The organism is Lactobacillus colini (assembly GCF_017874575.1).
In the GTDB taxonomy this organism is placed as follows: Bacteria; Bacillota; Bacilli; order Lactobacillales; family Lactobacillaceae; genus Lactobacillus; species Lactobacillus colini.
Genome location: NZ_JAGGLU010000009.1, coordinates 1 through 57,671, shown reverse-complemented (window position 1 = coordinate 57,671; position 57,671 = coordinate 1). Strand labels below are relative to the sequence as shown.

The window sequence follows — 57,671 nt, the reverse complement described above, 5'->3', positions numbered from 1 at the left end:
ACCCAGACATAATGAATAATTTTTGGTATCATCTTTTTTCCTCTATTGTTATATAATCTTTAATCGTAAAAAATTCTAAAATTCTAGCTAATCTTTTCTTTTGACTTGGTGCTACTTGCATTATTCCTGGTCCTTGCTTTAAATATTGCATAAAATCCAGATAAAATGTATCAAGTCTATTTTTGTCAAAGTCTTTTTCAAAATCTTCCATATCACTACCGTCGTATAACTTTAGTTTGGCAGGCAATGAAATTGTAATTGCCTTTTCAGGATCATAATTTTGAGCGAATTTAGCAATTGCAGTCAAATAAGGATGGCTTTGATTCGACTTAGCAATTAACTTAGGGGTGATATTTTTTAACTTAGTTCTACCCATCTTAAAAAATATTATCCCCATACTAGATAAATGCATCTGCCTCAAGAATTGATAAATACGTGCTTGGCTATTAAATGAATTAATCTTAAAGTTAGCTAATACATGATGTAGAGTTCGCAATTGTCCTGATAAGTTAACTAGGTTTGGTTCTAAATCTAATCTCGTCTTAATGCCACATTTTAAACCAACAAAGTTAGCATTAGCCATCCTTAACCCAAGATTATTGTTAACATTATACCAAGCCGGAAGATTATTAATTAGATAGTTTTTCTTAACTGTAGTTTCAAAAATATCCCTTCGCCAATAAATATATGGTACAAAGATGTCCTTACCTCCTGTTAAGGCTAATTTAACTACTGTAGCCCAACTATCATAGTAGGCTGGCGGACGAAGAATCTCATGGATCCTTCCTAGCCGATTCTCTTGCTGGATACCAACAAAGATCCCGTCACACTTCTCACCGCACAGATTGGTCATTGCCCGATAAAAGACGTTATGATCATATAGCGCATCCTTAGGATCAAGAATATGGCAAATATCACCGCTAATATACTTTAGCCCATATCTTACTGCATTCAAGCGCCCATGATGCTTAACAGAGAAACATTTAACTGGCATGCTGTTATATTTTAAATAGCGTCTAAGATATGTCAGTGTCTTATCGCTAGAGCCGTCATCAACAACGACTACTTCCCAATCTTGATAGCTCTGTATCCTAATTGACTGTAGTGCTTTAACGATAGTTTTTTCATCATTATGGGTTGGAATAATAACTGAAATCTTGCGATGGCTGCTATCCAAATAAACCGAGCCAAAAATATTAAATAAATTAATATAAATCACCAGACAAAAAGCTAAAAAAGCAATATTTAAGCTTCTTGGTTGACCAATGAAAATCACCATTTCACTAATTAAAGTAAAATATCCAATTGCAAAAAATAAGTGAATCGTTGCAATAATTCGCTCCTGCATCTTACAAGCTAACCAGGCTAAAACAAGAATAACCGGCAGGGCTAGTGCTTCTATTTGCCAGGCAACATTGTCAAATAGAAATAATGGCCATTCAAGTGTTACCCATGTTATGGCACATAAGGTTACAGTCAAGTATACAATCAATAAACTTAGCCGAAACTGCTCGCTAAAAGTAATTGCAAATCTCTCTAAGTACAGCGAGAGCATAATTAATGAGGTAATCAATAATCCCCAAGCACCAGCCGGTGGGAATACATAAGCCAAACAATTTAAGTTAATGGCGATTAATAAAATATTCTTTAAAGTGAAGTGCCTTTCTAAAAAATACAGACTAGCACTCGTGGTCAATATCCCCAACTGATAAATTAACTCTGGCGTCTTAATGCTCAACCAGCCACTCAGATCTATTAAATTCAACAGCCACAAGTTAACACTCAGCCAGGTCGTAGCTTTCTCTAAAAACCACTGGTCAATATCCTCTATATTACTTGTTGTCAAGGCTAGAACTAACACCAAGGCATAAAAAGTATTTAGACTAAAATTTAAACTTGATTCTCCCCAAAAAAGATTCACAAACTGCAAATAAATGGGCGCAATACTGAGCCAAATTAACAAAAAATTTAAATTTCTACGCTTAGTCACCATAATTATCGCCTAAGATTGATTTGTAATAATTAGTTACTACCAGCAATTGATTTTTCATTGAAAATGTTCTAGCTAAGTATTCTTTTTCTCTTTTAGCCATTTCTGCTAATTCTAACTTCGACTTAGCAACTGCCTTTTCAAGCTGTCTAGTGATTGAATCTAAGTTGCCAATTTCAGCTACAAAACCATAATCATCATTTGGGATCATTTTTTCAATATCGCCAACATCAGTTGAAAGAATTGGTACTAAATTATCACTAGCTTCCAGCAAAACCAGCGGAAAACTCTCTGAATAAGATGTTAAAGCAGCTAGATCCATCTTCCTATATAATTCACGAATCTGCTTATGATCCAAAAATCCATGAAAAGTTACTTGCCGACTAATTCCTAAATCTCTAGCTAGCGCCTTGAGCTTATTAAGCTGACTGCCGTCACCAACTAAGTGCAGGCGCAAATTCGAATTATTTAAGCTTTGAATTGCCTTTAGTAATAAGTCTTGTCCCTTTACTTTCTCTGATCTAGCAACATTAATAACATTAAAGTAAGGATGGGCATATTTGCTAGGGATTTCAATATTATCATTGAAGAAGATACCATTGTAAATTACATAGATTTTCGTCTTTTTAATACCGACCTTTTCAGTTAAAATATCCGCAAAGTTCTGGGTAATAGCTAATATGCCGTCTGCATTTTTTAGAGCTTGTAAATTTAATTTAGTAAATATATTACCCAATATCCCCCTTCCTTCAAAATCTTTTAGAGGGTCTGAATGAACAGTAATCAACCACTTAGACTTAATCCTCTTCTTAATTAATGAAACATACAAGTTAGCACGGGCGCCATGAGTATGGACAATATCATAGTGTCCTTGATTAATGAATTTAACTAACTTACTCAAAGCCTTTAAGTCATAGCGACTATTGGCATTTAAAACATAAGTCTTAATTCCCGCTTTTCTAGCAGCTTGGCTTACGGGACCATCCGCTAAAGTCAACAATTCGAAGTCTTGGCCTTCTTTTTTTGCTTCACTTAACAGATTGACAATATGAAATAATCCGCCGCCCTTTTCTAGACCTGCATTAATGTGGAGAATCTTCATCTTTTACCTCTTTTTATTTTTCTTTACTTCAATAACGAACTTCGGTAATACCATCATCCGCTTAAGACGAGTTGGATTGGTAATCAAGCGGTAAAACCATTCTAAATGCGACTTTTGAAAAAGTTCAGGGGCACGCTTTACCTTACCTGAAAAAACATCAAAACTCCCCCCAACTCCCATCATCATTGCTGGTAAGTTATCCCTTCTCATAATAGCAATCAATTTCTCCTGCCTTGGAAAGCCTATCGCCGCAAAAACCATATCAGGTTTAGTAAGTTCAATCTTTTGGGCAACAGTATTTAAATCATCTTTAAAATAGCCATCTTGGGCACCAACCACCTTAATATTGGGATAGTCTTGAGCAATTCTTGCTTCAGTGGCCGTAATCACTTCAGGCTTAGCACCAATTAGATAAACCTTCATCCCTCTTAAATTTGCCACATGCAAAAACCAAGTAAACAAGTCATATCCTGTTACTCTTTCAGCAATTGGGGTGTTTTGCATCTTTCCTGCTAAAACAATACCAATTCCATCGGCAGTCACATAATCTGCATCACGCTGGATAATTTCCATAAACTCATGGTCTTGGTTAGCTGCCATTACGATCTCTGGATTAGCAGTTACAATCATAGTTGAGAGATGATTATTTAAACGACTAATAAATTCATTTTTAAATTCTGACAAAGAATAATTATCAAAATCAATTCCTAATACTTTTACTTTATTCATTTTTATTACTCAAATTTTTAAACTCAATGTCAAGTGTCACTGTTAATTAACTATTATATTTTAACAGATGCGTCATTTTTGATAAAATACAGGTAACATTAAGGAGAAAATTATGAAAAAAGTTATTACTTATGGGACTTTCGACTTGCTTCACTATGGTCATGTGCGCTTACTTAAGCGTGCTAAAGAGCTAGGCGACTACCTAATTGTCGGCTTATCGACCGATGAATTTAACGAATTCAAAAAACACAAAGAAGCTTATAATAGCTATGATGAACGTAAATATATTTTAGAAGCAATTAAATATGTAGACGAAGTCATCCCTGAAAAAGACTGGGATCAAAAAGTCCATGATATTCAAAAATACGGTGTCGATACCTTTGTCATGGGAGATGATTGGAAGGGGCAGTTTGACTTTCTTAAGCCTTATTGCAACGTAATCTACTTACCACGAACTCCCGGCATCTCAACTACTAAAATTAAAAAAGATCTTAAATAAATAAGCTAGGTCACAACGACCTAGCTTATTATTTTGCAAATGTAAATTCAAATCTTTCAGCTACATAGAAAGCTCGTACATATTCAAAGGGTCTACCATCGCTAAGTTCAGTTACTTGGCGACGAGTTACTAATGCTTCGCCCTTTCTGACTGAGAGCAAACGGGCATCATTTTCATTAGCAATTGAAGCACCGATATTTTCAGTTACATTGCCAATTTCATAGCCGCCTTTCTTCTTTAAAGTATCATACAGACTAGTAGATATTTCTTCTTTTGAAAAGTCTTTTACTAGATTATATGGTATAGCTGCTACTTCATAACAAATAGGAATGCCATCAGCTGAACGGACACGCTCCATTCTTAAAACATCATCATCTGCTTGGATATTGAGCTTTTCTTTTTCTGATAGTGATGGCTTAGTTATCCGATAAGATATTAAGTTACTTGATGGGACCTGACCATTAGAGCGAGTAATATCAGTAAAGCTCATTACACCAGACATTTTTTCTTGTACTTTTTGGCTGGCAACATAAGTGCCGCTGCCTAGCCTTCTCTCTAAGATTCCTTCATCCTCAAGTGTCTTAATTGCCTGACGCAGTGTCATACGCGATACATTAAACTTCACAGCCAGTTGGCGCTCTGCAGGAATTCGTTGACCGACAACATACTTTTTATTTTCAATATCACGTTTAATCTGATTATGAATTTTTATATACATTGGTTCTTGCATAATTAAGTGCCTCCTGGGTTCAGTTAACTAGTCTAATTAATATTATAAATAAATTGGTCTAGTTGGTAAAGATGTATTCAGACAAGCAGCTAATTAACTCTTTACTTCCCAAGCAACGCCAACAATATTAATATTATCCTTCTTATCACATTCAACTTCTAAGACATCTTGTTTACTATCAGACAGAATATTTAATATTACCTTAGCATCATCTTGAACTGCTATTGTCGAATTGTCCGCATTAATAACTAAATCACGCCCCCGCATCGAAGCTGACCCATTCAGAGCAATAAAATATTTAAAATTAACACCACTAGAAAATGTCACCCTAGTCGCATCACAACTAGCCCGATCTTGAAAGTCGGCATGACTATTAACTGTACTATTGTTAATAGTTAGCTTAGCATCGTCACATACGATTAACCGATCTAAGCTAGAATTTTGCATAATGGTTCGCGTCTCCTTATCTATGAAGACCCCACCTGCAAAACTGCAATTAACGATATTTACCCATGAATCTTCTGAAATATAAAAGCTCGAATCACTGTCACTAGTAATTTTTGAATTTAACATATTCATCCAGGTCTGACCATGTATTAAGCCAATTGTTACTTCAGAGTTATTTAAGTCTACTTCACAATTGGAATTACTATAAGTACTAAGACTGCCCTTGATAATTGAATTAGAAATTATCGCTGTTCCCTTGCCCTGAATTCCAATTGCCGAATACTTTTCAGAATTATAGTCGACTAAGCAATCATTCATTGTCATTCTGAAATTAGCGCTAGCAAAAAGAGATATACTTGCTCCCAATACCTTCACTGAAAATAGCTCTAATGTACATTGACCATTTACTGCAATTGCAGCAGTATTATCAACGCCACCATCTAAGACAACATTTCTTAAAGTTAGGTAAGTATCAGCACTATTTTCAACAAATAAAGGATTATAATTGCTTTTTGTTTCTAAGCAAAGATTCTCCATAGTAAAGAAATTACAATCACCACCCAAGATAAAATTTCCATCAATAATAGTATCTTCGGGGCTACTACCGGTCCCTTTAATTGTTAAATCGCAAACTTGCATCCCCTGCTCTAATTTATAATATCCAGGTTCCAAAAGTAACACATCATCAGCTTGAACATTCTTTAAGGCATACTTCCATTCAATTCCGTCACCACGGGCGCCAACTTTAACAAGTTTTGTCACTAAAATCGTGTCCTTTCTATTTTTTCAAGAATATATTCTACTACCTCGTAGCATTTTTTGCTTTAATTAGATACGGAGGTAATTTATGAAAGAAATTTCAACTACTCAATTACAAAAAATTCTAATTCAAAATCCTGAAGTCAAGCTCTTCGATGTAAGAGAACCAATTGAATATAGTGCAGGTCATGTACCTGAAAGTTCTAACTTTCCACTAGAAAAAGTAGCCGAATTCGACTTACCCAAGAATGAAAAATACTATTTCATCTGTCGCTCTGGTAACCGTTCGGGACAATTCTGTCACTATCTTACTGAACAAGGCTACCAAGACGTTACTAATGTTGTCGGTGGCATGATAACTTGGGATGGAGAAGTTGAAGCTGATTTTTAAGATTTTGAATTAGATACAAAAAAACGTCTTCAATTGAAGACGTTTTTTCAAGGGTTGGGTTTCTTAAAATAAGAAAATTGGGTTAGCTGGATTCGAACCAGCGCATGATGGTACCAAAAACCATTGCCTTACCACTTGGCTATAACCCAATTCATTGAACTTTTACTTGTTGTTCAACTAATTACCAGCTGGAATAATCCAGCAATGGAGGCCAGTGGATTCGAACCACCGAACTCAGAGAGAGCGGTTTTACAGACCGCCGCGTTTAGCCACTTCGCTAGGCCTCCGAAAGATTACTTAATTATAATATCGAAGATGACTAAAAAATGCAAGGATATTTTTGAAAAAAATAAATTTTTTTCAAAATAGTAATGTTAATATTTAAGACCAAGCAACATAAGTTGAATCCAACTCAAAATGAAAGTCATAAACCACACGATAATTATCACTACCTGCGTTGATAAAATCTTCATTTGTCAAAGTTATTTTTTGATTATTATTTTTATTAATAACTAATCCCTTAGTACCATTGCGTGGATTATTAAATACACTCTGTATTTTTTGTTCACCTCTCTTATTCAATTTTAAATTTTTATCTACATTTATATATCCAGAATCAGTTACGTAATAGTCAATATCATGAAGCTTTAAGGTCAGCTCATTCTTGTCAGGATCATAGAGATATCCAGACACTCCCTCTTTTTTCTGTTTTTCATATGTTTGCTTAAATAATTCTTTATCTTTAGCTATCTCTTGAGCTCTACTATTTCTGGAGACAACTACCACATGATTACTTAAATTAGAAGAAACAATGTAATCTTCTTCTGTATATCCTTTATGAATACGTGGTTCCCCCACATCCTTAGTTTTTTGCCCATTTTTGTAAATGTCAACATCATATCCTGCCAAATAAAACTGGAAAATTGCAGGATTAAATCTTTCTTTAGAATTAGATTTAGAGTCTGATGTATTAGAAGTAGTTGTGCTAGTTTCAGAATCTGAATTATCATTAACCTCTTCAGTACCTATGTCATTATTACCAGGAAAAAGGGAATGAACTACACCTGAAATAGTAGAAATTGCACCTGAAAGAATTAATAATGCAACCCCTACACCAATGGCTACTTTAGCATAAGTCCAAACTTTTTTGGGGTCTATCTTTTTAAGTGCATTTTTTGTACTATTTACAACTGATTTTAATTTTTCCTTGTTAGTAAATATCGGCTCAGTATCCTTTTTACCCTTTACTTCTTTTTCAGGACGCTTTTGTTTGCTATCGCCACTATCTGATTTTTTCTTATCAAAAATTAAATCCGTTTCTATTGGCTTTTCAGGAATAACATACTGATCTTTTTCTTCAGTTGTTTCTTCTTTTTTACCATGCCAAGCTAAATCAAATTTTAGAGGTACCAGACTATTTATTTTTCCTTTTACGTATGCCTTACTTTGCAAACGTGGATTAAAAAATGATTCTGCATCGCCATTTTTTACTTCATAATAATTATAAAAATAGGCCAAAACATCATGGAAATCTTCTAAATCTTGATCTACCACTTGGTCAGTTGCAGCTTCTCGACGATCAGGATCATGCTGTCCATTACGATCTTCACGCAGGCTATTTAGCATATTAATAATCGTAACATCATATAACTTAAGGTATTCTAAATAATCTATTCGCTCACTTGCATTTAAATGTTTCCAACTTTGATAAGAATAACCCTCCTTTACTTTTTTCTTTTTAGAATTTATACCAGCTTTAATACGATTGTCAACATCATATAAATGTATGATTACTTCGGCTAGTAAATTACCAACAGTCGAAGCAATATTTTGATTTTGTCCACCAATTTCATAATTTTCTTTAACAGACTTATTATTCTGCGTACCTATAAATATTTCTCGGTACAAATCATTTGTTCTACTCTTATTTAAATATCTAAATTCTTTACTATTCTCTATAAAACCTAAATAAAAAAAGCTTTTTTCTCTTTGCATAACTTCCTCACAATTATTAATCATAACTATCAGTATACTAAAAGTTATTTTATATCATATTCAAGAATAAAAAAATAGCCGGCTTCTGTTGAAACCGTCTAATATAGTAAGATTATTTATTCTTAGTTCAATTGTGCAATATGTTTTTTAATAATATTAGCTGAATCTTGAAGCTTCTGATCTTCTTCATCGGTTAAATTCAATTTAACTACTTCTTCAACTCCGTCCTTACCAATAATTGCAGGATAGCCAATATAAGTTCCAACTTCATCGACATAAACTGAAGTTGGCGCAAATAATCTAGCATCACTAAAAACAGCTTGAACCAATCTCACACCACAAGTCGCGATTGCATAAGATGTATAGCCCTTACCAAAGGCAACTTTCATTGAGTTTTTGTTAGGTTGGGCACTCAATTCAGATTCTTCATCCTTATTAAATAATTCATCAGCACTACGACCATTCACGCGCACCGTAGACCAAGCCGTAAATTGAGATGCACCATGTTCTCCTAAGACAAAGCCTTCAACATTACGTGGATCTTCATTTAGCTTCTCGCCGACAATACGTTGCATTCTTGCGGTATCTAAGAACGTGCCTGTACCGAAGACGTGCTTTTTAGATAAGCCACTAGTTTCTTGTAAAATAGTTGAAATAGCATCACAAGGATTAGAAATATTAATCAAAATACCATTAAAGCCGGTGTCTTTAATTCTTTGTCCAACTTCTTTAGCATTCTTAGCATTTATTTCAAATTCACCAAATCGGTCACCGGTTTTCACAGTTGCCGCAATATCACCAAATGCTGTAACTACAACATCCATCTCTTTTAACTTGTCCCAATCTTGCATTAAGACATTAACATGGTAATCGTTTCTAGCCAAGGTATCACGCAAGTCATTATATTCAGCTTCTACCTTAGCTTGATTTTTATCAAGTAAAAGTAAGGTATCTGCTATTCCATGAGTGAATAAGGTATAGGCAACTGTAGCGCCAACATGTCCTAAACCGATAATTGCAACTTTTCTCATAATTGAAGTCCTTTCTATTATTTAAATTCTTGCTTTATCTTAACTCTATACTTACTAAAACAAAAATGAAGTTTTATCGAGCAAACATTTAGTTATCTTTTTGTATAAGGTCATTAATTTTTGGAGCAATTAAATTTTCTTCTATTGTCATATTAACTGGCTTATAGCTTTCATCAATACACTTATCCCAGTATTCTAGATGTTTTTGGTCGATATAATTATTTGAATCCTCTACTGCTGTACCATTCTTACCCTGAACTGAATACCAATAAAAATATGTATACCCATCAGATGATTCTTCCTTAAAAACACTTTCAACATACATTTTTTCATTAGCCATAGTAGCTATAGTTTCATCAAGATGACTATTTAAAAAATCCATCCACTCTTGAGCTAATTTTTCTTTACCTTTTTTGATTCTAAAACGTGTTAATTCAACTTGTACCATTTTATTTACTCCATAACATTACAATTCTTACTTCAATTAATTATAGTATTGATTCAGGTCGAAAACTTAAAAAATATATAAAAAAAGTCAGGTCATACGACCTGACTTGTCTTATTGGGTTAGCTGGATTCGAACCAGCGCATGATGGTACCAAAAACCATTGCCTTACCACTTGGCTATAACCCAATTCATTGAACTTTTACTTGTTGTTCAACTTAATTACCATTTGATTGACTTAGCCAATCAACAATTAATACTATACTGATTTTTGGATATCTTGTCAACAAAAAAATAAACTTTTTTTAATTTTTTGTTTTTTGCTATAATTTTCATCAGAAAAGAGGCTTTTTATGACAAATCCTAGACTTATTTTTAGTGAAATTGATGATACGTTAGTTAGTCCTGACTATTCATTGAATAATGAAACAATTTTAGCAATTAGAAAGCAAATTATTCATGGCAACTTATTCATACCAGTGTCTAATAGGATGCCAAAGGCAATGTTGAACGTAATTGAAAAAATTACAACCGCTTCTCCGCTCATTGCCTATAATGGTGCACTTGTCCTCGATGAAATGGGACAAGTGCTTAATTCTCAATTCATGCAAGTTGATACTGCAATTAAGATCTGTAATATAGTAGAAAAATATCCTAACTTAATCTGGAATATCTATAGTGGCTACAATTGGCTAACTCAAGACAATGATAATCCAATAATCAAAAAATTGAGTGCTTATCTACAAGTTAAACCTTTCCCTACTACAATTGAACATCTTAAAGAACTTAAAGGCGTCCACAAAATTTCCATTATTGGTAATCATGCTGATTTACTTAAAGTTCAAAAAGAAGCTTTCCAATTAGATAATCTCACTACAGTATTCTTCAATAACGAAACTTTAGACATCTTAGCACCTGACGTTTCACGCTTAAAAGCTGTCAAAATTATGGCTGATTACTTTGCAATTGACTTAAAAGACTGCATTGCATTTGGTGGATTAATTGAAGATATTGATATGCTAAATGAAATTGGTCACCCTTATCTAACAACTAAACTGTTTCATATCACTAAAGATAAGTTTCACGTGGTTCCGCAAGAAGGGAATTACCCCAATTTTGCTCAAATTTTAGCAGATTTCGCTTAAAATTTGACTTTATTACAAAAAATGACCCTATTTTCACAGCTTTATAACCTGATAGTCTTTATTCTGTAACAGAACTGCAACAATCACCTCGTATTATTAAGCTTGTCGATTACGAACAACAATTTATTAATATTAATTATTAACTTAAAAATCTACGAGGAGAATTAACTTTGAATAAGTTCAAATCAATCTTAATTAAATTAACTGCTGGTGCTGCTCTTGCATTCACTGGTGTTGTAGCTATTAACACAACTACTCCTGCACATACTGCAGATGCTGCAACTACATTAAAGACTAAGAAGATCACTGTCGATTCAAAAGCCGGTGCTAAGATTTGGACTTCTTACTACAAGGGTTCTTTCACAGGTCACACTGCTATGTATGGTGCTCACTACAACTATACTAGTTCAGCTGTTGATGCTGAAGGACATATGTGGTTCAAAATTGGTGAAAACCAATGGATCAAAGCTGATGATACTATTATGGGTAATTTAACCTCAGCTGCTAAAAAAGCCCAAAAGACTACTAAGAAGAAAGCAAAAAAGAGCAAAAAAGCCGTTTCTCAAGCACCTACTAGTGCTGAAGCAGCAGCTAAAGCTTGGATTGCAATGCGTGAATCAGGTAACAATTACTACGCCCGCAATGGTCAATACATTGGTAAGTATCAATTAAGCTCCGCTTACTTACACGGCGACTACTCACCTGCTAACCAAGAACGTGTTGCTAATAACTACGTTAAATCTCGTTACGGTTCATGGGTTAATGCTAAGAACTTCTGGATCCGTCACGGTTGGTACTAAACATTAATTCATACTTAACATCATGGAGAGTTTCGGAATTGAAACTCTCTTTTTTTGTGTGGTATTCTTAGTCATAAGAATAGAAAGTAGGTAAAAATGATTAGAAAAGCCAAAAAAGCAGATTTTCCATTTGTATATCCCATTCTTAAACAGATTTTTGACGAAATGCAGATGAAATCAATTGAATCCCTGCCTGAAGATCAATTCTACAATCTAATGAAGCTGGGATTTATATCAGAAGATTATCGCTATTCATATCGGCGAATTTGGGTAGCTGAAAATAGCAGTCAAAAAATCACCGCTATTCTTGATATGTATCCCTACCATGATCAAAAAATTATCGACGTTGTCTTACGTCATGCTTATGCTAAGGTTGATTTACCAATTTCTACTGAAATATTTACCGACCAAGAAGCATGGCCACATGAATGGTACATTGATGCCCTAGCAGTCCACCCCGACTACTGGGGACAGGGATATGCCAGCAAGTTATTAGACGAAGCTGAAAAGGTAGCTAAGCAAAAAGGCTACAAGATACTTAGTCTAAATGTTGACCAAGAGAATCCACGTGCCCAGCAATTATACCTTCACAAGGGATTTAAAGTTAAGAATACCATGATCATTGGTACTCGTAATTATGACCATATGATTAAAGAATTATCCCATTAAAGAACAAAGGACGCTAAGGAAGAAGCAAAATTCCTAGCGTCTTTTAATTTGGGGATTTTTTCACCTTGCAAAAAAAGAACCGTCCCTAATATAGGACGATTCTTAACACGAATTTTAAACTAGAATAAATCGAATTTTGGAGCAATTAGTGAATCTTAGTACCAACCATTAGCTAGCCAGAAGCTCTTAGCTGCTGACCATGAACCGTAACGGGATTTTACGTAGTTGTCGGCAACACGCTCTTGGTTAGCTGCTGAGTAATCACCATTCAAGTAAGCTGCAGATAATTGATACTTACCAATGTATTGACCATTAGTTGCTGAGTATGAACCACCAGATTCTCTGTTAGCAATCCAAGCCTTAGCTGCTGCTTCTGAACCAGATGCAGTTGAAGTGTAGCTTGAAGTTGAGGTAACAGTAGTAGTTACACTAGTGTAATTACTCTTAGGAGTTGAGTAGCTGTATGATGAGTAACTATTTGAATTATTGTTGTAATTGTAGCTGTTATTTGAAGTAGTTGCTACAGAGGAAGTGTTAGTTGTGTTAGTTGAAGTTGATGCGCTGTATGCAGCTACAGTATGGTAACCAGCAACAGTATCTGAAGCCTTGACCCATTGGTTCTTACCTAAGTCGTACCATCTTTGGCCATATGCATCGTTAGTTGCGTCGATAACCTTCCATGAAGTTGCGCGGTTTAATACCTGACCATTAGTTGCTGCATAGTCAGAAGCACTTCTTCTAACTACTACGCTAGCTGCCTTGATAGTAACAACAGATGGGTCTTGTGAAGTTACGGCAGCTTGAGCCTTGTTAGTGTTCATGTTAGCTACAGTAAGACCAGTTGCTGCAATACCTGCAGCCATAAAAGTTTTAGTGAGGACAGATTTAAAATTGATGGATTTATAATTCTTCAAAATAAAAGTCTCCTTTAAAAAATAAATCGAATTCCGAAGCAAGTTTTTTTCGTCTAATTAATATAAAATTTTTCTTGTGTCTTGCTTCAAGTGACAAGCTATATATTACTGGCCTAATATTGCACACAAGTAACACAAACAAGTTTTAAGATTAAGGAATTGCGCCGTTTTGTTACATGCTTGTAACATTTATGGTTTTTGTTACATTAATGTAATAATGTAACTTAGCTGTGAAAACTCGTATAGAAAAAAGCAGCCTCCAATCCTATACATGGAGCCTGTTTTTTAATTATAAAATATTTACTGCTGGCCAAACATAATTCATCATTTCAACACTACCGTTTTCTGCTTTCATTTTAGCTACCGCACAATTTTTAAACATTTTAAACTGGACACGCTTATTATGCTGTCTTGCATATTGAGCAAGAATGTCACCATGACCAACTACAATTGCACTCTCACCATCTTCCATCTTAGTGAGAATATACTCGATTGCCTTTTCCATTCTCTTTACTACGTCATCATCTGCTTCCATTGATGGATCAGTATTGCGAGATAGTCCCCTGTTCCAAGGCAAGGTATATTCGTCTTGTCCTTCATAAATACCGTACGACTTCTCACGTAGATCCTTCAATCGCTCATAAGTCATCTGATTATTAGTAATAATCTCAAGAGTATCGCTAGCTCTCTCTTGCGTAGAACAAAATGCTTTATCAAAGCTAATTCCATTATCTTTAAAGTAATCTCTGGTAGCTTGAGCTTGACGAATTCCTAAATCAGTTAATGGAGAATCTACGCGCCCTTGAGTTTTATGATGCAAGTTAAATAAGGTCTGGCCATGGCGGATAAGATAGATTGTTTTTGACATTTTTGTGTTTCCCTTCAATATTACGTTTTATAATTCCTAGAAAATATTAACAAAAAAAGCATTATTTTTTCTACTATATTTTTTGGTAGTCAATAGTTATAAGACATAAAAAAGATAAATGCTAAGCATTGCACTTAAACATTTATCTTCTTATCAACTATAAGAGCTTGAAGCTATCTAACTTCTCTTGAGTCATATCACGAATAATAGCTGTAGCTAAATCTACCGAAGCCTTAAAGTCCTTGTATGCGCTAAAGCAATATGGTGAGTGTTCATAACGAACGGGAATACCAATTACAATTGTCGGAGCCGCATTTTCATAGTAAATAGCAGCCCCATCTTGCCCACCACCGGTTCTAACTGAACGGGTATAAGGAATATTGTTCTTATCAGCTAAGTCGCAAGCATATTGTTGGAACTTAGGATTTGGCAAGAAGGTCGTATCCATATCCCTAATCATTGGTCCACGCTTAAGGCCAGTCTGAGAGAGCCAATCTGGTTCAAAGGTATCATCTGCTGGGCAGCTTTCAAGAACGATACACAAGTCTGGCTTAACCTTTCTGGCTGTTACATAAGCACCACGCAAGCCAACTTCCTCTTGAGCAGATAAGGCAGCTACTAGGTCGAAGTTAATCTCTTCTCCTTTTAGACTGTCTAAGACATCAACCATTGCCCCAGCACCAAACCGGTCATCAAAATCCTTACCAAAGAATAAGCCGCTCTTTTCATTATATTGACAGTCCACATCGACAAAGATTGGGCAGCCTGTGTCAATCTTAAAATCATTGATTGTCTCTTCTCTGCTAAGTGAGCCAACATCAATTGACATGTCACTAACTTCTGGGACATTATTTCTTTCACTTGCAGTCATAAAGTGAGGCGGCTTAGTAGCTACAACGCCAGGAATATATTCGCCATCACGATTTCTAACCTTGACCTTTAAGGCGGGGATATTATATTTAACCCAGCCACCAAGCGGAACAAACTTGATTAAGCCATTAGGTCTAATTGCTTGAGTAATAAAACCTACAGCATCAGAGTGAGCATCAAGTTGAATTACTGGTCGATTGCCCTTGTTTTCCTTCTTAGATGCGTATAAATTTAGCATACCGTCAATTTCGACGTTAGCAATTTCACTAACACTATCCTTAAATAATTTAACAAATTCTTCCTCAAATCCAGAAGTTGAATTTGCATTTGAGAAGGCCTTGAGCATTTTGATTTCTTCTTGTTTATCCATAGTAGTACCTCGCTCTTAATATTATTTACAAGTCCATTTTGTAACATATAACATTTTTATGATGTTAGTTAACATTTTACATCATCTTCAAGTATAAGTAAGCGATTTCTATAGAAATTTATATTTTGCAAATTCTATCGATGCCATAACCATTTGATATAAACGTAAATATATTTATCAGTTGTTACAAATCGTAAACTAGATGAAGGAATCATTGATGGCATCCCGATTGTCTACATTTCTGACTTTTTAGCTGGTAATTATTGAAGTTAAGATTTCATTTCTACTTCGGTCCTTTTAATTCTTTTGAAGTGATTCTCCAACTTAATAGTATTAAGAATAAAAAAATTCCCTTCCATGTATAAAGTTCATTTTTTACATTTGAACTAACCATGAAAGGGAATTTATTTCTATGCAGCGAACTAAAGTCGCCTTAGAAACTCTTATCTAATTATCTATTTATTGATCTAGCCATTCTATCAATTGTATGACTCTCACCTCGAATAGCCTTACTTAATGGATACAAAAATTCGAACGGAGATTGACAGCCCCAGGCAGCATCCCCAATATGTTGAATGTCTACACCACAAATCTTATTTTGCAAAGCAATATTCTGAATAACTTGTGGACCTGCGCCTTCTTGACTAGTACCAATCGTACTCATGACTAATCCATCATTCTTATGAACAAGCTTTACAATTTCAGTTAGTTCACTTGCACTAAAACCTGGCACAGTCCCTACTGCAGGTACTAAAATGACATCAGCTCCAGCTTTTAAGAATTCCTTGGCAGAATCAATATCAGCTACTGATTCATCAACACCCGCACCATGCATCTTCCCCGCAATCACCAATCCTTTAAAATTATCCTTGGCAGTCTTAATTGCCTTAACAATCATCTTGTTAGTAACACCTGTACCAGGATTGCCAGTAAAGCAAACAAAATTAAATCCTAATTTCTGTGCTTCTTTAATTGATTTTACAGTTGCTTGCCTACCTGGCGCAATTTCAACACGGGTTGATTCCATAGCTATGTCTTCATCAATTGGCTCTAAGTTAACACCAATTGGACGACCTGTTAACCTTTGCAGTTCTCTGACAATACCATCAGAATTATCAATATTTAAGCCATTAACTTTTGGATTAAAAACATCGAATACATTCAATAAAATCAAATCAGCTCCAAAAGCAGCAGCTACTTCCGATGTGGTTAAATATCCACCACTGTAAGGCTCAACAACGACATTCTCACTTAAAATAGTTCGCCCTTCGCTAGCTTTAATACTCTGCTTAAGCTCGCTACCGTTCATTTTTAGCACTTCACTTGCGCTTGCACTTAATAGTCTTTCTACCATAGTTTTCTCCTTAAATTAAATAGCAATATTATCAAAAATATTAAACATTTGAAAAAATTATTCCCATCTATATTTTTCTTCATTATTAGATAAGTTTATTAATAAAAAATTGGTATATACCCTATAACAGTATAATATCATGAAATCGTTTTCTTAAAAAGGTAAATGATTTCAAATATTCTTATAAAGCTAAGCCTTGCACCAAAGATTCATTGTGCTATATTTAAGGTAGATTTTTTTAAGAAGTGAGGAAGAACTTATGACTAAATATACTGTTGAATTAAGCCAAGATGATTTACAAATGATTAAGGATTGCCACTCAAAGAATCCTTCAATTATGAAGGCTATGAATGAAGCTAAGGAAGTTAAAGATTAACAATTTATCCCAAACAAATAAGGTTCTGCACTATTATGAGGCAGAACCTTGTTTTTTATTGTAATTTAAATGCTACAGCATCATATGGCTTCAAGGTCAGACTTTCAGGAACCTTAGTTAAGTTAAGGTAACTATTTTGAATTAGAATTTCGGCATCCCTTCCCACATATTCACTAGGCAAGTTAACTTGCGTTTCTTGCCCATAGAAGTTACACAATACAATTAACTTCTCATTACTATCATCTAAATAGCGCTCATAAGCCAGCACCTGTCTGTCTTCCATCAAGAATCCTTTAATATGTCCGTCAGAGATTAGGTCTACACTCTTTCTCAGCTTAATTAGCTTCTGGTAAAAGTCAAAAATCTTACCAGACTTCAATTCTTCCTTAACATTAATTCTATCTTGATCGGTTGGCTTAAGCCATGGCTTAGCCTTGCTAAAGCCAGCATACTCAGAATCATCCCAGTGCATTGGTACACGTGAATTATCACGGGCTTTAGAATGGACAATCTTAAATGCCTCTTGCTTATCTATTCCCTGATCAAGTAATTCTTGGTAAGCATTGCGGGCCTCAATATCGTCATACTCGCTCATATCGCTGTAGGCAGGATCAACCATCCCTAATTCTTCGCCCATATAGATATAAGGCGTCCCCCTCATTAGGTGCATTGCCATTGCCAGCATCTGTGCTGACTTAATGCGGTATTCCTTAATGTTGCCGAAACGGTTTAAGGCCCATGGCTGGTCATGATTATTCCAAAATAGCGCCTGCCATCCTCCGCCTTGGTCAATTTTAGTGTTCCAATTCAACATAATTTTCTTCAAGGCCATGAAGTCAAATGGCATAATTGACCATTTCTCACCATTTTTGTAATCAACCTTCAAGTGGTGGAAGGTGAAGACCATCGATAATTCCTTATCTTCTGGGCGGGTATAGGCAATAGAGTTCTCAATAGTGGTGCTAGACATTTCCCCGACTGTGATGCTGTCTGGATCTTGGCCAAATGATTCCATATTCAATTGCTTTAAGTAATCTTGTACAACTGGAGTATCTGTATAGAGCTTCTTCTCTTCAATTGGATCGGTAGAATCTACTAACTCTTCATCCTTTCCAGTTACATTAATCACATCGAACCTAAATCCCTTAACCCCTTTTTGACGCCAGAAGTTAATTACATCAACTAATCTCTTCCTTACTTCGGGATTGTGCCAATTAAGATCAGCTTGAGTTGGGTCATATAGGTGCAAGTAGTAATAATCAGTGTCACCAAACTTAGCCCATGCAGGCCCACCGAACTTGGATTGCCAATTATTAGGCAGCTTACCATCCTTCCCTTTCCTTAAATAAAAGAAATCCTGGTAGAACTTATCACCAGCTAAAGCCTTTTGGAACCATTCGTGCTCCGTTGAGCAGTGGTTCAACACCATATCCAGCATTACATTAACGTGGATCTCTTTTAATCTTGCGACTAATTCTTCAAAGTCAGCCATTGTCCCGAAGCGGGGATCGATTTTTTTATAATCTGCAATATCATAGCCGTTATCATTTTGTGGAGAAATAAAAAATGGATTAAACCAAATAAAGTCCACGTTCAACTTCTTGATGTAGTCGATCTTTTCAATAATACCGCGTAAGTCACCGATACCATCATTATTAGAATCATAAAAAGATTTAGGATAGATTTGATAGATTACCTTTTTGCCAAGATTAGTCATCGAAAGATTCCTCCTTATAGTTTAATTTTCTTTCTTCTAGCAAAGTCAACGAACTTAAACCTATCTGGCCTGTGATAAGACAAGGTTAGTTGGAACTTAGTCGTGTCTGCTAGATAATTCCTGCTTGCCACTAAGACAGCCAGGTTGTTACTCAAAGACAATAACTCCTTAATTCTCTCATCAACTTCTACTACTGTTATCTCCTTAGTAGCATATGAGATATCTAAGCCGAGTTCATATTCAAAATATTGATACAGTGACGCTTGAGCTACCTGCTTAGGAATAGATTCAATTGGCGGATTAAGTAAATAATCACAATCCAAGACTTCTGCTTCGCCATTAATTAAGCGCAGCCGTTCAAGATGAATTCCCGAACTCGATTCTTCTTCGGGAAAATATTCAATAAATTGCTTCGGCAAGTTATCCCTATCTTCCAGAGTTAACACCTTAGTAGTAGCATGCATACCTAGTTCCTTATTTAATTCTGCAAAGCTAGTCACCCCAGAAATCGGGAAGCTATAGCGATCCAGATTCAAGACAATTGAGCCCTTACCACGGATCTTTTGAATTAAGCCTAAGCTTAACAATGCATTCAGAGCCTTCCTAATTGTTTCTCTGGAAGTACCGTATAAGTCTGCTAATTGATTCTCACTAGGTAAGAAGTCACCTGGTTCATATATTTTATGTCTAATTTTATTTGCCAAATCTTGGGCAATAATATCATTCTTAGCTTGCATTTATCATGCTCCTTTTTAGAACTTGAATAGACATCTTTATATTAATTTCAGTTATTATTATACCAATAATGAAATCCTTTTCAATATTTTTGTTGACATCTTGTATATACAGGTTTATTATAATATTTGAAAATTGAAAGCGAATACAAGAGAGGAAGAATTACTTATGGTTAAACAAACGGTTAACTTATTATCTCCAGCTGCTGGGGAAGTAATTGCTTTAGAAAAAACTTCCGATCCTATCTTTTCAAAGGGAGTTATGGGACAAGGCTTTGGTCTAATACCTACTAATGGTAATGTGGTTGCACCAGTTAGTGGTAGGATTAGCATGATTGCTGATACCAATCATGCCATTGGGATAACTACAGATGACGGCTTAGAAGTCTTAGTTCATATGGGAATTGATACTGTCAGTCTCAAAGGTGAGCCATTCAACATTAAGATTAATAACGGTGATACCATTACAGCAGGCCAAGCTATTGCTACGATGAATCTTGACCAAGTCAAGGCTAAGAACTTAGATACCACAATCATGGTCCTTATTACTAATTCTAATGACAAGATTGATGGCTTAGACATAACCGAAGGCGATAGTGAAGCCGGCCAAGTTGTCGCAACTGCTTACTTAAAGGTACAAGAAGCTGCTAATACTTCCGACAAGAAGCTCTCCCACCATGACTTAGCAACCTTCATTATTAAGAACGTTGGTGGTAAGGATAATGTTAACAACGTAATCCACTGTATTACTAGATTACGCTTCTACTTAAAGGATGAGAGCAAGGCTAATACCGAAGTCTTAAAGAATCAACGTGGTATTCTGGATGTAATGAAGGCTTCTGGTCAATACCAAGTCGTTATCGGTAATGAAGTCGAAGCTGTCTTTGACGAAGTTGTTAAGCAATTAGGCGATTTAGGTGATAATCCAACTCCAGAGCCAGTAGATGATGGCAAGAACCCTATCTCCCGCGGCTTTGGTAATTTAATTGGATTTATCACTGGTTCAATGAGTCCAGTAGTTGGTGTAATTGCTGCATCTGGTATTATCAAGGGACTCTTAGCCTTACTAACTTTGCCACAATTGGGATCGTTACTTAATGTAAATAGTGTCCCTTATATTACTGTCAGTGCCATTGCTGATTCAGCATTCTTCTTCCTGCCAGTAATTGTTGGCTTCAGTGCTGCCAAGCGACTCAACAGTGATCCAATTATTGCTGCCGTAATCGGTGGTGTCCTTACTTACCCACAAATTATCACTTGGGGTAAAGGACTTAAAACAATGTTTAGCTTAGGTGGTTGGCATTTCCAATTCTTAAACTACAGCTACTCTATTTTCCCAATGATTTTAGCCGCATGGCTAGCTGCTAAATCTGAAAAATGGCTCAAAAAGCACTTACCTAGCTACTTGCAGATGATCTTCGTTCCATTAATTACTATCCTAGTAGTGTCAGCTATTACCCTAGTAATTACTGGTCCAGTTATTCAAGGTCTGGCGAACGGAATTGCCGTCTTAATTAACTGGTTAGTATCTGCTTCTGGTTGGATTGGCGGATTGTTCATCGGTGGATTTTACCAATTATTGGTTATCTTTGGTCTTCACTGGGGTGTTGTGCCTTTGGTTGCTCAACAAATTGCCGGAACTGGCCAGAGTGCACTTAATGCAATTATTTGTTCAACTATGATTTCTCAAGGTGCTGCCGTTCTTGCTGTAGCCATTAAGTCTAAGAAGGCAGACATGAAGGAACTTGGGATTGCAGCAGCAGTTTCAGCCTTCTGCGGTGTTACTGAACCTGCTATCTATGGTGTTAACTTACGCTACAAGAAGGTATTTGCTTCAGGCTGTATTGGTTCTGCCGTTGGTGGCTTAATTACTGGCCTTATGCATGGGACTATGTTCGGCTTCACAGGCGGCTTAATCGGATTCTCTAGCTTCTTTAATCCTAAGAATCCAACTGACTTAAGTAGCTTCTATGCCTTCTTAATTGCTAGTGCTGCTTCAATTATCGTTGCCTTCATCGTAACCTGGGTATGGGGCTACAACGATAATATGCAAAAAGGTCAAAAAGTCGAAAAGAAGAAGCGCCCAGGTACTATTTAATTTAATACATAAAAAAACTTTGTGTCGTGATGTATCGACACAAAGTTTTTTTATTATTTTTCTGCTTTTGCAGGCAAGATGACATTTTCTTTATCAATGATATGTCCGTCGATCTTTTCAAGAAACTCATTTAGATAATATCCATCTTCTAATTCTAAGTTATTGTCTAAAGCATAGACAGTTAATTCATAATCATGAACTCCAGTTGGTGGTTGAGGCCCTGTGTAACCAAGTTGCGGACCAGAAAGTTTAGGCAATAACTTGCTAACATTGCTATTAGCACCTTGGATAAAGTTAAACGGCTTATTCCGACTTGCATCAGCTGGTATTTCAGATACCGTCGGAATATTAGCGGCTAGCCAGTGAATCCAAACGAAACCACATACTGGAACAGAATCAAAATCCTTAAAATAAATCGCTAAACTCTGCGTACCTGCTGGTATATTTTTTATCGAAATAGGAAATGATTTAGCCGGTTTACCAGCTATTTTATCTGCATCACTTGCAAACTTAGTATACTCATCTGCCAAAAAGCCATTTTCTAAAGGAACTTGTACTTGCATAATTATACTTTCTTTCTATGTATTGATTATCTCAATTCTACTAATTATTTGATTATAAGTCCAAATCCACTAGTGTACATTACTATCTATGAATAGTAATGCTATATTTATCTGATAGATATATACAAATTAAGCCAATTGCGTTATAATGAAAGCGTATTCAAAGAGAATATGTTTTAAACAAAGAAGGCCGTTATTATGAAAATTTCGACTATCATTATTTCACTAATCGTATTAATTGCTGCTATTGCATTAGTAATAGTTAGCTTAGATGGTAACAATTTATTCGATACTGCAGGTGTAAGCTTGATCTACTTCGCCGGTGCAGTAGGATACTTCCTTTATAATTACACATTAAAGAAAAGATCTTAACTATCAAAAAAAAGACGTTGAATTCAAAAATCAACGTCTTTTTTGTTAAGTATATTGAAAGCTGCGTAATAGTTAATTACTATCCCTTACGTTTCTTTCTATCAGCTGCAAATGCTACTAAGCCTAAAGCCAAGCTCAAGATACCAAGTGCTGCACCGCTAGTGTGCTTTTCACCTGTTTGTGGTAAGCGGCGGCTAGCATTAGTGTTATTAGTAGGGGTAGCGCTGCTCTTTTGGCTACTCATAGAGCTATTGTTCTGAGCCTTGTTCACGGTTGAAGCACTAACTGCAAGTTTAGCCGAATTTGAAGAAGTTGCAGAGTTTGAAGTCTTCTTATTCTTGTGCTTATCTTTCTTATTAGTGGTTGCTTGGCTACTTGGTTGTTTATCTGGGGTCGAGTTATCTTCATTATGATCGGAATTAGTTGAATCATTTGAAGCCTTGTCAAAAGTATTGCCAGAATTGTTATCTGGAATTACAGGATCAACTTCTTTAGTATAAACAACATCAGTATCCTTAGCCGGATCTTCAACCTTAACAGTTGATTGATCTGGCTTGTTATAGCCGGGTATATCTGGCAACTCTGGTACTAAGACCTTAGTTGGGTCTTCTGGATCATTGTTATAAGCCGGATGATCTGCACCTGGGATTGGTTCATTAGTAGTACTATCTACTGGAATAAGTTGACCAATCTTCTTGTATACAACTGTATCTGTAACATTCTGTGGTAATGCAGTTCCGACTTCAAGAGTCTTAGATACAGTCTTACCATTTGCACTAGTAGTTGAAGCTACATAGCCCTTAACTACTGGTACAGTTACATCATTGTACTTATCTGTTGTAGTCCACTTAGTTGACTTATCTTCCTGAATTTCACCAGTTACCTTATCAACATAAACAGTTCTATTCCAAGTGCTGGTTTGTACTACAGGATCAGCTAACTTATTGCCTTCTTGGTCTTGGAAGTTAACTGTGTAAGTGTACTTCTTAGTATAAGTGTCTGAACTTGGCCACTTAGGACCTTCCGGATCATTAGGATTAATTAACGTTCCTGATTCATACTTATTTTCAGTGTTATCTACTGGAACAATATCGTGTTCAACGTAGACATCAATTGTTTGTGGATCATTGCCATAAGTTGATGGAATAGCTGGGTCTTCATCAACCTTGTAACCATGATCTATTAAACTTTGTTTTTGTTTTGACCAGTCATAGCTTACCTTATCGCCAGGAACTGCACTATCGTTGTTATAACCATATTGAGTTAAGGTTTCACCAGTAGTCTTGTCATGAACAACAACTTTAAGTGTAGTTGTCTTAGTGTATGGTACTTTAGTATTTTTAGTTGGATCATCAATCTTAACAGTTGATTGATTTGGCTTGTTGTAGCCTGGCACATCTGGTAACTCTGGTACTACAACTTTAGTTGGATCTTCTGGATCATTGTCATAACTTGGAGTTGAAGTGTCTGGAATTTCTTTACCACTAGTCTTATCTACAGGAACAAGCTTACCAACCTTATTATATACAACTGTATCTACAAGATTTGCTTGTGTAGCAGTTTCTGCTTCAAGAGTCTTAGATACAGTCTTACCATTTGCACTGGTAGTTGAAGCTACATAGCCTTTAACCACTGGCACATTTACATCAGTATATTTATCTGTTGTAGTCCATTCAGTCGTCTTATCTTCCTGGATTTCACCGGTTACCTTATCAACATAAACAGTTCTATTCCAGGTACTGGTTTGTACTACAGGATCAGCCAGCTTATTGCCGTCTTGGTCTTGGAAGTTAACTGTGTAAGTGTACTTCTTAGTGTAAGTGTCTGAACTTGGCCATTTTGGACCGTCTGGATCAGCAGGATTAATTGATGTTTCTGGTTCATGCTTATTTTCAGTGTTATCTACTGGAACAACATCGTGTTCAACATAGACATCAATTGTTTGTGGATCATTGCCATAAGCTGATGGGATAGTTGGGTCTTCATCAACTTTATAGCCATGATCTACTAAGCTCTGCTTTTGCTTTGACCAGTCATAGTTTACCTTATCACCAGGAATTGCACTATCGTTGTCATAACCATATTGAGTTAAGGTTTTACCAGTAGTCTTGTCATGAACAACGACTTTAAATGTAGTTGTCTTAGTGTAAGGTACCTTAGTATCTTTAGTTGGATCTTCCACGTTAACAGTTGATTGATTTGGCTTGTTGTAGCCTGGTATATCTGGCAACTCTGGTACTGATACCTTAGTTGGATCTTCTGGATCGTTGTCATAACTTGGAGTTGAAGTACCCGGAATAGGTTCATTAGTAATACTATCTACTGGAACAAGCCTACCAACCTTCTTGTATACAACTGTATCTTCAAGGTTCTTTTGTGCTACATCTTCTGCTTCAAGAGTCTTGGATACAGTCTTACCATTTGCACTGGTAGTTGAAGCTACATAGCCTTTAACTACTGGTACAGTTACATCATTGTATTTATCTGTTGTAGTCCATTCAGTTGTCTTATCTGGATCAATTTCACCAGTTACCTTATCAACAGTAATATTTCTTGTCCAGTGACTGGTTTGCTCTTTAGGACTGGCTAAATCTTTACCTTGTTCATCTTTAAAGTAAACAGTATAAGTATAATCTTTAGCATAGGTATCTGCACTTGGCCACTTAGGACCTTCTGGATCGGCAGGATTGATTGGCGTATCTGGAGTATGGTTAGCTGGATTATCACCATTAATAGTTTCAGCACCATGTTTTAAGTGCACTGTATAAGTACTACCGTTTTCTACATAAGTAGGATCTTTTACTTCAGAATATTCATCTGTTACTAAGATGTAGCCCTTATTTTCCAAGCTTTGGATAGTATCTTTAGTTGAATAATCAACTTTATCTCCTACTTCACCAGCACTACTATAGCTTTGTAATACACTACCATTATTATCGTCATCAACATAATTTACTGTGATATTTGATTTTTGAACTGAAATACCATTAAAAATATAAACAGGTGCTGGAGTTCCACCAGTAAATGGATTACGTTCATAGTATGAAACATGGGTATTTTCATCTGTACCAATATAACGATAGCTATTAGTCTTCTCATCAATACCAATATATGCTGGAGCAAATCCCGGCACATCAACTCTAACAGTTCCATCTGGTAAACCATCTGTCTTAACGTCATCTGGATTATCTTGGTTCTTCAATTGATTCTTAGTTTCATCTGCTTCATTAATAGGACTATTTGAATAATAATCAGATGCTTTACCAGGAACAGCTGTATAAGTTACTCCCGAAAGAGCCGATTCTTTAACTACACCTAAAGCATAATCTGATAAACGTCCCTTTATCTCATTATCAGCTGTATCAGCAACTAATCCTGTTTGTGAAATTGCTTCAGATGTGTCACCATCATAGGTTTGAGTAAGTGGAGCGGTGAAGTTACTACCAGCAAGTCCAGTCATAGTAACAGTACCAATTAAGTTATGGTCTTTATCATAATATTTCGCTACAGAGCTTACTTTTTCAGGGATTGCAATCTTATCACTTGTCCAACCACCTCTGCTGTTTGGTCCAGTATAAGCAGGCTTTTTAGCCATCCAAGAGTATAGAATAACTGAACGAGTGCTCTGTCCAACTTTAGGGTTAGAATATGACACCATTCCGTCACTAGCAGAATAATTCTGGTTAGCGAACTTATAAGTATCTGCAGTTAATTCAACTTGACCAAGCTGGTTCTTCTTATCGTCAAAGAACGTTGCATAGACCTTACCATCGCCTGACTTATCAGTTGAGAAGGAAGTTATGGAATTGTTCTCGTTACGGTAAAAACCGATTACAGCAAAAGTTACATGATCTGCATTATCATCATAGATAAACTTATCCTCCCAATCATTTACTGCTTCTGGACGTAAAGTTGGTGAAGGATAATTCTCATCAATTGAGTAACCTTCTGTTGAAATCTTACTTGGATCAGATGAAACGATAGTATTCATACCGTATTCTTTCTTAGTAGTCTGATCATTAGCATTAGAAGTAGTTGCTGCTAGACTAGTCTTTAAAGCATCAGCAGTTTGAGCAGTTGCTGATTTATTGTCTACTGTAAGAGTAGTAGTTTCAGCATCTTGGGCTTTTTCAGAAGTAGTTGTTACTTGATTAGTAGCTGGTTTATTAGCTTGGTCGCTTGTTTCAGTATTTGGGGTATTATCTGTAGCTGTGTCTGTAACGCTCTTGGCATCAACACTAGCATCACTAGCAGTATTTTTCGAATTTGTGCTAGTTTGCGTTTCTGCGCTCTGGCTAGAAGCTGGAGTAGTTACTTGATCAGCTAGAACTGTTTCGTTTGAATTACTCCAAAATAAAAGAGTACCTACCAATACGGAAGCTGCTCCTACACTTAACTTTCTAATTGAAAAACGTTGCTTTTGATCTAAATTTTTATCATTCCATAATTTTTTATTTTTGGAAAGCAAATCTATCACCTCAAATATTATTTTGTGATTAGTATTATATACTATACTTATAAATTAAAACAACATATATCTCTGCTTTTTTAACAAAACTTTACCACTAATTAAATTACAGTTAAGATATATTGTCAGCTTTTTAAATGCAATTTTTGTAAGATTAATTATACTTTTTAATCTTTGATAGCAAGTAATAGCTAATAATATCAACAAGTTATACAAGTAAATTAAGAATATTAAAAAATAACATGATTTGATAGAATTTCTGTATTAATTGCTTCATATTATAAAAACAGATACATTAATATACGAGATTTGAGGTTGCTTCCTTTTAATATAAGATATATCTTATAGATTTAATTCGTAAGCTAAGCGGCTATTATCTATTGGGTCTTCGGTTACATAAATAATCCCCCGCTTGATGAAGTTATGCTTTTCAAAAATATGCTGGACAATCTTATTATTCTTAGAAGTATCAACCCTAAAATTATAGACATTACGGCTGAGTTCTAGGGTGATAATATTTGAAATAAAATTATCCATCAAATGCATCCCTCTATACCTATCACTGATAGCCAAGCGGTGAATCGTCGCATAGGTGTGCTTATCATCAGACCATGCTCCATCTATCTTAAGGTAGGTATCTTCTATTCCTTCAATAACTGCGGCATAGCCAGCAACCTTACCATCAACTACCAATACTAGGCCAACGCCGCTATTAATATCTTGTTCAAGATCTGCTCCAGCAGGATAGTCTCCCTGCCATTGACTTGAACCACTAGCCTTCAAGAATTGCTTAGCTTGATTAATAATCTCAACAATATCATCAATGTCAGTGGCCTTGGCCTTACGTGCATAAATAAGATTCATAATTAGTCCTCACTATCTAAATTAGATTATCTCGATTATAACAAAAAAGCGCCTTTCTTAAATTATTGAAAGACGTTTGATTAATTAATATTCGATTATTATCTGCGACGATTGATACGCTCAGTTTGGAGCTCTCTTGATGGCTTGCTAGTAACCACTAATAACATGCCAACGATAACCGCAATTCCTAAGATTTCCATAACCATGTAAGCTTCCCTCCATAACTGTTTACTATATCTAAAATTATATTTTTTAAGTTAAAACAATTATAAGATATTTGCTTACTTTTTACAAGTATTTTTAGTTAGTTAAATTATTGCTCATTTATGACATCAATTAGCTTATACTTCTTATCGTTATACTCAAGCTTGATCACAGAGCAATTGCTAAACTTATATTTAGCACGGAATTCTTTCCAATCAAATCCTGCTTTTCTGATAAAATTAGCAATCGCACCGCCATGAGATACGATTAATATCTTATCATCTTGATCAGACTGATCCATCAACTCAGTAATAGTCCGATATATTCTCTCAGATAGCTCATCTTGACTCTCGCCACCATACTTCACGAAGAAGTCACCATAAGGAACAGGTGGATCAAGTCGTTCATCTCGTGCTTCAAAACTGCCAAAATTCCACTCCTTCAACCCCTTAAGCCGTTTATATGGCATCTTGTTTTGAGTTACTAATTCTAAGGTATCACATGCACGCTCTGAAGTTGAAGAATATGCCTTGTCGAACTTAATACCTTGCTTAGCAAAATATTGCCCTACATTCTTAGCTTGTTGTATTCCTTGGTCAGTTAGAGGTGAATCAGTCCAGCCTTGCTTTTTATGCCATAAGTTAAAATATGTCTGTCCATGTCACATTAAATATAGTGTTGCCATTTTATTTATCTCCTTCTTCAAAATTGTAAGCGGTTCACTAAAAATGATAGAACTATTGGAGTTAGATTTCAATCTTTACTATGTGCAACATTCCCACTATCTTTACTTTCCCCTAGTATCAAAAAGAGCGATATAGTTTCATACCGCTCTTTTAACGTTTATTATTTAATTGCTTTCCACTTGTTTAAGCTTAGAATGAATGCAAAACAGATTAATCCCAATATCGCTAATACCATCCAGGCAGTTCCCAAGCCGTAACGATCTGCTATATAACCGTTTAATCCTAACACAACTACAGTAACCCCAGCTTCAACAGCATTATAAATTGATATGATAGTAGCTCGGGTTGTCTCATTTCGCTCTTTACCTTATTAATCAAGCGCCGGTATATATGAGGCTAGCATCCCAACAATACCTATCAACACCACAATGTAACCTGTCATTATTTTTTGACCATGTTAAAAAACAATTTCTATTGATTAACGGAGCTACCGAAATCATAATTACCGGTATGAAAATTACAATTAGTCTTAGGGCATTAGAATCATTTTGTTTAATATTTTTGAAATCGTCTATAATATCAAACTTAGGTGGCTGAGAGTTCTTATTATAGTCATCATATTTAATTAAGAACAATGACAGTGCACCACTAATAATGAACAACACGGCCCCAATAATTATCGGCAAATTAAGACTAATATTAGCTAACACGTTAGCTCCTAAAAAGCCAACCAACATATTTAATGGACTGGTAATCATTCCTAAAGTTGAGTAGATATGATTCAAGCTATCCATGTCATTCTCCGACTTGGCACGGTTTGATAACCAAGATGTTAACGTACCCGACTGCAATGAATCACCTAAGGCAGTAAATACCCCACTCAATACTAAAACAAGCAAGTTCTTAGAACTTAAGGCTAATATTACTAAGCCCAGCACTCTAAATGAAGCCAGATATACTTAAGGTCTTTAAATAGCCAACATGATCAGCGATGTAACCAGAAGGAATCTCAGCAAAAAATGTAATTATCCAAAAAATAGATAAAAACAAGTTTATCTGACCATAGCTATAACCAACCTTATGCATGAAAATATAGATAGTGCCATCCCATATTACTACGGCAATGCTCGTTAATATTGATAAGACATAATATATATTTTTTCATTCTACAATCCTTTAAAAAGATTCCCCTCCTATCGATATCGATTTAGTTCGTGCTTAAATTTAATAAGCTTTAGCTGGTCAGTAGAACTTAAAGAACCAAGCAGCGAGAGCTTTATGTGTTCCTTAGGCATCTTATAAATCACACCTAAGTCAATCCAGAAAAGTTGCTTTAGACTGGCTCCCTTCCTATCTTTGACTAAGTGGCATTGCTGCTTAGTTCTAAGGGTCTTATTAAAGTAATCTGTTATGAATTTATAGAAATACACATTTAGCCCATCATCTTCCAATACTAGAACTGGCGATGATTTCATTTCATTAATCTCAATACAATAAATATTAAAATCTTCCTTAGTCTTCATTCGAATTCTTTACCCACTCAATAATATCATCAACCTCTAGAATGCTAATTCTCTCAGTATTCTTTGATAATGCTTGTAATTGTTTGAAATTTAAGTTGTTATTATTTATTTATTTCACATCCAATAATAAAAAAATAATATTTCTTAGTTTTTTTCATTTTGCATCAATAAAAAATGATGTCAATATGGAGTTTAATGTTATTGATCTATGTCTTTACAATTGTGCAAAAAAATAACCTTTACTTATCTTCACAAATCTTAGATAAATAAAGGTTATTAAGGTTAGTAATACTTAATTACTTTAGTGTATAAGAAACTTCATTGGTTAAATCACAAATTGCAGCAATTTTAGAAATAATTGCCAAAACTACTGTAGCAGAGAAATTAGTTTCAATAGTTATACCGTTATCTAATTTAACAGGTGCTCTCCTTGCTTTAAACAGTATTTTATTAAGTTGAGCATTTTCTTTGATACGACCAAAGTTTAAGCTATCTATATTCCAAATATTATTCAAGAAGGTAATTAACATCTGACGCCAGGAACTTACAGAATATTCTTGACCATTAATATTAATATGAGATGGTTTTTTGCCTGTTATATCAATTGAATCACTAATTGAATATTCTCCATCTACTTCAGTAGTATCAATATCCTTGATGTCTGGCATTGGAAAAATATCCAATAATTCTTTAGTCAACTTTCTTGTACGATCAATAATTTCATCTTTATCCCAACTGCTATACTCATTAGCAACTTCACGAGTTAATGAAATATTGGAATCATGATAGTAATCTCTTTTTTCACTAAATACCTTATTACTCATTTCTTGATTGTACTTAGTGAGAGTTAAATTACCCAAAGTACCACCATATTGTTTTTTAATTCTTTCTGCATTTGCCACCTGAAGTTTCCATTCATTATTTAAACGTTGTGGCAAGATGTGTTCTACTTGCGCATTATCAAAATCTACAGTTTCTTTGGTTCTATTTTCTTCAAGAATTATTAATGCTAACTTAGCTAAATGATTTCTTTGATGATATAGATCTACTTCCATCAAATGTTCATATACTTGTTTATCAGTAGGGAATTTAGATTTTAGTAAACGTAACAATCTTAATTTTAAATTACCTTCTTCTTTTGAAGTATCACAAAGGCCAATAACAATTTTATTTAAGCCATTAGAAGGAAATTTGCAAGCTTTTAATCTGAATAAGTAATTTTCCAAGATATAAGCTAATTCATTAGCCGAATTCTGACCAATATTACCATTATCTACCATATCCATTAGCAACATTAAATATGGAAAAACAACCTTACTTTCCATAATATTTATATGATCTAAAATTCGATTAAAATCATCATCATTAGATTCTGAATTTAACAACTGATAATAATAGATTGCGAATTTATGCAAATCAGCCAATGCAGATTCTGAGCTTAAATTTTCAGCTACATAATAATACTTATAATCTTCATAAACTTTATTCTTCTTAATTAGTTTATGAGTTTTCAATACTAGATAATGACGAATAAATTCTGTAAATGTTTGAGTTGAAAACATTTTTTCTATTTTTCCCCAATACTTTTTATAAAGATAGTTTTGGGACTCAGAATCTAATTTCATCAGTAAAAAGTTTCTAACTAAATCTGATGGAGATAGTGATACACCCGTAGAATTCAAACTTTCAAAAATTACTTGTGGGTTTTCTTCAGTATTCTCATCAGTTAACTCAATATAAACCATATTAAAATGGTTCATAGCTTCAAAAAGTTGATTACTAGTGAGATTTGATTTATCAATTAAATTCTTAAATAACTCGTAATTTTCAATCACTTTTGAAGGTTCTTCATTAACAATATCTTCATTCATTACTGCATTAAATGCTTGAATATCGTGATCAACAGGCTTTAATTTAAGATGATTATTATCATTAACGTACTTATTAGTTAAATATTCTTCAACAATTTCATCCTTATCATTATTATCTTTATCAGCTATAGCTTTTAGTAAAAGTGTCAAACTCATTAAGCGTTGCTGACCATCAATTATACGATAAATTCGACTCAACTTTTTTCCAGATTCTGTTACATACACTACTGCACCAATAAAGTGATCTGTATCGGTTTGTGCAGCAACAGTTAAATCATTAAAAAGTTGAATACACTGTTCTTTTCCCCACTCATAATTTCTTTGAAAAACTGGTATTTCAAAAATTGTTTTTCCTAATCCTAGAAATTCAAATAAATGTACACTATCCGCCTTCATCTAATCAACCTCTCCAAGTTCTTTCTGTACTATTCGTAAATTGCTTATATATCTTCCCATTTAACAAGTAGATATTGTTTCTTTTCTAGTTCATCATCTTCAGTGTATGGATCCGAAAAAAATCTAACTACTCAGCTTGATGCACAGTTCCAGAAGACTCTCCGCCTTCAATTATAGAATCAAAGGTATACTCAGTTTGTTGAACTTTCGTCTTGCCTACTGGCTTCCATTCACTAAAGATAATCGGATCACCTGTATTAGTCTTACGAGTCAATGCATCCCCTTGAGCCTATTTGCTAAAATAATTACTTGTGCACTCTTAAGAACCTTTGTATTTTGGTCTTTTGGGTTAAAATTTTTGAAATATGCTTGTTGAAAAGTCGAATTCATATTCATGACCAACATCTCAACATTATCTTCCATCAGTTCAATACTATAAATGCTAGACAATGCTTATTCTGCATTTCTTTAGTAGTTTTACTTTGCCTTACCGCTACAGATAATTTGTGTTTTAATATTTCAACTAAAAATACACCTTCACCAGCAGACGGTTCAAGAAAAGTAGCGTCTAAGATATTAACTTTTTCTTTTATTTCAGGCTGATCTAGCATGAGGTCTACGGTCTTCTTTGGAGTAAAGACTTCGCCGATATTTTTCACGCGATCAGCTGATTTTATTATTTTTTCTGTCATCTTCTTTATTCCATTGCTTGTACTTCATAATTATCCTCAGCTAAGTCACCAACGCCAGTTTTGCCAACTTTTTGATTGCCGACATAAGCTGGGAACTTACCAGAAGAATTATCAGCTGTTTGAATATAAATTAAGTTCCTTTCTGCGGTACTAGGAACAGTGGTTGTTGTCTGGTAAAGGAATTCTTGCGCCTTCGGCTCTTTGTTGCATCCATCTTTTCATCATAATATGCCCTAACGAACCAAACAGCTAAGGCATATAATTGCTTTAAAGCCTTAAGAGCTTCTTGGTTAGTAGTCTCTTCTAAGCTATGAGCAGCAACATTACCAGCACCTTTAATATCATAGAAGAGCTGCAAGGCGTAATCATCAATATAGGCGCCTAATTTTAATTTTTTGAGTACTTCGTTAAAAGTTAAATTATCAATATTAATAAAATTTTGATCAGCAACATCCGTAGCAATATTTTCAGCTGTTGCCCTAACACTTGTTAAAACACTAGCATATGCATTAAAGACATATGCCTTTTCAGCTTCATTTGCTCTTGCATAATATTGAGATGTCATTTCATCTTGATTCAAAAATTCAAAATTACTTTTCATAACTATGACCTATCTTGCAAAATGTCCTAGCTTAATTATACAAAAACAATTAAGCCCTTTAAATCGCCCAAACACAAAAAAAAGCTGTCCTAATGCTCTTTAAACAACACTAGAACAGCTAAATATGATATATGCCGCGTGCCAGGATCGAACTGGCGACCTCTTCTTTACGAGGGAAGCGCTCTACCAACTGAGCTAACTCGGCATCCCTTGAACGGTAATATTATACCAAAGGGAATATTTAAAAGTAAAGCTAACCACTTAACTTTCTTCAGCACTAATCTTCTTCAGTGCATTAATAAATACATCATAAGGTTGAGCGCCAGAGATCGCATATTTATTATTAATTACGAAGAATGGCACACCATTAACGCCAAATGCTTCCAATTCCTTCCTATCTTCTAATACCTCATCTTCGAACTTGTCAGAAGTCAATACTTCATCAATATCTGTCTCACTCAATCCACTAGCAAGTGCAGCAGCTTTTAAGACTTGGTTGTCAGCAATCGACTTACCTTCAACGAAATAAATGTGATAGAATCTATGAATTAAGTTATCTGCAACATCTGCACTGTACTTATTCTCAGCCAGCTTAAATAAGCGGTGAGCAGACATTGTATTAACTGGCACCACATCGAAAATATTGAATTCAAGTCCTTCTTCTTTAGCCATGTTGGCAATATTAGTCATTTGCTTCTTAGCACGCGGTTCTAATTCCTTAATTCCGTGTGTGAAGTGGTTAAGGTACTTATCTTTGGTTTCTTCAGGTGCTTCAGGATCTAGTTGAAAGCTCTTAAATTCTAACTTTGTACCTTCCATTCCTAGGTCTTTCAAGGCTCTTTTAAGCCGAGTTGATCCAATATAACAGAATGGACACGCGAAATCTGACCAATAAGTTATCTCCATTTATTTTTCCTTCTTCTTGTCTAAATCTTTATCTTCATTCCAATTAATTACGCAACCATCAGGTCCGCACATACCTGCATCCAATGGACTAGATGGTGTAATTAATTCAATCTTCTTTTTAACATTTTGCTTTTCCATAACTTCACCCTCTATCTGAGATATTTATATAATAATCTCTTACTTTAAATAAGTAAAATATTTTGCTCAATAAAAAAGCAAGCCCCAAACGACGGAACTTGCAATTTTATTATTTCCAATCTAAGCATAATCCTTGCTGATGAAGTTCTTCTGGTAGTTGATCCCGATCAATTATAGCTTTATCTAACTTCTGACCCGTTATCTGCTTGGTAAATGAATCAATCCTGCGATTACTATCACGTAAGTCATAGTATGTCGTCACAATCTTATCGTAATCGGCTAGGTCTTCTACCTTGAAATCTTTATTATATTCTTCTTCAAAACAAGTGAACTTCAACGGCAATCTAGGCTTAAGTTGAGGTTCTTGATTAGGAATACCTACCTGCATCCCCAAAACTGGGAAAGTCAATTCAGGTAAATCCAATTCTTCTAGCATCTTCAATGGGTGGTCATTAATCGTACCAAGTGGTACATAGCCTAAGCCCATACTCTCAACAGCGTTGGCTACATTTTGAAAGGCTAAAATAGTATCTTCCATTGCTTGGAAGAATATGTCAGTCATATGAACACGACCGTCATCTTTACCAAGTTGCTTTCTAATTTGCTGATTACGGTATAAGTCAGCAATGAAGATAAATAGATCTCCTTCAGCACCAACGTATTGCTGGTTACATAATTCTCTAATCTTGGCTCTCTTAGCTTCATTAGTTATATGTAAGATTGAGAAGTTCTGCATGAACATACTGGTTGGTGTATGTTGGGCTACAGTATATAGAGTTTCCAGTTGCTCTTTAGTCAAAGGCTGGTCTTTAAAGGCACGAATTGAACGATGATTAATCTGGGAATCAATAGTTTTATTATGAATCATGTTTTCTACCTTCCTTATTCTATTAATAAGCTAAGTGTAGCACTTAGTTGCATTCACTACAATTTTTTTAGACACATAAAATAAAAATTCGCTAGCCTTGTCTACTAACGAATTTCTTCAATAATCTAAGAATTTAACTTTAAGCAATCGACTTGATTAGAGCATCAATAAACCTCTGCCAGCCTTCTTCGCCGTTAGGATTATTCTTAAAGACTCCCGCATCTTGCAATACTTCTTCAAAGACGTCTACCAAGCTCTGTTTCATTACCTGCTCGACATTTTCTGAAGTGATATTTTCATGAGCTTTAACTTCATCTGCCCAAGCTTTATGAGCTACGGCTATCTTATTATCTTCGCCTAGCCAATACTTCTTCACTTCTTCAAGCTCATTCTTTAATCTGCCGGGTAAGATAGCCCGACCCATAACTTCGATTAAGCCGATATTCTCTTTTTTGATGTGCCATAGCTTTTTATGAGGGTGGAATATTCCTAATGGGTACTTATCACTAGTATTATTATCACGTAATACCAAATCTAAGATAAACTTTCCACGACCGCTGTGCATAATTGGCGTCACTGTATGGTGGCGAATTTTACCATCATAAGACTTAATTTGACATGCTGCATCATCATAGTGATCCCAGAACTTAATGATCTTACTACCTAAATCAATTAAATCTAAAGAGTCTTCACTAATTAAGCGTAAGTCGCTCATCGGCCAATCTACGATACCTGCTTGAACATTGGGATAAGAGTTAAACCCAATATTCTTCTTAATTGAAGCTGACATCATTGGGAAGATATGGCGTCCACCTTGGTAGTGTTCATGAGCTAACATTGATCCGCCAACAATTGGCAAGTCCGCATTTGAACCAACAAAGTATCCCGGCAACATCTTCTCAATTTCGACTAAGTTAATTAGAGTCTGTTGATTAATGTGCATTGGTTCATGAAGTGTATCTAAGAAGATGCAATGTTCATTGAAGTAAGCATAAGGCGAATATTGGAAGCCCCAAGGATGACCAGCAATATTCATCCGAATAATTCTCAAATTACTACGTGCATTCTTACCATAGTCGCCTAAATAACCTTCATTTTCAATACACAAGGCACATTGAGGATATTTCTTTCCAGTATCATGGGCAGCTGCTGCAATTGCTTTAGGGTCCTTTTCAGGCTTAGAGAGGTTAATAGTAATTTCTAAATTATGCCCCTGCTTTCCTTTACCAGAAAAGACAACATTTTTTGCAATTGCTTCTTTTTTGACATAATTATTATCTACACACAACTTATAAAACCAGTCAGTTGCTTCTTGAGCAGAATTCTGCATTTTTTCAGAAAAGATTTCATTCACTTGTGACGGGATTGGTGTAGCTAAGTCATAGAGCTTATCGTTTAAAATTTCTCTAGAAGTAATGTCATCCTTAATCTTATGATTATCAATAGCCAGCTGAACTAGTTGCTTAACAGTTGAACCACTTGCCTCTTGATCCTCATCGCCAACTAATGCCTTAATCTGGTTAGCTACATATACTCGATCCATCGGCTTAAAGCGACCACCAGCAATTACTTGATTTGTAAATTTTTCAATAACTTTCATAGCTCTATTTACCTAAATTCTCTTAGTCCCATCAACAATCTCTGCATCATAAAAGCTAGCTTCATAGCCAACTATATCTCGATAAGCCTGACCAACATTCTCCTTAAACTTATCTGCCTCACTCTTTTTGACAATGGCAATTGCGCTCCCGCCAAAGCCGCCACCAATCATTCTAGCTCCTAATACGCCAGCTTGCCTCCAAGCTGTTTCTGCTAGAGTATCAAGCTCTTGACCAGTTACTTCATAATCATAATGAAGTGAAACATGAGAGGCATTGATTAAGCGACCCAGCTTTTCTAAGTCATTATCTTCCATTGCCTTAGTTGCACGAATTGTCCTTTGATTCTCACTGACTGCATGACGGGCACGCTTTAACTCTACTTCATCATTAATCAAGTAAGAATATTCATCCAAAGTATCCTCATCAATCTCACCTAAAGCCTTAATATCAAGACCTTGTTGCAACTTCTTCAAGGCTCTACCGCATTCAGCTACACGATCATTATAGGCAGAATCAGCTAGAGTATGTTCTTTATTAGTAGACATAATGATAATCTCATAATCGCCCAACTTAAGTGGCTTATATTCATACTCCATACTGTTGCAATCCAAGAAGATTGCACTATCCTTCTTACCCATAATGCAGGCGAACTGATCCATGATACCAGAATTTAGACCAACGAATTCATTCTCAGTCTTCTGACCCAAACGAGCTAGTTCTAGACGGGTAACGTCAAGTTCGAATTCTTCCTTCAAGATAATCCCCATTAACATCTCTAGCGCCGCACTAGAAGATAGTCCTGAACCTGATGGCAGGGTCGCCTTAATATAAAGATTAAAGCCATGATTGATCTTATTGCCGTCTTCTCTCTGGCGAAGATAGGTAATCATTCCCTTAAAGTAATTAGTCCAAAAATGATTCCCCTTCTCAACGCTACTATCGTCTAAAGCAAATTCCACAATTGGACCGTCAATATTGCCAGAATAGAGGTTAACTTGATTATCTTCTCTTGGGCCATATACGCCATAGATTCCTAAGCTAATTGCCGCTGGAAAGACATGCCCACCATTATAATCGGTATGTTCACCAATAACATTAATTCTACCCGGTGAAAAGAACACGTCAGTCCCATCTTGACCAAATATATCTTTATATGATGAAAGTAATTCTTGCTTATTCATGTTTTTCTCCTATTAGTAAATCAAAGTTAATTAAGTAATCGCTTACAGTTTAAGTATACAATTTTAATTATTTTTAGTAAATAAAATTAGCATAATTTACTAAATAAAACTTTTTCTAATTACTAAGTTAGTATTAACATTCATTTCCACCTTGGGTCTTGCGGGATTGATGATTGCATCTTTAAGCAGCATTAAACCCATATTACTTAGTGTTTCTTGGTCAACGTTATATGATGAAAGTGGCGGCGAAACATAATTAGCAATCCCTAAATTATTAATACTTAGAATCTGTGTATCACCGGGTATAGATACCTTCTTTTCATTAAATGCTTGTAACACTCCTACACTAAGAGTATCAGAAGCGATAATTAATCCTTGTGGTAAGGAAGATTGCAGCATTTGCTTGCCTAGCTTATAACCATTTTCAACGCTAAACACCCCATCTACTAGAACACTGGCTGCTACTTCGGGGTGTAAACTCATTTCTTCCTTAAAAACCGTTGCCCTAACATCTTCAGGACTAGTCTGATCGTAATCAGGCTTATTAGCCCCAATGAAGCCAATACTCTTATAGCCAGCTTCTAACATTCTCTTAACCGCATCCCTTACCGTTAAAACCAAATTAGGCTTCACCGAATCAAAAACACCCGGCATTGGATTAGAGTCAATAAATACGCCACTAGGTAGAACATGGCTCAGCTTTAGTAGTTGAGCATGGTCCATCCTCTCTTCATCGACAGCTATAAAACCTTGCAGCTTTGAAGCTTTATCAATCAATTCATCGACAGATTCAACCCTAATAAGATTAATATTCTCACTCTTAGCAGCTTCAACGATCCTAGACTTTAAAGAGGCAAAATAAGCATCCTCTAACTGTTCCTTGCCACTAACTTGATATAAAAATCCAACCGTAAAGTTATTCTTGCGTTGCTTTTTATGTGTCTGCCAATATTCTAATTCACTGGCAACTTGCATAATCTTATTCCTTGTAGATGCTGTTACTGATAGGTTAGAATCATTATTTAATACTCTCGAAACCGTCGCCGGTGAATAGCCAGATTTAGTTGCAATATCCTTAATTGTTGCCATTACTTATCCTCTTTTCAAAAATATATTTACTCTTATTATACATAATATTTACTGATTATAAATATTTTTAAGTCAAGGAAAGTTATTAATATTATTGAAGAAATATTTACTAATTAATCTATATATTTACTAAAAATATTTTTATTTTAAGTAATATTTGCTTTCACTAATTTATAACTGTGGTAGAATATGCTTGAAAACGATTTAAAATCACTAAAAAAGGAGCGTATTATGCGAGTTTTAGTTATTGGGGGAGCGGGTTATATCGGTTCCCACGCTGTTAGAAAGTTAATTGAAAGTGGCAATGATGTTGTTGTCTTAGACTCCTTATATACTGGTCACAGAAAGGCAGTCGATCCTAAGGCTAAGTTCTACCAAGGCGACATCGAAGACACATTCTTAGTCAACAAGATCTTACGCAACGAGAAGATTGAAGCAGTAATGCACTTCGCCGCTTATTCATTGGTTGGTGAATCTGTTCAAAAGCCACTTAAATATTATGATAACAATGTAACTGGGATGATTTCACTCTTAAAGGCAATGGACGATGCAGGTGTTAAGTACTTGGTATTCTCTTCCAGTGCTGCAACTTATGGTATCCCAGAAAAATTACCTATCACTGAAGATACCCCACTAAACCCAATCAACCCATACGGTGAAACCAAGATGATGATGGAAAAGATCATGCACTGGGCTGACAAGGCCAATGGTATCAAATCAATTGCTCTTCGTTACTTCAACGTTGCTGGTGCAGCAAGTGATGGTACTATTGGTGAGGACCATGGTCCAGAAACCCACTTAATTCCTAACATCTTAAAGAGTGCCATTGCTGGTGATGGTAACTTCACGATCTTTGGTGATGATTATAATACTAAAGACGGCACCAACGTTCGTGACTATGTTCAAGTTGAAGACCTAATTGATGCTCACATCTTAGCACTTAAACACGTTATGAAGACTAATAAGTCTGATGTCTTCAACTTAGGTACTGCACAAGGTTACTCTAACCTAGAAATCTTACAAGCAGCTAAAGAAGTTACTGGAATTGATATTCCTTATACTATTGGTCCAAGACGTGGCGGTGATCCAGATAGCTTAGTAGCTGATTCAACTAAGGCTCGTGAAATTTTAGGCTGGAAGCCAGAACATGAAGATGTTAATGATGTAATTGCGACAGCTTGGAAGTGGCACCAAAGCCACCCTAAAGGCTACGAAGACAAATAACATTCAAAAAAATCGTTAGAGAAACTAAATCCCTAACGATTTTTTATATTCAAATTATTGTTTTTTAGCTAGTGCTTTTATAAGCTTATCAGCCACCGCCTTGGCTGAAAAAGGATTTTGTCCTGTAATTAAGTGCCCATCTTGAATAGCAAATGAAGCATAAGCCCGACGACGGATAAACTGACCATGACGCTTGGCTGTTTCTGCTTGGTTTAAGAATGGGACAATTCTTCTCTTTCCAGCTAAAATCTCTTCTGCTGTGGTAAAGCCAGTAACTTTACGTCCCTTTATTAAGTAATCTCCATTTACCTTCAAGTTCAACAAGCCAGCAATGCCATGACATACAGAAGTTACATAACCGCCTTGATTATAAATTGCTTCGGCAATCTTTTGTAAGCCTTGATTATCAGGAAAGTCCCACATTACTCCATGACCACCAGCATAATATATTGCAATATAATCAGATGGATTAATTTCACTAGGAGAAAGGGTATGTGCTAATGCCCTATCTTGAAAATCAGCTTGCTGATATAATTTTAAGCTCGCTTTATCTGCATATTTCATACTTCTTGGATCAATTGGAACGTATCCACCCTTAGGACTTACATAATCTACCTCATAACCAGCCTTTTCAACAGCTAAGACAAATTCGGTTGTTTCTCCTAACCATAAACCAGTTGCTTGCGACTTATCACCGTATGTTGCTTGATTGGTTTCAACTACTAAAATTTTCTTTTTCATAATTATCCTCTCCTTGGCATTAAAGCTCCTAATCCTTGTTTACGAAATGCATAAGCTAGTATTGGCCAAGCAGTCCTTGGCTGCTTAATTTCTTTACCTTTAGTTAAACGATCCATCTGCTCTTCATAATACGCTAGACCTACGATTGAGCCAACTTTTTTGTCCAGTTGTGACCATCCAGTTGAAAAGTGAGGCACAACTACTTTAGAAAACCTATTATTGCCTAGATCGTTAGGCAACGTCGGATTCAATACAATTGGTCTAGCTAATCCAACTAAGTCAGTTGCATTACTTGCTAAGGCTTGTTCAATTCCCTCTGCCGTCCTAAAACCGCCGGTTACTATAATTGGAGCAGTGACTTCTTTTTTAGCGGTTTTAGAATATTTAATAAACATTGCCCCTTTACCTGTTCCCATCATCTTGAGCTGTTCATAAGATCCACCAGATATTTCAATGAAGTCAATCCCACGCTTATCTAGTGCTTTCATAACAGCTAATGAATCTTCAACTGTGAAGCCATCAGGGGTAAAGTCAGATGAATTTATCTTAATTCCAACAGTAAAGCTACTACTTGTTAGCGACCTAATACGGTCATAAATTTGTAAGACAATTCGCATTCGGTTTTCTAAACTACCACCATAAGCATCTGTTCGTTTATTAGCTGCTGGTGATAAGAATTGATTCAACAAGTATCCATGGGCGGCATGAATCTCAACCCCTGAAAAGCCAGCCTGCTCTGCCAACTGCGCAGCCCTTCCAAAGGCAGCAATGATTTCTTTAATTTCTGGTAAGGTTAATGCTCTCGGTGGATTAAATCCAAAGGCATTATCGCCCTTTAAAGCTACGCTGCTTGGTGCAACCGGGTGCGGATTCAATGTCTTAGGGGCTTGGCGACCCGGATGGTTCAATTGCAGTAACATATGACTGTTATTACTTTTACCAGCTGCTGCCCACTTCTTAAGCAAGTTTAAATTGGTTTGATCGTCAACTACTACATTACCAACTTCCCCTCGGGCTGTGCGGTCAACCATTACATTACCGGAAATAATCATTCCGATGCCACCTTCAGACCACTTACGATACAAGTTAATTAATTGAGGCGTAGGATTAGCACTACTATCTCCTAAAGTTTCACTAGTAGCTGCCTTAACCAAACGGTTCTTTAGATTTAAGCCACTTTTAAAAGTTAATTGTTGCCAAGCTTTCATTTTAGCTTTTCTTTCTCCTTTATTATCAATACGTTTAAACATTTAAACCTAATATTTAAAATATAAACAGCCTATTCTTCCAAAGCTGCTGTTAAGTCCTTTAACTTCTTAATAACGGGTTCTAAGTTGGGAGAATAACGTCGCTCTACCCCAACTTGCTCTACCTTAATTACACCAGCATCTAGCATTAATTTCAAATGATGTGACACTGCTGGTCTAGATAGAGAAGTAGTAGCAGTTAATTCATTAACAGTTAGCTCTCCCTTGCAGCATAATTCAGTCATCAATTGTTGCCGCTTCTTATCTTGAAAAATTCCAAACGCCGGCATAACTGCCTCAAAAGCAGATAACGTCTTTTCTTTATCCATAATATACCCTCTAACTATGTTTAAAAGTTTAAACATATTAAAACATTTATTGTAATAAATTGCAAGTGTAAAAAACTGGATACACATTTGACGAAATGCATTATTATAACTATAATAAAAAAATAAAAACAAGATTATAAACATTATAAGAAGATATGTTGGTTCCAATGCTGCCGCTTCAGTAGAATCTGCGTTTAAAACTGTTGAACCAACTTTGAAAAAATTATTAAAATACGAAAGTTTAGCTTATGGAACTGTTGAAGGTCAAATATCTAGAGTATTAATACAATCAGGAATGAAATCTTCTACAGCCGGAACCATAGCATTTTGGATTCGACAAGGATTAGAGTGGCTAGTATGACTTCAGAAGAATTAGAATATAAACTTTACCATATTTCTAATTTACTTGTTGACTTATGTGAAGAACACAGTATATGCACTAGAGATTATTTTTTAATCAAATATAATTTAACATCTCAAGAATCATCTATTATTGATAATATTTTTAAACATATTGTCGATAATGGTAAAGCTGTTAAATTAAATGATTTTAGAAAAATGGTAAACAGCTCATTAAATGCGGAATTTTCTAAAAAAGCAATTGAAGAATTAATTATTGCATATAGAGATTACTTTCCAAAAGCTGTTAATCAAATAGTTTAATTGGCTTATAACTTAATTTAATAGGACATAGTTAGCAAATAAAAGATTCTATAATCGCAAAAATCGTTGATATATTAGTTTACGTAACTAAGATTATCAACGATTTTTTCAATTTACTACAGTATAAAGTTTATAAATTATCTAAAAAAATCTAAGTTTAAAAACCTAGCTCCTTTGTTTCTATCCTATAATTAGCTTCTTGCCTGTTCTAGTACTTCTAACACTGCTAATGAATGCTCGAGCGCCTTGTCAGCTGCAGCAATATCATGTTCCTTAATCATGCGACTAAATTCTACAAATTCTGCCACCATGCGATCATTGTACTTGTTTAATTCAATTGTTTCAGGCTTGTTGCCCTTTAGATCAAGCTCTACTTCATTTAATTGACCAAGTGAGCCCTTAATCTTAAGCGTACCCTTTTCACCTTCAATATAACTCCATTGATCAGTAACATAGGAATCTTTTGCCGCAATTGAACTAACCTGCATCCCCGGATAAGTAAGCATTAACGTTCCTGAAGTATCTACCTTCTTCTGCATTACAGGGAAATATTTCACAGACTCAGGCTTGCCGAATAACCCTACAGCCAAATGAATATTATAGATTCCAATATCCATTAAAGCTCCACCATTCTTACGATAGTCAAATACCGGCTCAATAATATCCTTCAAAAAATTATCGTAACGACTTGAATACTGGGTAAAGTTAAGGCTAACTTGATGAATTGGACCAATAGTTGCCAGATGATCTTTCAAATAATTGAAATTAGCCAAATAAATATTAGTGATAGCTTCAACCAAGAAGACGCCCTTTTCATCAGCAATTCGCTTCAGTTCTCTAGCTTGTTGAGCCGTATCGACAAATGGCTTTTCACAGATTACATTCTTAGATGCCAATAAAGCCTTCTTAGCTACTTCATAATGCAAGTTATTCGGTACACCCACATAGACAGTGTTCACTTCATCATTGGCATATAATTCTTCATTATCACTATACGCATACTTAATACCGTATTTTTTACTCAATTCTTGCCCAATCTTTTCACTACGCTTGGTAGTTGAAATTGCAGTTAAATTCAAATCTGGTACTTGATCTGCAATTGATAAAAAATCATGAACGATCATCCCTGAACCTACTATACCTAAATTAATCATTTTTTACTCCTTTATTGTAATCGGTTACCATAATTATACAAAAAACAGGAAGAATATTCTCTTCTTCCTGCTTATAATCATGAGTAAATTATTTACTTCTCAATACCTTCACCACTGTAAGTCTTCTTCATTAACTCTACAATTTCGTTAATTAATAAGGCTGATGGATTGGTTACCGTGTTTTGGTCACCATAAGCTTCAACTGCAAGATCTTCAACTTTAGCATTAAATTCAGATTCACTTACACCATTTGCCTTCAAGCTAAGTTTCATACCAACTTGATGAGCTAATTCAACGAACTTCTTAACTAACTCATTAATCAATTCTTCATTACTGTTACCCTTCAAGCCTAGGGACTTAGCAATTTCAACATAATCTTTATCTGCTCTATAAACAGAGTAGTGTGGACGCATAGCAAGCTTTCTTGGACGTTTAGAGTTGAACTTAATTACGTATGGCATTGCAATAGCATCACTTAAGCCGGCTGGAATATTGAAGGTTGATCCTTCAGTATGAGCAATTGCGTGACCTACACCCAAGAAGGCATTAGCATAAGCCATACCAGCTAAGGTAGCCGCATTATGCATCTTGCTACGAGCAATCATATTACCATTGTATGATTTTACTAAGTTTTCAAAGATAAGCTTAATTGCTTCCATTGACCAACCACGAGTAAAGTCAGTTGCCATGGTTGATACATAGCTTTCTAGAGCGTGGGCTAATGCTTCAAAGCCTGAACGTGCTATTAATTCTTGGGGTAAGTTTTCAACGAATTGGTCATCAACGATAGCAACATCTGGATTCAAGGCATAATCACAAATAGTGTACTTGATACCATTATTAGAGTTCTTGATAATCGCAAATGGTGAAACTTCTGAACCAGTACCAGAAGTAGTTGGGATACATACCAATTGAATTGAATTGTACTTAGGGAAGCGGACAGTACGCTTGCGAATGTCCATAAACTTTTGAGTAGCCTTAGCAAAGGTCATCTCTGGATCTTCATAGAACAAGCGCATAGCCTTAGCAGCATCCATTACTGAGCCACCACCGATGGCAATGATTACATCTGGCTTAAAGATCTTCATCCGGTGAACACCATCTGCGACAGTATCAGTAGTTGGATCAGATGGTACAGTTTGGAAGACTTCGTAGCTCTTTCTACCACGACGTTGACTAATAATATCAGTAATTTCATTGGCAAATAATGAAGCTACCGTTTCATCAGTTACAATAAAGAATCTCTCAACATCAGGCATATGCTTTAAGTAGTTGGCAGCGTTGTGTTCGAAGTAGGTTTTGCTGGGAACTTTTACCCATTGCATATTATCTCTACGCTTAGCTACTGTCTTAATATTCAATAAGTCGCGGGCGCCGATATTGTGTGAGAAGGTATTAGCACCATATGAACCAGTACCTAAAGTCAATGATGGCAACATATTATTGTATAAATCGCCTACACCACCAACAGAAGCTGGTGAGTTAACTAAGATACGGCATGCATCCATCTTCATAGAGAAGTCATCAATGACAGCTTGGTCATGTGAGTGAACGCCAGCAGTGTGACCTCTACCACCATAATTCAATAAGTCACGGCAGATTCTATAAGCGTCTTCATGATCTTTAGCCTTATATAAAGTAAATACTGGAGATAACTTTTCAGCTGAAAGTGGGAAGTTTCTACCGACACCCTTATATTCTGCAATAATTACCTTAGTATCTTCTGGTACGTCAACACCACATAACTTAGCAATTTGGTAAGCTGACTTACCAGCAATCGGACCAGCTACTGTACCACGCTTAGGGTCGATGAATTTTTGTTCGAACTTTTTAATCTCTGTAGGAGTTAAGAAGTAGCAATTCCAAGCCTTGAATTCTTGTTTAACTTCTTCATAAATATCTTCATCAACAACAACGGAATTTTCAGAAGAACAGATCATCCCATTATCAAAGGTCTTAGATAATACAATATCATTGACTGATTCGGCAATATTAGCTGTCTTTTCAATATAAGTAGGACCATTACCAGGACCAACACCAATTGCAGGTTTACCAGATGAATATGCAGCCTTAACCATACCTGGTCCACCAGTTGCCAAGATAGTTTGAACATTAGGATGTTGCATCAACTTGCTAGTAGCTTCTAGGCTTGGGTGTTCAATCCATTGCACTGCATCTGCAGGAGCACCGGCAGATACTGCAGCTTCACGAATAATTTCAGCGGTCTTTACACAAGACTTTTGTGCTTGTGGGTGGAAGCCAAAGATAATTGCATTTCTAGTTTTTAAAGCAAGCATAGCCTTAAAGATAACAGTTGAAGTTGGATTAGTGACTGGAGTAATACCAGCAATAACTCCTTTAGGTTCGGCAATTTTTACTAATTGCTTTTCTTTATCTTCTTCAATCACACCAACAGTCTTTTCGTGACGTAAACTGTTCCAGATATTCTCGCTAGCGAACATGTTCTTGATAGCCTTATCTTCAACAACACCTCTGCCAGTTTCTTCAACAGCCATTTTAGCTAAGAGATAGTTATTCTTTTCACCTGCAGTAGCAACTGCTTCACAGATCTTGTCTACTTGTTCTTGGCTAAAGTCAGCCATCTTATCTAAGGCAACATGTGCCTTCTCTACGTAGCTATTAATCATCTTATCTACGTCAATAGTTTTAGGACTTTTTTCTACTTTACTTTCTTGCACCATTGAGTGTGCCTCCTACAAAGTAATCTTCTTGTGATTTTTTTATCAAAGTAAGTATATAACTAAAAAAATCATCTGTAAAGATATTTGTTAATTTTTTCTCAAATAAAAATATTATAAAATAAGCAATTTAATATCACATATTATTTATATTGAAAAAATATTCACATTTATAAATGTTAATCTTTATAAAAAAAGCATCATTTTGGAAATAAACCAATAATGATACTTTTTACTCAATAATTAAGCCTTCTTATCTTCTTCAGCAGCTTGGTATGACTTTTCAATTTCATTGACAAGCTCAGGATCGTCCTTAAGACCTGTAGTTTCAACAATTACATTTCTTAAATCTTCATCCTTAAGCATTTGCATTAATTTAACGCTTTCCTTATCGTTAGGCTCATCAAAATGATAGATTCTGCCCACTGTTTCCATTAAGGCATCATAGCTTAGATTGCGGTCTTTTAATTCACGAATTGGGCGAATAAATCTTTCATTGTAGCCTAACTTACGGATTGGAGTTCTACCAACACGCGCAATATCATCTGAGATATATGGGTTTTGGAATCTGCTTAAGATCTTGTTGTGATACTCTTCTAGACTTTCTTCAGTAAATTCCTTGTTCCATTTATTAAACAACAATGAACGAGTTTCACTAAGTACACGCTTAACTTGTTTTAATACAAATGGATCCTTAATTGCATCCCCAATAGTTGAATATCCTAAACTCTTACCAGTGTAAGCAACAGTTGCATGTCCAGTATTAACAGAGAATAGTTTTCTTTCGATATAAGGTTCAAGGTCTGGAGCATAGTCAACACCCTTGAGCTTAATATCCTTATTCTTCATCTGACTTTCGTCAATAACCCATTCTTTAAAGTCTTCAACAGAAACAAATAATGGATCTTCATTATTCTGGATTGGTACAATTCTATCTACAGCTGCATTAGGAAAGCCAATATACTTATCAATTTCAGGCTTTACTTCATCATCTAAGTGCTTATAAACTTCTTCTTTTAAGTGTTGTGATCCACCAATCATGTTCTCACATGCAATAACATCTAGCGGCTTAGTGTTACCTGACTTAATTCTTTCAGTTAAGCCTTGAGCAATTAATGGTGCAATAATGTCCAAAATCTTTGGTCCAATAGCAGTTGTAACCATGTCAGTAGTCTTAATTGCTTCAACTACCTTCTCAGGGTTCTTGGCATTATTAATGCCATCGACATTAGAAACATGAATTCTCTTCTTGCCAGGTGCAGCAAGCTCAATATCATATTCACCACGTTTATTTAATTCGTCGATAATTGTTTCATTAACATCGACAAAGTCAATTCCAAAGCCATTATCAGCTAAAGTTTCACCAATAAATCCACGACCAATATTACCTGCACCAAAATGTACTGCTCTCATTTTACTTTCCTACCTCTTTCAATAAATCAATTACTTCTTCAGGTGTTTGCGCATCTGCAAGTTTAGCTACATTTGAAACATCGCTACAAAAAATTGCAATTTGTGATAAAAGATTTAAGTGTTCATTGTTAAGTCCAGCAATTCCGAACACAACTGTTACCAATTGCTCTGTATCATCATCTGGATTACTAAAATCTACTCCCATTGGAATCTGTACCACTGAAATACCTGTCTTTTTGATATGTTTTTTGCCTTCATCTGTTCCATGAGGAATAGCGATAAAGTTACCCATATAAGTTGAAACATCATTATTTCTGGCAATCATTGAATCAATATAGCCAGGTTCAACGCAGCCGCCATCAACTAAGAGTTGACCGGCCATGCGAATTGCCTGATCTCTAGTTGGTACGTCTTGATTGAGCTTTATCATCTTTGAATCCAATTGCATATCTCTCATCACCTCTCTAATTTAATTTATTGATAATTTCTTGAAGCTTATTATCTTGAAGTAAGTCATCAACAACTACAACTTGAATATCACTATATCTCACTACTAAGTTCTTCTTAGCTGCTGGAGTTACGATTACTAAACGAGCATCATCATCGCTTAATTCATTTATCTTCAATGCCTTAACCGGCTCTGATTTACCAGCCTTCTTTAATCCATCTTCAAATAAGCTTCTAGCCATTGTTGCTGATCCAACATGTTGGTCATGACGGATAAAGTCAATTTCTTTGATCTTATTAAAGTCAATTCCCTCAATTGATCCAGCAGTCTTTTCTTTTTTAGCTTCTTTTGGACGATCACTAACTTGAGTTAATGCTTTTAAGTTAGCGACAATTGTGTCATATTTAGGGCTATTTAAGAAGTTACCTACAGATACGTGCATTGCATTTGGAGTCTTTTGCAAAGCACGGTCTGCTAATTCGGCTTGAGTTACAACTAACAATCCTTGTTCATCTTTTAAGTTTCTAACGGCGGTATTAGTTACTGAAATGTCAATACCAGCCTTCTTAAATTTATCACGAAGCAGCGATGCTCCCATTGCTGAAGAACCCATACCAGCATCACAAGCAAAGATAACTTTCTTAATATCTGCATATGACTTAACTGAATCTTGAGCAGTCTGTTCGCTAGGCATCTGCTGACCTTTAGATTCTGCCTTCATTGATTCCATTTCTTTTTGCTTGGCAGCTAGGTCACCTTCACCCTTGTCACGCTTAAGAATAATTGCAGCTATAATGAATGACACAACTGCAGCGCCAGCAACACCAATGATATTACCTAAATAAGATCCCTTAGCTGAAACAAGTAAGATAGCTAAGATAGAACCAGGTGAAGCAGCAGCTTTTAATCCACCATTAAACATGGTAAAGAGTGCTGTACCAGTAATACCACCACAAATTGCAGCTATAATTAAAGCTGGCTTCATTAAAACGTATGGGAAGTAAATTTCATGAACCCCACCAAAGAATTCAATAATTGCAGCACCTGGAGCTGAAGACTTGGAGCTTCCTTTACCAAACAACATAAAGGCAAGTAAAATTCCTAAGCCTGGTCCTGGGTTAGATTCCATTAAGAACAGAACTGACTTACCTACTTCTGAGGCTTGCTGGATACCTAATGGAACTAAGATACCATTACCAATTGCGTTATTTAAGAATAAGACCTTAGCAGGCTCAATAATGATATTAGCAAGTGGCAATAAGTGGACGCGGATAATTGCATCAACACCAACACTTGCCCAGTAACTACCCCACATCATAATTGGGTTAATTACAAAGTAGGCAAAGATGGCCAAGATCATGCCTAAAATACCCAATGAAAAGTTGTTATAGATCATTTCAAAACCAGATATAATCCTATCTTGAAATGCATCATCAAGCTTTTTAAGTAGCCAACCACTGAGTGGTCCCATGATCATGGCACCTAAGAACATTGGTTGCTTAGTACCAACAATTACACCTAAAGTAGCAATTGCACCAATAACCGCACCACGATCTTCATGGATCATTCGTCCACCTGTATACCCAATAAGTAATGGCAACAAGTAGATTAACATTGGCTGAACTAATTTATTAATTTGTGCATTTGGGAACCAACCATTTGGTGTCATAAAGATTGCCGCAGTAAGACCCCAGGCAATAATGGCACCAATATTAGGCATAATCATACCAGATAAGGCAGTCCCAAACTTTTGAACTTTCACTTTTAATGAAGAGCTATTCTTCGATTGCACCATAAGTATTTTCCCCTTCTCTCTTAACTTACATATTCATCATAGCTTGTCAGGCAAGCGCTTACAACATAATAAAAATAGAACTCTGGCACAAAAGTTAGTGTCAGAGTTTGCTCATCATTTCACGTTTATTTAAATTTTCTTTTTATTTGTTGTAAAAACTGGTCCGCAATAGCATTCTTGATTTGATTTTGACTAGCATTAGTAAACAACTTAAAGTTAGTATCGTTCATAATAATCATGCTAGATATCATGCTCATGATGCTTTGCTCTGTTTCTGATAGCTTTTCCGGTCCAAGCATTAATAGAATTCGCTTAACTGAAATTTCAGTATGGTCCATCGCCTTCATAGATAGTTGATTATCTAAATCAAAAATAACAAAACTACACTTCTTTATTTCCTTATCACTTGTATGTAGTAGGGCTAGTTGACTATTAGGTATTCCAACAGGAGCCAGTTGGATTCTCTGTAATATTTTTTTAGTAACTTCAGTTTGATTTCGAATTACATTCTCTGTATTAGCTACACACTCTTGCACTACTGAAATTAAATCTAATGAATTATTAGTAAGTCTTTGAACTCTAATATCGTTGACCAATTCACTAGAGGTTAAAGCTTGAATTGAAATTTCTGCTAATTTTTTAACTGCATCTTGCCGCAAATGATCTGTCTGGTGAGTAGGCTTGAGTGAAAACTTTCGTTCATAATCTTTGAGATAGTTTTTTATTTTAGAAATTTCATCACTTAATAATAGTGGACTGACTAATTGGTACTTTCTTGAAAAGCCCTTCAACTCTAAAGTAGATAAAATCAAATCATAGTCTTGCAAGTTTAGTCGACTTAAATCTGCTACTTTGCTAATTTTTATCTGCTTAATCTCTGGTAGCTCTTGCCTTAATCTTGTTCTTAAAATTGCCGAAGTTCCAATTCCATTTTCACAAATAACCAGCGCATTTAGATCATGATTATTCCTAGAATTAGTATATTCATTGGCAAAATATAGTAATAGTAGCTGCAATTCAGACTTGTTGATTTTCTCATCTAAAAAGATCTTCGGCCAAGCTTCTGATATTGCTCGATACAGCTTACTAAAGCGTTGGCTCAAGCTAGTTAAGGTTTCAATCCTAGCATCAGGTAAAGAAGTGACGCTTCTTCTTAAAAGTCCAATAATATGCGTACTTAGCCTTTTAATAAAGTAGGGATTCTTTTGAAAATTCCAATGTACCTTTTCTGAAACTTCTTTGACTAATCTTTTAACCTTAATTGAAATTATTAAATCATTGTCATTATCATAATGCATGTTAACCTGTTTACCATCACAGATCATGACCTTTTCGGCTAAGTAATTTACATCTGCTTGCTCAATTTGCAATTTTTTAGTATCAGCTGCTAACGCCATAAATTTAAAGACTAATCCTTCATACTTGAGCGATCCTGCTGCCTGCTTAAAGTCTTTAATTAAATGACCACTAGCAATCCGTTTTAATGTAACTACAAAGCTCAAGATTAAATCAATAATTTGATGGTCTGAATTTAAGTGAATTACATCAAAAATAGTACTTTCTAACCAGTTCCTAACTTGGATAAGTTCTTTTTTAGAAAATAATTCTAAAAAGAAGTTGTTATTCTTACTATCTTGATGATTTAAATAATGAAAAAATTCATAATCATTAATTTCACTTAATAATATGCCGATCAAAATCTGCCTTCTACGATATTCATCGATCTGAATATTTACGCCAATTCCCGGCATCCTTACCAACTTAACACCGTAATTAGCTAATAATTTGCTAACAACGTCTAGGTCATTTTGAATAGTAGCTTCACTAACTTTCAAATCCAAAGCAAACCTTATTATTTTCTGTGGTTCATCACTAAGCAATAACAATACAGCAATAGCCTTCTCACGTGCTTGAACGCTCATCATGGTTTGGCTAGGCGTTTGCTGGATTAAGGATTGTAAATCAGCTAGGTCTTGTTTATCTCCTATTAAAGAATATTTATTTTTCTTACTTATTAAGTTTACATTTTGTTCTTTTAAAATATTGCGTAAATCATTAAATTCACGATAAACAGTACGTCGACTAATATTAATGCGTTGTTCTATTTCAGCTACAGTAATCTCTTGACTAGTCAGAAACAAGGAAAGGATAGCCTTTTGCCTTTCGGTTAAAATCATTTACTTCTCCATAAAAATACTCTTTATCAGCTATATAAAAAAAGATAGGTATAGTACCTATCTTCTAATTATCAACTTTATAAGCATTTATTCAACTGTTACACTCTTAGCTAAGTTACGAGGCTTATCAACATCTAATCCCTTATCCTTAGATGCATAGTAAGCTAGGAGCTGAGTTGGAACAACAGTCAATAGAGGTGATAGTAAATAGTCAATATTAGGTAAGACTAAGGTATCACCATATTTGGCTAACTTCTTAGCTGCAATCGTAATTACGCTAGCACCACGAGAAGCAACTTCTTGAATATTACCACGAGTAAGATCAGCAGTTATTGGGTCACTAATAAGAGCAATAACCGGAGTCCCTTCTTCAATAAGTGAAATAGTACCATGCTTAAGTTCAGCTGCCGCAAATCCTTCTGTTTGAATGTATGAAACTTCCTTAAGCTTCAAAGCACCTTCCAAGGCAACAGCGTGATCAATACCACGACCAATGTAAAAGGCATTACGTGAATGAATCAAGTATTCGTCTGCAAGCTTCTTAATCTTCTCTTTACCATCAACAATTTGTTGGATACCTTCTGCAGCAAGAGCAAGTTCTTCTTTTAAAGCAAAGTTCTTAGCATTTGGATTAGCTAAATTTTCACCAATTGCCTTAGCCAAAATAGCCTGAAGAGCAACTTGAGCAGTGTATGCCTTAGTAGATGCAACAGCTATTTCTGGACCTGCCTTCAAAAGCATAGTATAGCTAGCTTCACGAGATAAGGTTGAACCTTCAACATTAGTCATAGTAAGTGAAGGAATACCACGCTTATTAGCTTCCTTCAAGACTACTCGTGAATCTGCTGTTTCACCAGATTGTGATAAGAAGATAAAGAATGGGTTCTTACTCATCATTGGGAAGTGATAGCCGGCTTCGCTAGCATAACCAACTTCAGTTGGAATACCAGTAAGAGTCTCAAATAAGTCTTTACCAACAAGACCTGCATGATAACTTGTTCCTGCAGCAAAAATATATAAACGGTCTGCCTTAGACATTGCGTCTACAATATTCTTGTCTACTACTGGATGACCAGCATCATCTAAATAATCTTGAGATAAGTGACGCATTACACCTGGTTGTTCATCAATTTCTTTAAGCATGTAGAATTCGTAGGTGCCTTTTGATGCAGCATTAGGATCAATATTTAAAACATGTGGCTCACGCTCTTGCTTTTCACCATCAAAGTTTTCAATTATAAATGAATCCTTAGTAATATCACCAACGTCACCATCTTGCAAGTCAACAAATGTCTTAGTTTGGTCTAAAACGGAAATAGCATCTGAAGCAATAATATTAAAGCCATCACCCAATCCAAGCATCATAGGTGACTTGTTCTTAGCAATATAAACGTGATCAGGCTTAGTATTGTCAATTAATAGGAAGGCATATGAGCCCTTTACAAGCTTCAATGCTTCCTTAAATGCTGAAAATCCATCCAAATTCTTATCGCGAGCAATCTTACTAATTAATTGCACAACAACTTCTGTATCAGTATCTGAATGAAACTTCACACCTTGTAAGTATTTTTCTTTTAATTCTAAGTAGTTTTCAATTACACCATTATGAACTAAGTAAAAACGCTTAGTTTCGTCAAAATGAGGATGGGCATTATCAACAGTTGGTTGCCCATGAGTAGCCCAACGAGTGTGTCCAATACCAACTAATCCTTGTTCATCAGGAGTCAACTTATCCTTTAAATTAGAAATACGACCAACAGCTTTAGTTAGATATTCATTACCTTCTAAATCGTTTAAGTAAATACCAGCTGAATCATATCCACGATATTCAAGATTAGTTAAACCATTTAAAATAATATCTCTGGCTGATTTACCTACAACGCCAACAATTCCACACATATTTTTCTCCTTTGGTCTAGTTCAATTTAAATAAATGGACTAGTTAATATTTGTTATTACGTCTGCAATCATAAACTTTTTTTCTAAATTGGTCAAGCATATTTTTTATAGTTGGTATATTTTTAATTAATGATTAACTTAGAAAATGACAATCCATCTTAAAATAAGTTATTTTAGAAAAAAACATTAAAGAATTTAGCTTTTTTCAAAAGTAGTACAATTATGTGTTAAAATTTTATAGAACCTAAGAAAGGAGAATTGAATGAAAAAACAAGACTCTACTTCCTCTAATAATGGAAATAAAATGAAGCGGAGTTTGACTAATACACATGTACAATTAATCGCCCTAGGAGGCACAATTGGTACTGGGCTTTTCCTAGGTGTTGGAAGCAGCATCAACCAAACTGGTCCATCTGTTATCCTGATTTATATTCTAGTTGGAATTTTTTTGTTTCTTTTGATGCGAGCGTTAGGAGAAATGATTCTTTCAGACCTGCATAAGACTACCTATATTGATTTTATTACTCAATATTTAGGTAAGAATATCGGCTTTGTGACAGGTTACTTATATTGGTTCAGTTGGTTAACCTTAGCCATGGCTGAAACTACCGCACTAGGAATTTATTTTCAGTATTGGTGGCCTAATACGCCTTCCTGGCTTCCTGGTACTATTACATTTGTAGTTTTACTAGGAATCAATCTAATTTCTGCCCGCGTATTTGGAAACTTGGAATTTAGCTTTGCAATCATTAAGATAATTACTATTATCGCATTTGTAATAATGATTTTCTATTTAATGTTTACAGGTCATTCTACTAAATACGGTATAATCGGATGGAGTAATTTTATTACTGACGGTGGATTTTTCGCCAGAGGTTCTAAAGGATTCTTGCTTGGATTCCAAATGGTTATCTTTAGCTTTATTGGTGTTGAGCTAATTGGCTTAACGGCTGCGGAAGCTCAGAATCCGAAAAAGACAATCGTCAAAGCGATTAATCAATTACCAATTAGAATTATTTTATTCTATGTATTGGCCATCGTCGCTATTCTACTAGCAATTCCATGGGAGAAGGTTTCTACTAGCAGTTCTCCTTTTGTTCAGGCATTAGGAGCTACAGGAATTAAAAACGCAGGTTCAATTATTAATTTCGTCGTAATTAGTGCAGCTGTATCTTCAACTAACAGTTTTATTTACAGTGCTGGACGTCTACTATTTTCAATTAACTATAATGGTAAAAGCAAATTCAGCAAAACATTTGGTAAATTGAACAGACGCCAGCTACCACAAAATGCATTGATTTTCTCTACATGCATGATTGCCATTGGCTTGGTATTAACATTAATTATGCAAAATGCTTTTAATTTTATTTCTGCTACTGCAACGAGTATGTTTCTAATAATTTGGTCAATCATGATAGTGACACACATGAAATTTAGAAAAGTTACTCCCACTAGTGAACTTCCTAAGTACAAAATGCCTTTATATCCGATTTTGGATATACTAGATTTGCTTTTCTTTGGTGCTATGATAGTAATATTACTCATATTTGAAAAGTATCGTATCCCAATGATTAGTGCATTAGTCATCTTCGTATTATTAATTTGCATAACGAAGTTCGTTAGAGAAAATAAATAGCTATTAAAAATCCCTACTAACAAAGGTAGGGATTTTTCAATATGCAAATAAAATTTTATAAAAAAAGAGAGGACATTTGTCCTCTCTCCTATTTAGCACGGCGACTACCTAACCTCGCAGGCAGTTTCCCACCAACTACTTTCGGCGTTAAGAAGCTTAACTTCTGTGTTCGGCATGGGAACAGGTGTTT

General features: G+C 35.4%; 50 protein-coding genes, 4 tRNA genes, 1 rRNA gene and 1 pseudogene (1 of these 56 running past the window's edge). 10 read left to right on the top strand and 46 right to left on the bottom strand.

What is annotated here, in order from left to right:
- The 4 genes in view from J2Z60_RS07935 to J2Z60_RS07920 are tightly spaced (at most 3 nt apart) and all read right to left on the bottom strand, a layout consistent with a single transcriptional unit that may run on beyond the window.
- A protein-coding gene (locus J2Z60_RS07935) for a glycosyltransferase family 32 protein (protein ID WP_209687158.1) crosses the window boundary here: on the bottom strand, positions 1 to 32 show its beginning. 667 nt of this gene lie to the left of the window's left edge; only the first 32 of its 699 coding nucleotides appear in the window; the start codon lies at positions 30 to 32; the stop codon falls past the left edge of the window.
- Positions 29 to 1,993, bottom strand: coding sequence for a glycosyltransferase family 2 protein (locus J2Z60_RS07930; RefSeq protein WP_209687157.1), 1,965 nt, complete (start codon positions 1,991 to 1,993; stop codon positions 29 to 31). Before J2Z60_RS07930 ends, J2Z60_RS07935 begins: the two co-directional genes overlap by 4 nt.
- Positions 1,983 to 3,092: a glycosyltransferase gene (locus J2Z60_RS07925; RefSeq protein ID WP_209687156.1), complete on the bottom strand. Its 1,110-nt coding sequence runs from the start codon at positions 3,090 to 3,092 to the stop codon at positions 1,983 to 1,985. Before J2Z60_RS07925 ends, J2Z60_RS07930 begins: the two co-directional genes overlap by 11 nt.
- A 3-nt stretch (positions 3,093 to 3,095) precedes the next feature.
- Entirely contained in the window at positions 3,096 to 3,821 is a 726-nt protein-coding gene (locus J2Z60_RS07920) for a WecB/TagA/CpsF family glycosyltransferase (protein ID WP_209687155.1), read from the bottom strand.
- Positions 3,822 to 3,933: 112 nt separating this feature from the next.
- Between J2Z60_RS07920 and tagD the strand changes: the two genes are divergently transcribed.
- Positions 3,934 to 4,320 carry a glycerol-3-phosphate cytidylyltransferase gene (gene tagD, locus J2Z60_RS07915; protein ID WP_209687154.1) on the top strand — a complete coding sequence of 129 codons (387 nt, stop codon included), beginning with the start codon at positions 3,934 to 3,936 and terminating at the stop codon, positions 4,318 to 4,320.
- A gap of 28 nt (positions 4,321 to 4,348) precedes the next feature.
- Here tagD and J2Z60_RS07910 read toward each other — a convergent pair whose 3' ends face one another.
- Together J2Z60_RS07910 and J2Z60_RS07905 are read right to left on the bottom strand one after the other, a co-directional pair.
- The gene (locus J2Z60_RS07910) at positions 4,349 to 5,050 is read right to left on the bottom strand and encodes a GntR family transcriptional regulator (protein ID WP_209687153.1); all 702 of its coding nucleotides are present in this window, start codon (positions 5,048 to 5,050) and stop codon (positions 4,349 to 4,351) included.
- Positions 5,051 to 5,143: 93 nt separating this feature from the next.
- On the bottom strand, positions 5,144 to 6,259 hold the full coding sequence (locus J2Z60_RS07905; RefSeq protein ID WP_209687152.1) for a hypothetical protein: 1,116 nt from the start codon (positions 6,257 to 6,259) through the stop codon (positions 5,144 to 5,146).
- A gap of 85 nt (positions 6,260 to 6,344) precedes the next feature.
- On the opposite strand from J2Z60_RS07905, the gene J2Z60_RS07900 reads away from it, so the two are divergent.
- Positions 6,345 to 6,647, top strand: coding sequence for a rhodanese-like domain-containing protein (locus J2Z60_RS07900; protein ID WP_209687151.1), 303 nt, complete (start codon positions 6,345 to 6,347; stop codon positions 6,645 to 6,647).
- A 77-nt stretch (positions 6,648 to 6,724) separates the two neighbouring features.
- Here J2Z60_RS07900 and J2Z60_RS07895 read toward each other — a convergent pair.
- The 6 genes from J2Z60_RS07895 to J2Z60_RS07870 form a co-directional block, all read right to left on the bottom strand.
- Positions 6,725 to 6,796: transfer RNA gene (locus J2Z60_RS07895), tRNA-Gln, on the bottom strand.
- Between the two features lie 56 nt (positions 6,797 to 6,852).
- Positions 6,853 to 6,934, bottom strand: a tRNA-Tyr gene (locus tag J2Z60_RS07890).
- Between the two features lie 94 nt (positions 6,935 to 7,028).
- Entirely contained in the window at positions 7,029 to 8,642 is a 1,614-nt protein-coding gene (locus J2Z60_RS07885; RefSeq protein ID WP_209687150.1) for a hypothetical protein, read from the bottom strand.
- Between the two features lie 122 nt (positions 8,643 to 8,764).
- Positions 8,765 to 9,673, bottom strand: a complete 909-nt coding sequence (locus tag J2Z60_RS07880; RefSeq protein ID WP_209687149.1) for an L-lactate dehydrogenase — start codon at positions 9,671 to 9,673, stop codon at positions 8,765 to 8,767.
- Positions 9,674 to 9,761: 88 nt separating this feature from the next.
- Positions 9,762 to 10,121, bottom strand: a complete 360-nt coding sequence (locus J2Z60_RS07875) for a DUF6176 family protein (protein ID WP_209687148.1) — start codon at positions 10,119 to 10,121, stop codon at positions 9,762 to 9,764.
- A 114-nt stretch (positions 10,122 to 10,235) separates the two neighbouring features.
- Positions 10,236 to 10,307, bottom strand: a tRNA-Gln gene (locus J2Z60_RS07870).
- Between the two features lie 164 nt (positions 10,308 to 10,471).
- Here J2Z60_RS07870 and J2Z60_RS07865 point away from each other — a divergent pair.
- From J2Z60_RS07865 to J2Z60_RS07855, 3 genes are all read left to right on the top strand, one after another.
- Complete coding sequence (locus J2Z60_RS07865) at positions 10,472 to 11,263, top strand: HAD-IIB family hydrolase (protein WP_209687147.1); 792 nt, start codon at positions 10,472 to 10,474, stop codon at positions 11,261 to 11,263.
- 170 nt (positions 11,264 to 11,433) lie between these two features.
- Positions 11,434 to 12,063, top strand: coding sequence for an aggregation-promoting factor (gene apf / locus J2Z60_RS07860; protein WP_209687146.1), 630 nt, complete (start codon positions 11,434 to 11,436; stop codon positions 12,061 to 12,063).
- Positions 12,064 to 12,159: 96 nt separating this feature from the next.
- Positions 12,160 to 12,732: a GNAT family N-acetyltransferase gene (locus tag J2Z60_RS07855; RefSeq protein WP_209687145.1), complete on the top strand. Its 573-nt coding sequence runs from the start codon at positions 12,160 to 12,162 to the stop codon at positions 12,730 to 12,732.
- A gap of 155 nt (positions 12,733 to 12,887) precedes the next feature.
- Here J2Z60_RS07855 and apf (J2Z60_RS07850) read toward each other — a convergent pair whose 3' ends face one another.
- From apf (J2Z60_RS07850) to treR, 6 genes are all read right to left on the bottom strand, one after another.
- Positions 12,888 to 13,628 carry an aggregation-promoting factor gene (gene apf, locus J2Z60_RS07850; RefSeq protein ID WP_209687184.1) on the bottom strand — a complete coding sequence of 247 codons (741 nt, stop codon included), beginning with the start codon at positions 13,626 to 13,628 and terminating at the stop codon, positions 12,888 to 12,890.
- Between the two features lie 307 nt (positions 13,629 to 13,935).
- Positions 13,936 to 14,514 carry a histidine phosphatase family protein gene (locus tag J2Z60_RS07845; protein ID WP_209687144.1) on the bottom strand — a complete coding sequence of 193 codons (579 nt, stop codon included), beginning with the start codon at positions 14,512 to 14,514 and terminating at the stop codon, positions 13,936 to 13,938.
- 157 nt (positions 14,515 to 14,671) lie between these two features.
- Complete coding sequence (locus J2Z60_RS07840; RefSeq protein ID WP_209687143.1) at positions 14,672 to 15,754, bottom strand: M42 family metallopeptidase; 1,083 nt, start codon at positions 15,752 to 15,754, stop codon at positions 14,672 to 14,674.
- Positions 15,755 to 16,205: 451 nt separating this feature from the next.
- A complete protein-coding gene (locus J2Z60_RS07835; RefSeq protein ID WP_209687142.1) occupies positions 16,206 to 17,108 on the bottom strand; it encodes a DUF7916 family protein in 903 nt (300 codons plus the stop codon).
- A 431-nt stretch (positions 17,109 to 17,539) separates the two neighbouring features.
- Positions 17,540 to 19,201, bottom strand: coding sequence for an alpha,alpha-phosphotrehalase (gene treC, locus J2Z60_RS07830; protein ID WP_209687141.1), 1,662 nt, complete (start codon positions 19,199 to 19,201; stop codon positions 17,540 to 17,542).
- A gap of 14 nt (positions 19,202 to 19,215) precedes the next feature.
- Positions 19,216 to 19,938: a trehalose operon repressor gene (gene treR, locus J2Z60_RS07825; RefSeq protein ID WP_209687140.1), complete on the bottom strand. Its 723-nt coding sequence runs from the start codon at positions 19,936 to 19,938 to the stop codon at positions 19,216 to 19,218.
- A gap of 166 nt (positions 19,939 to 20,104) precedes the next feature.
- Between treR and J2Z60_RS07820 the strand changes: the two genes are divergently transcribed.
- A complete protein-coding gene (locus J2Z60_RS07820) occupies positions 20,105 to 22,033 on the top strand; it encodes a PTS sugar transporter subunit IIABC (RefSeq protein ID WP_209687139.1) in 1,929 nt (642 codons plus the stop codon).
- A 53-nt stretch (positions 22,034 to 22,086) separates the two neighbouring features.
- Here the strand turns inward: J2Z60_RS07820 and J2Z60_RS07815 are convergent, their stop codons facing one another.
- Entirely contained in the window at positions 22,087 to 22,596 is a 510-nt protein-coding gene (locus J2Z60_RS07815) for a YbhB/YbcL family Raf kinase inhibitor-like protein (RefSeq protein ID WP_209687138.1), read from the bottom strand.
- 198 nt (positions 22,597 to 22,794) lie between these two features.
- On the opposite strand from J2Z60_RS07815, the gene J2Z60_RS07810 reads away from it, so the two are divergent.
- Positions 22,795 to 22,968: a hypothetical protein gene (locus tag J2Z60_RS07810; RefSeq protein ID WP_209687137.1), complete on the top strand. Its 174-nt coding sequence runs from the start codon at positions 22,795 to 22,797 to the stop codon at positions 22,966 to 22,968.
- Positions 22,969 to 23,047: 79 nt separating this feature from the next.
- Here J2Z60_RS07810 and J2Z60_RS07805 read toward each other — a convergent pair whose 3' ends face one another.
- The 16 genes and pseudogenes from J2Z60_RS07805 to J2Z60_RS07735 all read right to left on the bottom strand — a co-directional run bounded on the left by J2Z60_RS07805 (position 23,048) and on the right by J2Z60_RS07735 (position 40,056).
- A complete protein-coding gene (locus J2Z60_RS07805) occupies positions 23,048 to 27,436 on the bottom strand; it encodes a mucin-binding protein (protein WP_209687136.1) in 4,389 nt (1,462 codons plus the stop codon).
- Positions 27,437 to 27,778: 342 nt separating this feature from the next.
- Positions 27,779 to 28,300: a GNAT family N-acetyltransferase gene (locus J2Z60_RS07800; RefSeq protein WP_209687135.1), complete on the bottom strand. Its 522-nt coding sequence runs from the start codon at positions 28,298 to 28,300 to the stop codon at positions 27,779 to 27,781.
- 313 nt (positions 28,301 to 28,613) lie between these two features.
- Positions 28,614 to 29,189: pseudogene (locus J2Z60_RS07795) on the bottom strand (histidine phosphatase family protein).
- Between the two features lie 375 nt (positions 29,190 to 29,564).
- A complete protein-coding gene (locus tag J2Z60_RS07790; protein WP_209687134.1) occupies positions 29,565 to 30,128 on the bottom strand; it encodes a hypothetical protein in 564 nt (187 codons plus the stop codon).
- 255 nt (positions 30,129 to 30,383) lie between these two features.
- Positions 30,384 to 30,713, bottom strand: a complete 330-nt coding sequence (locus tag J2Z60_RS07785) for a hypothetical protein (RefSeq protein WP_209687133.1) — start codon at positions 30,711 to 30,713, stop codon at positions 30,384 to 30,386.
- A gap of 296 nt (positions 30,714 to 31,009) precedes the next feature.
- Positions 31,010 to 32,980: a DUF262 domain-containing protein gene (locus tag J2Z60_RS07780; RefSeq protein ID WP_209687132.1), complete on the bottom strand. Its 1,971-nt coding sequence runs from the start codon at positions 32,978 to 32,980 to the stop codon at positions 31,010 to 31,012.
- Positions 32,981 to 33,107: 127 nt separating this feature from the next.
- Positions 33,108 to 33,254 carry a hypothetical protein gene (locus tag J2Z60_RS10930; protein ID WP_245328761.1) on the bottom strand — a complete coding sequence of 49 codons (147 nt, stop codon included), beginning with the start codon at positions 33,252 to 33,254 and terminating at the stop codon, positions 33,108 to 33,110.
- 148 nt (positions 33,255 to 33,402) lie between these two features.
- Positions 33,403 to 33,672 (bottom strand): SAM-dependent methyltransferase, encoded by a 270-nt coding sequence (locus tag J2Z60_RS10925; RefSeq protein ID WP_245328760.1) that lies wholly within the window; start codon positions 33,670 to 33,672, stop codon positions 33,403 to 33,405.
- Between the two features lie 130 nt (positions 33,673 to 33,802).
- Positions 33,803 to 34,273 carry a DUF4145 domain-containing protein gene (locus J2Z60_RS07770; protein ID WP_245328759.1) on the bottom strand — a complete coding sequence of 157 codons (471 nt, stop codon included), beginning with the start codon at positions 34,271 to 34,273 and terminating at the stop codon, positions 33,803 to 33,805.
- Positions 34,274 to 34,405: 132 nt separating this feature from the next.
- Positions 34,406 to 34,478: transfer RNA gene (locus J2Z60_RS07765), tRNA-Thr, on the bottom strand.
- Between the two features lie 56 nt (positions 34,479 to 34,534).
- A complete protein-coding gene (locus tag J2Z60_RS07760) occupies positions 34,535 to 35,179 on the bottom strand; it encodes a DsbA family oxidoreductase (RefSeq protein ID WP_209687131.1) in 645 nt (214 codons plus the stop codon).
- Complete coding sequence (locus J2Z60_RS07755; protein WP_209687130.1) at positions 35,180 to 35,317, bottom strand: hypothetical protein; 138 nt, start codon at positions 35,315 to 35,317, stop codon at positions 35,180 to 35,182.
- 109 nt (positions 35,318 to 35,426) lie between these two features.
- A complete protein-coding gene (locus J2Z60_RS07750) occupies positions 35,427 to 36,185 on the bottom strand; it encodes an NADPH-dependent oxidoreductase (RefSeq protein WP_209687129.1) in 759 nt (252 codons plus the stop codon).
- A gap of 139 nt (positions 36,186 to 36,324) precedes the next feature.
- Complete coding sequence (locus J2Z60_RS07745; RefSeq protein WP_209687128.1) at positions 36,325 to 37,785, bottom strand: UDP-glucose--hexose-1-phosphate uridylyltransferase; 1,461 nt, start codon at positions 37,783 to 37,785, stop codon at positions 36,325 to 36,327.
- A 12-nt stretch (positions 37,786 to 37,797) separates the two neighbouring features.
- Positions 37,798 to 38,967, bottom strand: a complete 1,170-nt coding sequence (locus tag J2Z60_RS07740; RefSeq protein WP_209687127.1) for a galactokinase — start codon at positions 38,965 to 38,967, stop codon at positions 37,798 to 37,800.
- Positions 38,968 to 39,066: 99 nt separating this feature from the next.
- Positions 39,067 to 40,056, bottom strand: coding sequence for a LacI family DNA-binding transcriptional regulator (locus J2Z60_RS07735; protein WP_209687126.1), 990 nt, complete (start codon positions 40,054 to 40,056; stop codon positions 39,067 to 39,069).
- Between the two features lie 231 nt (positions 40,057 to 40,287).
- Between J2Z60_RS07735 and galE the strand changes: the two genes are divergently transcribed.
- A complete protein-coding gene (galE, locus tag J2Z60_RS07730; RefSeq protein ID WP_209687125.1) occupies positions 40,288 to 41,280 on the top strand; it encodes a UDP-glucose 4-epimerase GalE in 993 nt (330 codons plus the stop codon).
- 54 nt (positions 41,281 to 41,334) lie between these two features.
- Here the strand turns inward: galE and J2Z60_RS07725 are convergent, their stop codons facing one another.
- From J2Z60_RS07725 to J2Z60_RS07715, 3 genes are read right to left on the bottom strand one after another with little or no spacing between them, the layout of a single operon-like run.
- Positions 41,335 to 42,021 carry a type 1 glutamine amidotransferase domain-containing protein gene (locus J2Z60_RS07725; RefSeq protein WP_209687124.1) on the bottom strand — a complete coding sequence of 229 codons (687 nt, stop codon included), beginning with the start codon at positions 42,019 to 42,021 and terminating at the stop codon, positions 41,335 to 41,337.
- A gap of 2 nt (positions 42,022 to 42,023) precedes the next feature.
- The gene (locus J2Z60_RS07720) at positions 42,024 to 43,271 is read right to left on the bottom strand and encodes an NADH:flavin oxidoreductase/NADH oxidase family protein (RefSeq protein WP_245328758.1); all 1,248 of its coding nucleotides are present in this window, start codon (positions 43,269 to 43,271) and stop codon (positions 42,024 to 42,026) included.
- A 29-nt stretch (positions 43,272 to 43,300) separates the two neighbouring features.
- Positions 43,301 to 43,597, bottom strand: a complete 297-nt coding sequence (locus J2Z60_RS07715) for an ArsR/SmtB family transcription factor (protein ID WP_209687123.1) — start codon at positions 43,595 to 43,597, stop codon at positions 43,301 to 43,303.
- 357 nt (positions 43,598 to 43,954) lie between these two features.
- Here J2Z60_RS07715 and J2Z60_RS07710 point away from each other — a divergent pair, with 357 nt between their 5' ends.
- Positions 43,955 to 44,260, top strand: a complete 306-nt coding sequence (locus J2Z60_RS07710) for a hypothetical protein (RefSeq protein ID WP_209687122.1) — start codon at positions 43,955 to 43,957, stop codon at positions 44,258 to 44,260.
- 191 nt (positions 44,261 to 44,451) lie between these two features.
- Here the strand turns inward: J2Z60_RS07710 and J2Z60_RS07705 are convergent, their stop codons facing one another.
- From J2Z60_RS07705 to glmS, 7 genes are all read right to left on the bottom strand, one after another.
- On the bottom strand, positions 44,452 to 45,411 hold the full coding sequence (locus tag J2Z60_RS07705; protein ID WP_209687182.1) for a Gfo/Idh/MocA family protein: 960 nt from the start codon (positions 45,409 to 45,411) through the stop codon (positions 44,452 to 44,454).
- 95 nt (positions 45,412 to 45,506) lie between these two features.
- Positions 45,507 to 48,116, bottom strand: coding sequence for a bifunctional acetaldehyde-CoA/alcohol dehydrogenase (gene adhE / locus J2Z60_RS07700; RefSeq protein ID WP_209687121.1), 2,610 nt, complete (start codon positions 48,114 to 48,116; stop codon positions 45,507 to 45,509).
- Positions 48,117 to 48,356: 240 nt separating this feature from the next.
- The gene (locus J2Z60_RS07695) at positions 48,357 to 49,526 is read right to left on the bottom strand and encodes a mannitol-1-phosphate 5-dehydrogenase (RefSeq protein WP_209687120.1); all 1,170 of its coding nucleotides are present in this window, start codon (positions 49,524 to 49,526) and stop codon (positions 48,357 to 48,359) included.
- 1 nt (position 49,527) lies between these two features.
- Entirely contained in the window at positions 49,528 to 49,974 is a 447-nt protein-coding gene (locus J2Z60_RS07690; RefSeq protein ID WP_209687119.1) for a PTS mannitol transporter subunit IIA, read from the bottom strand.
- Between the two features lie 16 nt (positions 49,975 to 49,990).
- On the bottom strand, positions 49,991 to 51,769 hold the full coding sequence (locus tag J2Z60_RS07685) for a PTS mannitol transporter subunit IIBC (protein ID WP_209687118.1): 1,779 nt from the start codon (positions 51,767 to 51,769) through the stop codon (positions 49,991 to 49,993).
- Between the two features lie 125 nt (positions 51,770 to 51,894).
- Complete coding sequence (locus tag J2Z60_RS07680) at positions 51,895 to 53,946, bottom strand: BglG family transcription antiterminator (RefSeq protein WP_209687117.1); 2,052 nt, start codon at positions 53,944 to 53,946, stop codon at positions 51,895 to 51,897.
- Positions 53,947 to 54,033: 87 nt separating this feature from the next.
- Positions 54,034 to 55,845, bottom strand: coding sequence for a glutamine--fructose-6-phosphate transaminase (isomerizing) (gene glmS, locus J2Z60_RS07675; RefSeq protein ID WP_209687116.1), 1,812 nt, complete (start codon positions 55,843 to 55,845; stop codon positions 54,034 to 54,036).
- Positions 55,846 to 56,107: 262 nt separating this feature from the next.
- Here glmS and J2Z60_RS07670 point away from each other — a divergent pair, with 262 nt between their 5' ends.
- Positions 56,108 to 57,481 carry an amino acid permease gene (locus J2Z60_RS07670; RefSeq protein ID WP_209687115.1) on the top strand — a complete coding sequence of 458 codons (1,374 nt, stop codon included), beginning with the start codon at positions 56,108 to 56,110 and terminating at the stop codon, positions 57,479 to 57,481.
- A gap of 95 nt (positions 57,482 to 57,576) precedes the next feature.
- On the opposite strand, the gene rrf is transcribed toward J2Z60_RS07670, so the two are convergent.
- Positions 57,577 to 57,671: ribosomal RNA gene (gene rrf, locus J2Z60_RS07665) — 5S ribosomal RNA — on the bottom strand; the annotation flags it as partial.

Bases quoted from the DNA above. Each gene is read 5' to 3' on its own strand.
- J2Z60_RS07815 (WP_209687138.1), bottom strand. From the start codon at position 22,596: ATGCAAGTACAAGTTCCTTTAGAAAATGGCTTTTTGGCAGATGAGTAT.
- J2Z60_RS07710 (WP_209687122.1), top strand. From the start codon at position 43,955: ATGACTTCAGAAGAATTAGAATATAAACTTTACCATATTTCTAATTTA.
- J2Z60_RS07715 (WP_209687123.1), bottom strand. From the start codon at position 43,597: ATGGATAAAGAAAAGACGTTATCTGCTTTTGAGGCAGTTATGCCGGCG.
- J2Z60_RS07720 (WP_245328758.1), bottom strand. From the start codon at position 43,271: ATGTTTAAACGTATTGATAATAAAGGAGAAAGAAAAGCTAAAATGAAA.
- J2Z60_RS07755 (WP_209687130.1), bottom strand. From the start codon at position 35,317: ATGGAAAAGCAAAATGTTAAAAAGAAGATTGAATTAATTACACCATCT.
- J2Z60_RS07770 (WP_245328759.1), bottom strand. From the start codon at position 34,273: ATGAAAAGTAATTTTGAATTTTTGAATCAAGATGAAATGACATCTCAA.
- J2Z60_RS07760 (WP_209687131.1), bottom strand. From the start codon at position 35,179: ATGGAGATAACTTATTGGTCAGATTTCGCGTGTCCATTCTGTTATATT.
- J2Z60_RS07835 (WP_209687142.1), bottom strand. From the start codon at position 17,108: ATGGTAGAAAGACTATTAAGTGCAAGCGCAAGTGAAGTGCTAAAAATG.
- J2Z60_RS07745 (WP_209687128.1), bottom strand. From the start codon at position 37,785: ATGAAAGTTATTGAAAAATTTACAAATCAAGTAATTGCTGGTGGTCGC.
- J2Z60_RS07840 (WP_209687143.1), bottom strand. From the start codon at position 15,754: ATGGATAAACAAGAAGAAATCAAAATGCTCAAGGCCTTCTCAAATGCA.
- J2Z60_RS07740 (WP_209687127.1), bottom strand. From the start codon at position 38,967: ATGAATAAGCAAGAATTACTTTCATCATATAAAGATATATTTGGTCAA.
- J2Z60_RS07810 (WP_209687137.1), top strand. From the start codon at position 22,795: ATGAAAATTTCGACTATCATTATTTCACTAATCGTATTAATTGCTGCT.
- J2Z60_RS07880 (WP_209687149.1), bottom strand. From the start codon at position 9,673: ATGAGAAAAGTTGCAATTATCGGTTTAGGACATGTTGGCGCTACAGTT.
- J2Z60_RS07885 (WP_209687150.1), bottom strand. From the start codon at position 8,642: ATGCAAAGAGAAAAAAGCTTTTTTTATTTAGGTTTTATAGAGAATAGT.
- J2Z60_RS07690 (WP_209687119.1), bottom strand. From the start codon at position 49,974: ATGCAATTGGATTCAAAGATGATAAAGCTCAATCAAGACGTACCAACT.
- J2Z60_RS07820 (WP_209687139.1), top strand. From the start codon at position 20,105: ATGGTTAAACAAACGGTTAACTTATTATCTCCAGCTGCTGGGGAAGTA.
- J2Z60_RS07920 (WP_209687155.1), bottom strand. From the start codon at position 3,821: ATGAATAAAGTAAAAGTATTAGGAATTGATTTTGATAATTATTCTTTG.
- J2Z60_RS07855 (WP_209687145.1), top strand. From the start codon at position 12,160: ATGATTAGAAAAGCCAAAAAAGCAGATTTTCCATTTGTATATCCCATT.
- glmS (WP_209687116.1), bottom strand. From the start codon at position 55,845: ATGTGTGGAATTGTTGGCGTTGTAGGTAAATCAGCCAGAGATATTATT.
- J2Z60_RS07865 (WP_209687147.1), top strand. From the start codon at position 10,472: ATGACAAATCCTAGACTTATTTTTAGTGAAATTGATGATACGTTAGTT.
- J2Z60_RS07735 (WP_209687126.1), bottom strand. From the start codon at position 40,056: ATGGCAACAATTAAGGATATTGCAACTAAATCTGGCTATTCACCGGCG.
- J2Z60_RS07925 (WP_209687156.1), bottom strand. From the start codon at position 3,092: ATGAAGATTCTCCACATTAATGCAGGTCTAGAAAAGGGCGGCGGATTA.
- J2Z60_RS07695 (WP_209687120.1), bottom strand. From the start codon at position 49,526: ATGAGAGCAGTACATTTTGGTGCAGGTAATATTGGTCGTGGATTTATT.
- J2Z60_RS07750 (WP_209687129.1), bottom strand. From the start codon at position 36,185: ATGATTCATAATAAAACTATTGATTCCCAGATTAATCATCGTTCAATT.
- J2Z60_RS07900 (WP_209687151.1), top strand. From the start codon at position 6,345: ATGAAAGAAATTTCAACTACTCAATTACAAAAAATTCTAATTCAAAAT.
- J2Z60_RS07910 (WP_209687153.1), bottom strand. From the start codon at position 5,050: ATGCAAGAACCAATGTATATAAAAATTCATAATCAGATTAAACGTGAT.
- adhE (WP_209687121.1), bottom strand. From the start codon at position 48,116: ATGGTGCAAGAAAGTAAAGTAGAAAAAAGTCCTAAAACTATTGACGTA.
- J2Z60_RS07685 (WP_209687118.1), bottom strand. From the start codon at position 51,769: ATGGTGCAATCGAAGAATAGCTCTTCATTAAAAGTGAAAGTTCAAAAG.
- J2Z60_RS07785 (WP_209687133.1), bottom strand. From the start codon at position 30,713: ATGAAGACTAAGGAAGATTTTAATATTTATTGTATTGAGATTAATGAA.
- treR (WP_209687140.1), bottom strand. From the start codon at position 19,938: ATGCAAGCTAAGAATGATATTATTGCCCAAGATTTGGCAAATAAAATT.
- J2Z60_RS07780 (WP_209687132.1), bottom strand. From the start codon at position 32,980: ATGAAGGCGGATAGTGTACATTTATTTGAATTTCTAGGATTAGGAAAA.
- J2Z60_RS10925 (WP_245328760.1), bottom strand. From the start codon at position 33,672: ATGACAGAAAAAATAATAAAATCAGCTGATCGCGTGAAAAATATCGGC.
- J2Z60_RS07930 (WP_209687157.1), bottom strand. From the start codon at position 1,993: ATGGTGACTAAGCGTAGAAATTTAAATTTTTTGTTAATTTGGCTCAGT.
- tagD (WP_209687154.1), top strand. From the start codon at position 3,934: ATGAAAAAAGTTATTACTTATGGGACTTTCGACTTGCTTCACTATGGT.
- J2Z60_RS07800 (WP_209687135.1), bottom strand. From the start codon at position 28,300: ATGAATCTTATTTATGCACGTAAGGCCAAGGCCACTGACATTGATGAT.
- galE (WP_209687125.1), top strand. From the start codon at position 40,288: ATGCGAGTTTTAGTTATTGGGGGAGCGGGTTATATCGGTTCCCACGCT.
- J2Z60_RS07875 (WP_209687148.1), bottom strand. From the start codon at position 10,121: ATGGTACAAGTTGAATTAACACGTTTTAGAATCAAAAAAGGTAAAGAA.
- J2Z60_RS07680 (WP_209687117.1), bottom strand. From the start codon at position 53,946: ATGATTTTAACCGAAAGGCAAAAGGCTATCCTTTCCTTGTTTCTGACT.
- treC (WP_209687141.1), bottom strand. From the start codon at position 19,201: ATGACTAATCTTGGCAAAAAGGTAATCTATCAAATCTATCCTAAATCT.
- J2Z60_RS07670 (WP_209687115.1), top strand. From the start codon at position 56,108: ATGAAAAAACAAGACTCTACTTCCTCTAATAATGGAAATAAAATGAAG.
- J2Z60_RS07845 (WP_209687144.1), bottom strand. From the start codon at position 14,514: ATGTCAAAAACAATCTATCTTATCCGCCATGGCCAGACCTTATTTAAC.
- J2Z60_RS07725 (WP_209687124.1), bottom strand. From the start codon at position 42,021: ATGAAAAAGAAAATTTTAGTAGTTGAAACCAATCAAGCAACATACGGT.